This is a genomic window from Bacteroides pyogenes DSM 20611 = JCM 6294 (assembly GCF_000428105.1).
Lineage (GTDB): Bacteria > Bacteroidota > Bacteroidia > Bacteroidales > Bacteroidaceae > Bacteroides > Bacteroides pyogenes.
In genome coordinates this window covers 1-57,671 of record NZ_ATZH01000021.1, presented here as the reverse complement: position 1 = coordinate 57,671, position 57,671 = coordinate 1, and the positions used below count along the sequence as shown (strand labels likewise).

42 protein-coding genes, 4 pseudogenes and 1 riboswitch (1 of these 47 running past the window's edge) are annotated in these 57,671 nt (G+C 48.2%); of the genes and pseudogenes, 22 read left to right on the top strand and 24 right to left on the bottom strand.

Annotated features, from left to right (window positions below):
* The 4 genes from C234_RS0105970 to C234_RS0105955 form a co-directional block, all read left to right on the top strand.
* Positions 1-388: the final stretch of a glycoside hydrolase family 32 protein gene (locus tag C234_RS0105970; protein ID WP_027325023.1), read on the top strand. It extends 1,808 nt beyond the left edge of the window; only the last 388 of its 2,196 coding nucleotides appear in the window; the start codon falls outside the window, past its left edge; the stop codon is at positions 386-388.
* Between the two features lie 22 nt (positions 389-410).
* On the top strand, positions 411-1,586 hold the full coding sequence (locus tag C234_RS0105965; RefSeq protein WP_027325022.1) for an MFS transporter: 1,176 nt from the start codon (positions 411-413) through the stop codon (positions 1,584-1,586).
* Positions 1,587-1,594: 8 nt separating this feature from the next.
* Positions 1,595-2,479 carry a carbohydrate kinase family protein gene (locus tag C234_RS0105960; RefSeq protein ID WP_027325021.1) on the top strand — a complete coding sequence of 295 codons (885 nt, stop codon included), beginning with the start codon at positions 1,595-1,597 and terminating at the stop codon, positions 2,477-2,479.
* A gap of 202 nt (positions 2,480-2,681) precedes the next feature.
* Complete coding sequence (locus C234_RS0105955) at positions 2,682-5,282, top strand: hybrid sensor histidine kinase/response regulator transcription factor (protein WP_200865071.1); 2,601 nt, start codon at positions 2,682-2,684, stop codon at positions 5,280-5,282.
* A gap of 4 nt (positions 5,283-5,286) precedes the next feature.
* On the opposite strand, the pseudogene C234_RS18185 reads toward C234_RS0105955, so the two are convergent.
* Positions 5,287-5,480 (bottom strand): annotated as a pseudogene (locus C234_RS18185) (transposase); the annotation flags it as partial.
* On the opposite strand from C234_RS18185, the pseudogene C234_RS18255 reads away from it, so the two are divergent.
* Positions 5,479-5,634: pseudogene (locus C234_RS18255) on the top strand (transposase); the annotation flags it as partial. The pseudogenes C234_RS18185 and C234_RS18255 overlap by 2 nt on opposite strands.
* A 736-nt stretch (positions 5,635-6,370) precedes the next feature.
* Here C234_RS18255 and C234_RS17360 read toward each other — a convergent pair.
* Together C234_RS17360 and C234_RS0105945 are read right to left on the bottom strand one after the other, a co-directional pair.
* Positions 6,371-6,549: pseudogene (locus C234_RS17360) on the bottom strand (AlbA family DNA-binding domain-containing protein); the annotation flags it as partial.
* Between the two features lie 79 nt (positions 6,550-6,628).
* Complete coding sequence (locus tag C234_RS0105945; protein ID WP_027325019.1) at positions 6,629-11,503, bottom strand: RecQ family ATP-dependent DNA helicase; 4,875 nt, start codon at positions 11,501-11,503, stop codon at positions 6,629-6,631.
* 346 nt (positions 11,504-11,849) lie between these two features.
* Between C234_RS0105945 and C234_RS0105940 the strand changes: the two genes are divergently transcribed.
* Positions 11,850-12,974 (top strand): LOG family protein, encoded by a 1,125-nt coding sequence (locus tag C234_RS0105940; RefSeq protein WP_051290178.1) that lies wholly within the window; start codon positions 11,850-11,852, stop codon positions 12,972-12,974.
* A 248-nt stretch (positions 12,975-13,222) separates the two neighbouring features.
* Here the strand turns inward: C234_RS0105940 and C234_RS0105935 are convergent, their stop codons facing one another.
* A complete protein-coding gene (locus tag C234_RS0105935; RefSeq protein ID WP_027325017.1) occupies positions 13,223-14,680 on the bottom strand; it encodes an aminoacyl-histidine dipeptidase in 1,458 nt (485 codons plus the stop codon).
* A gap of 6 nt (positions 14,681-14,686) precedes the next feature.
* A complete protein-coding gene (locus C234_RS0105930; RefSeq protein WP_027325016.1) occupies positions 14,687-15,664 on the bottom strand; it encodes a lysylphosphatidylglycerol synthase transmembrane domain-containing protein in 978 nt (325 codons plus the stop codon).
* A 70-nt stretch (positions 15,665-15,734) separates the two neighbouring features.
* Here C234_RS0105930 and rsmA point away from each other — a divergent pair, with 70 nt between their 5' ends.
* The 7 genes from rsmA (at position 15,735) to cobC (ending at position 22,977) form a co-directional block, all read left to right on the top strand.
* Positions 15,735-16,520: a 16S rRNA (adenine(1518)-N(6)/adenine(1519)-N(6))-dimethyltransferase RsmA gene (gene rsmA, locus C234_RS0105925; protein ID WP_027325015.1), complete on the top strand. Its 786-nt coding sequence runs from the start codon at positions 15,735-15,737 to the stop codon at positions 16,518-16,520.
* Positions 16,521-16,526: 6 nt separating this feature from the next.
* Positions 16,527-17,870 (top strand): magnesium transporter, encoded by a 1,344-nt coding sequence (gene mgtE / locus C234_RS0105920; protein WP_021646196.1) that lies wholly within the window; start codon positions 16,527-16,529, stop codon positions 17,868-17,870.
* 84 nt (positions 17,871-17,954) lie between these two features.
* Positions 17,955-19,805, top strand: a complete 1,851-nt coding sequence (locus C234_RS0105915) for a DUF349 domain-containing protein (protein WP_027325014.1) — start codon at positions 17,955-17,957, stop codon at positions 19,803-19,805.
* Positions 19,806-20,079: 274 nt separating this feature from the next.
* On the top strand, positions 20,080-20,598 hold the full coding sequence (gene cobU, locus C234_RS0105910) for a bifunctional adenosylcobinamide kinase/adenosylcobinamide-phosphate guanylyltransferase (protein WP_021646198.1): 519 nt from the start codon (positions 20,080-20,082) through the stop codon (positions 20,596-20,598).
* 37 nt (positions 20,599-20,635) lie between these two features.
* Positions 20,636-21,673, top strand: coding sequence for a nicotinate-nucleotide--dimethylbenzimidazole phosphoribosyltransferase (cobT, locus tag C234_RS0105905; RefSeq protein ID WP_027325013.1), 1,038 nt, complete (start codon positions 20,636-20,638; stop codon positions 21,671-21,673).
* A 23-nt stretch (positions 21,674-21,696) separates the two neighbouring features.
* On the top strand, positions 21,697-22,446 hold the full coding sequence (locus C234_RS0105900) for an adenosylcobinamide-GDP ribazoletransferase (protein ID WP_027325012.1): 750 nt from the start codon (positions 21,697-21,699) through the stop codon (positions 22,444-22,446).
* Positions 22,447-22,449: 3 nt separating this feature from the next.
* Entirely contained in the window at positions 22,450-22,977 is a 528-nt protein-coding gene (cobC, locus tag C234_RS0105895; RefSeq protein ID WP_021646201.1) for an alpha-ribazole phosphatase, read from the top strand.
* A gap of 141 nt (positions 22,978-23,118) precedes the next feature.
* Here the strand turns inward: cobC and cbiB are convergent, their stop codons facing one another.
* The 8 genes and pseudogenes from cbiB to cobJ form a co-directional block, all read right to left on the bottom strand.
* Positions 23,119-24,072, bottom strand: coding sequence for an adenosylcobinamide-phosphate synthase CbiB (gene cbiB / locus C234_RS0105890; RefSeq protein WP_027325011.1), 954 nt, complete (start codon positions 24,070-24,072; stop codon positions 23,119-23,121).
* Positions 24,073-24,420: 348 nt separating this feature from the next.
* Complete coding sequence (locus tag C234_RS0105885; protein WP_027325010.1) at positions 24,421-25,434, bottom strand: threonine-phosphate decarboxylase; 1,014 nt, start codon at positions 25,432-25,434, stop codon at positions 24,421-24,423.
* Positions 25,431-26,918: a cobyric acid synthase gene (locus tag C234_RS0105880; protein ID WP_034537057.1), complete on the bottom strand. Its 1,488-nt coding sequence runs from the start codon at positions 26,916-26,918 to the stop codon at positions 25,431-25,433. The genes C234_RS0105885 and C234_RS0105880 overlap by 4 nt, the downstream gene beginning before the upstream one ends.
* Before the next feature lie 115 nt (positions 26,919-27,033).
* Complete coding sequence (locus tag C234_RS0105875) at positions 27,034-27,642, bottom strand: cob(I)yrinic acid a,c-diamide adenosyltransferase (RefSeq protein ID WP_027325008.1); 609 nt, start codon at positions 27,640-27,642, stop codon at positions 27,034-27,036.
* Positions 27,639-28,217 (bottom strand): type 1 glutamine amidotransferase family protein, encoded by a 579-nt coding sequence (locus tag C234_RS17985; RefSeq protein WP_034537061.1) that lies wholly within the window; start codon positions 28,215-28,217, stop codon positions 27,639-27,641. The genes C234_RS0105875 and C234_RS17985 overlap by 4 nt, the downstream gene beginning before the upstream one ends.
* Positions 28,218-28,619: 402 nt before the next feature.
* Positions 28,620-29,336, bottom strand: a pseudogene (locus C234_RS17055) (cobyrinic acid a,c-diamide synthase CobB); the annotation flags it as partial.
* Entirely contained in the window at positions 29,333-30,520 is a 1,188-nt protein-coding gene (locus C234_RS0105865) for a bifunctional cobalt-precorrin-7 (C(5))-methyltransferase/cobalt-precorrin-6B (C(15))-methyltransferase (protein WP_027325007.1), read from the bottom strand. The gene C234_RS0105865 and the pseudogene C234_RS17055, both read right to left, overlap by 4 nt.
* Positions 30,521-30,558: 38 nt before the next feature.
* The gene (cobJ, locus tag C234_RS0105860) at positions 30,559-31,965 is read right to left on the bottom strand and encodes a precorrin-3B C(17)-methyltransferase (protein WP_027325006.1); all 1,407 of its coding nucleotides are present in this window, start codon (positions 31,963-31,965) and stop codon (positions 30,559-30,561) included.
* A 156-nt stretch (positions 31,966-32,121) separates the two neighbouring features.
* Between cobJ and C234_RS15940 the strand changes: the two genes are divergently transcribed.
* Positions 32,122-32,586: a DUF6078 family protein gene (locus C234_RS15940; RefSeq protein WP_052001872.1), complete on the top strand. Its 465-nt coding sequence runs from the start codon at positions 32,122-32,124 to the stop codon at positions 32,584-32,586.
* Between the two features lie 206 nt (positions 32,587-32,792).
* Here the strand turns inward: C234_RS15940 and C234_RS0105850 are convergent, their stop codons facing one another.
* The 5 genes from C234_RS0105850 to C234_RS0105830 form a co-directional block, all read right to left on the bottom strand.
* Positions 32,793-33,737, bottom strand: a complete 945-nt coding sequence (locus tag C234_RS0105850; RefSeq protein WP_248596485.1) for a sirohydrochlorin cobaltochelatase — start codon at positions 33,735-33,737, stop codon at positions 32,793-32,795.
* An 80-nt stretch (positions 33,738-33,817) separates the two neighbouring features.
* The gene (locus C234_RS0105845) at positions 33,818-34,951 is read right to left on the bottom strand and encodes a sirohydrochlorin cobaltochelatase (RefSeq protein WP_027325004.1); all 1,134 of its coding nucleotides are present in this window, start codon (positions 34,949-34,951) and stop codon (positions 33,818-33,820) included.
* 27 nt (positions 34,952-34,978) lie between these two features.
* Complete coding sequence (locus C234_RS0105840) at positions 34,979-37,048, bottom strand: TonB-dependent receptor plug domain-containing protein (protein ID WP_152532467.1); 2,070 nt, start codon at positions 37,046-37,048, stop codon at positions 34,979-34,981.
* Positions 37,045-37,737, bottom strand: a complete 693-nt coding sequence (locus C234_RS0105835; RefSeq protein WP_027325002.1) for a precorrin-2 C(20)-methyltransferase — start codon at positions 37,735-37,737, stop codon at positions 37,045-37,047. The genes C234_RS0105840 and C234_RS0105835 overlap by 4 nt, the downstream gene beginning before the upstream one ends.
* A gap of 7 nt (positions 37,738-37,744) precedes the next feature.
* Complete coding sequence (locus C234_RS0105830) at positions 37,745-39,934, bottom strand: TonB-dependent receptor (protein WP_034537051.1); 2,190 nt, start codon at positions 39,932-39,934, stop codon at positions 37,745-37,747.
* Positions 39,935-39,996: 62 nt separating this feature from the next.
* A riboswitch (cobalamin riboswitch) is annotated at positions 39,997-40,187 on the bottom strand.
* Positions 40,188-40,329: 142 nt separating this feature from the next.
* Here C234_RS0105830 and cobM point away from each other — a divergent pair.
* Positions 40,330-42,159 carry a precorrin-4 C(11)-methyltransferase gene (gene cobM / locus C234_RS0105825; RefSeq protein ID WP_027325000.1) on the top strand — a complete coding sequence of 610 codons (1,830 nt, stop codon included), beginning with the start codon at positions 40,330-40,332 and terminating at the stop codon, positions 42,157-42,159.
* On the top strand, positions 42,156-43,964 hold the full coding sequence (gene cbiD, locus C234_RS0105820; protein ID WP_027324999.1) for a cobalt-precorrin-5B (C(1))-methyltransferase CbiD: 1,809 nt from the start codon (positions 42,156-42,158) through the stop codon (positions 43,962-43,964). The genes cobM and cbiD overlap by 4 nt, the downstream gene beginning before the upstream one ends.
* A gap of 13 nt (positions 43,965-43,977) precedes the next feature.
* Here the strand turns inward: cbiD and C234_RS16750 are convergent, their stop codons facing one another.
* Entirely contained in the window at positions 43,978-44,868 is an 891-nt protein-coding gene (locus tag C234_RS16750; protein ID WP_051290175.1) for a helix-turn-helix domain-containing protein, read from the bottom strand.
* A 307-nt stretch (positions 44,869-45,175) separates the two neighbouring features.
* Here C234_RS16750 and C234_RS0105810 point away from each other — a divergent pair, with 307 nt between their 5' ends.
* Both C234_RS0105810 and C234_RS0105805 read left to right on the top strand, forming a co-directional pair.
* Positions 45,176-45,778, top strand: coding sequence for a nitroreductase family protein (locus C234_RS0105810; protein WP_027324998.1), 603 nt, complete (start codon positions 45,176-45,178; stop codon positions 45,776-45,778).
* An 11-nt stretch (positions 45,779-45,789) separates the two neighbouring features.
* Positions 45,790-46,659: a pirin family protein gene (locus tag C234_RS0105805; protein WP_027324997.1), complete on the top strand. Its 870-nt coding sequence runs from the start codon at positions 45,790-45,792 to the stop codon at positions 46,657-46,659.
* A gap of 223 nt (positions 46,660-46,882) precedes the next feature.
* Here the strand turns inward: C234_RS0105805 and C234_RS0105800 are convergent, their stop codons facing one another.
* The 4 genes from C234_RS0105800 to C234_RS0105785 all read right to left on the bottom strand — a co-directional run bounded on the left by C234_RS0105800 (position 46,883) and on the right by C234_RS0105785 (position 50,784).
* On the bottom strand, positions 46,883-47,329 hold the full coding sequence (locus C234_RS0105800; RefSeq protein ID WP_027324996.1) for a copper resistance protein NlpE: 447 nt from the start codon (positions 47,327-47,329) through the stop codon (positions 46,883-46,885).
* 118 nt (positions 47,330-47,447) lie between these two features.
* A complete protein-coding gene (locus C234_RS15930; RefSeq protein ID WP_051290174.1) occupies positions 47,448-48,515 on the bottom strand; it encodes an ABC transporter ATP-binding protein in 1,068 nt (355 codons plus the stop codon).
* Between the two features lie 27 nt (positions 48,516-48,542).
* On the bottom strand, positions 48,543-49,583 hold the full coding sequence (locus C234_RS0105790; RefSeq protein ID WP_027324995.1) for a FecCD family ABC transporter permease: 1,041 nt from the start codon (positions 49,581-49,583) through the stop codon (positions 48,543-48,545).
* 10 nt (positions 49,584-49,593) lie between these two features.
* Positions 49,594-50,784 (bottom strand): ABC transporter substrate-binding protein, encoded by a 1,191-nt coding sequence (locus tag C234_RS0105785; protein ID WP_051290173.1) that lies wholly within the window; start codon positions 50,782-50,784, stop codon positions 49,594-49,596.
* Between the two features lie 246 nt (positions 50,785-51,030).
* Here C234_RS0105785 and lysS point away from each other — a divergent pair, with 246 nt between their 5' ends.
* The 3 genes from lysS to C234_RS0105770 are packed head-to-tail and all read left to right on the top strand — an operon-like array spanning position 51,031 to position 55,174.
* The gene (gene lysS / locus C234_RS0105780) at positions 51,031-52,758 is read left to right on the top strand and encodes a lysine--tRNA ligase (protein WP_027324993.1); all 1,728 of its coding nucleotides are present in this window, start codon (positions 51,031-51,033) and stop codon (positions 52,756-52,758) included.
* A 46-nt stretch (positions 52,759-52,804) separates the two neighbouring features.
* Complete coding sequence (locus C234_RS0105775; RefSeq protein WP_027324992.1) at positions 52,805-53,800, top strand: NAD(P)H-dependent glycerol-3-phosphate dehydrogenase; 996 nt, start codon at positions 52,805-52,807, stop codon at positions 53,798-53,800.
* A gap of 36 nt (positions 53,801-53,836) precedes the next feature.
* Entirely contained in the window at positions 53,837-55,174 is a 1,338-nt protein-coding gene (locus C234_RS0105770; protein ID WP_027324991.1) for a glucose-6-phosphate isomerase, read from the top strand.
* A gap of 632 nt (positions 55,175-55,806) precedes the next feature.
* Here the strand turns inward: C234_RS0105770 and C234_RS0105765 are convergent.
* Positions 55,807-56,292, bottom strand: a complete 486-nt coding sequence (locus tag C234_RS0105765; protein ID WP_027324990.1) for a DUF5035 family protein — start codon at positions 56,290-56,292, stop codon at positions 55,807-55,809.
* Positions 56,293-56,530: 238 nt separating this feature from the next.
* Between C234_RS0105765 and C234_RS0105755 the strand changes: the two genes are divergently transcribed.
* Entirely contained in the window at positions 56,531-57,205 is a 675-nt protein-coding gene (locus C234_RS0105755; protein WP_027324988.1) for an inorganic diphosphatase, read from the top strand.
* Positions 57,206-57,671: the final 466 nt, after the last annotated feature.

The window sequence follows — 57,671 nt, the reverse complement described above, 5'->3', positions numbered from 1 at the left end:
TCTAAACAAAAACGATGGCGCCTATGAAGTAGAAATGACCCTCGAAGCCGGAAGAGCCGAAAGCTTCAGCTTTGCCCTCGGCAACCGGATGAAAGAGGAACTGAAATATACGTTCAACCTGAAGGATGAAGAACTGCTGGCTAACAGGACCAAGAGCGGACTCACAGACTTCAACAAGAAATTTGCCATGGAAGTGATCAAAGCCCCCCTCGTTAGAAAGAACGCCTACAAAATCCGCCTCTTTATCGATAATGCGTCATCCGAACTCTTCGTGAATGACGGACAACTGGTATCGACAAACATCATATTCCCCACCGAGCCCTACAATGCTTTGACCTTCGAAGGTCCTGTCAAGGTGAAGAATATAACTATCCATAAGATCAAATAATACATAAATAAAAACCAAAATCATGACCAATAATAAAGGATTTTACACGAAGATTCTTCCCATCATGCTCGCGTTCTTTTGCATGGGATTTGTCGATATGGTAGGAACGGCAACCAACTATGCCCAAAAGGACCTAGGGATGGACGACGCTACGGCAAACATATTTCCGTCAATGGTTTTCTTCTGGTTCCTCATTTTTTCCGTCCCTACCGGGATACTCATGTCCCGCATCGGGAGGAAAAAAACGGTAATCATCAGCTTACTGATAACCACCCTCTCGATGATTATCCCATTTTTGTGGTACGATAAAATATCGCTCATCCTCACCTTTTCCCTGCTCGGAATAGGCAATACCCTGATGCAGGTTTCGCTCAATCCGCTACTATCGAGCATCGTGAAGGGTGATAAGCTGGCAAGCTCCCTCACCTTCGGGCAGTTCGTCAAAGCAATAGCCTCGTTCAGCGCACCGATGATAGCCACCAAGGCCTCATTGATGTTCAACGACTGGCGCATGATCTATCCCCTCTTTCTGGCAGTCTCGGTGATAACCGTGTTATGGCTGGGTGTCACCCACATTGACGAGCAGGAAGGAGACGGTAAAGGAGCTACCTTCGCCGAATGTTTCAAGCTGCTCGGCAATGGCGTTATATTACTCTACTTCTTAGGCATTATGTGCCATGTGGGCATCGACGTGGGTACCAACGTTACCTCTCCCCGTATACTCATGGAAAGACTGGGGCTGACCAACCTCGACGATGCCAACTACGCAACCAGTGTTTATTTTGCCTTTCGCACGGCCGGTTGCTTAATCGGAACGTTTGTTCTGGCTCGCTACTCGGCGAAGAAGTTCTTCGGGTTAAGCACACTCTGTATAGCGTCAGGCATGGTAGGGCTTTACTTCCTGCAAAGCGAAATCGTGTTGTGTGCCTGCATTGGTCTCATCGGCTTTGGTAACTCCAATGTATTCTCCGTAATACTGTCGCGCGCTATGCTATACATGCCAGGCAAGAAAAACGAAATATCGGGGCTTATGATCATGGGCTTGTTCGGCGGAACTATATTTCCGTTCCTTATGGGGCATACAACAAAGGCACTCAATAATTCGCAGATAGGAGCATTGATCGTTATGAGTATCGGAGTGGTTTACTTGTTATTCCTGGCAACCCACATCAAAGATAAAGTAGAATCTATTCAATAATAACAGCTATGAATAATACCATTGTAGGACTTGGAGAAATATTATGGGATGTATTTCCCGAAAGAAAAGTGATGGGCGGTGCTCCAGCTAATTTCGCGTACCATGTATCGCAGTTCGGATATAACGGCTATGCCGTAAGTGCCGTAGGAGAAGATCTGTTGGGCAAAGAAATCTTAGATTGTCTGGCAGAAAAGGGATTGAATTACCTGATAGAAACCACCGATTTCCCCACCGGAACAGTAAATGTGAAACTGAATGACAAAGGCGTTCCGGAATACGAGATCTGCGAAAACGTAGCGTGGGACAATATCCCCTTTACCGCCAAGACCGAGAACCTGGCAAAAAACACAGGAACCGTATCCTTTGGTTCACTGGCGCAACGGAACAGCGTATCGAGAGAAACCATTAAAAACTTCTTGAAAAGCATGCCCGAAAACAGCCTGAAGATATTCGATATAAACCTCCGGCAGCATTTCTATTCAAAGGAATTGATACACGAATCACTGCAACTGTCGAATATGCTAAAAATCAACGATGAAGAAATCGTGCTGGTTGCACAGCTATACGGCTACCGGGAAGGCGACGAACAAGCTATCTGCAAACGCTTACTCGAAGAATACGAACTCGATATTATCGTACTGACAAAAGGTACGGATGGCAGTTTCGTGTTTACGCCGAAAGAAACATCGTATCAGCCCACACCCGTAGTCCATGTGGCAGATACTGTAGGTGCCGGAGACTCTTTCACTGCTGCTTTTGTCGCATCCTATCTGCAAGGCAAGTGCCTGATCGATGCGCATCAATTTGCCGTAGAGGTTTCGGCTTATGTATGCACACAGCATGGAGCTATGCCCAAGCTGCCGAATACCTATCTGGAATTATTCAGGAAATAAAACATAAAAAAGCATCGTAATTTATTTGTAGTTACGATGCTTTTTATAGTTTTGTCTATTATTAAAATCTACCATGAACAGGACCTGTCTAATATTCATACTAACACTTATCCTTGGACTCTTATGCTCCTGCGATAGTGAGGAAAAAGGTAAATATACCATTGGAGTTTCTCAATGCAGTGACGATTTGTGGCGGCAAACGATGAACAACGAAATCCTACTGGAAACCTCCATCAATCAAAATATCGAAGTGGATATCAGGATCGTAAAAGATGATACCCGGCAGCAAATAAAAAATATAGAAGAACTGTTGGAGAAGGGGGTTGACTTGCTAGTAGTCTCTCCGAATGAATCCACAGCGATAACCCCCGTCATACAAAAAGCATTTAATAAAGGTACGCCCGTTATCCTGGTCGACCGGAAAATCGATACGGAAGACTATACCGCCTATATCGGGGCCGACAATTATCAAATAGGGAAAGAAGCCGGACTGTACATAGCCGGAATACTTAATAAGAAAGGCAATGTAGTTGAAATGCGCGGCTGGAACGGTTCAACCTCAGATGCTGAAAGGCACGCTGGCTTCATGGACGGAATTAAAAACTATCCCGACATAAAAATCATTGCCGAATGCAGGGGAAACTTCCTGAAAGAAGATTCAGAAAAGGAAATGACTAGGGTATTGAATACGTTCAAAGAAATAGACCTTGTATTTGCCATGAACGACCCAATGGCATTAGGCGTACACGAAGCAATATCCAAATACAGCGGGCGGTTTCCTTTCATTATCGGCATAGACGCCCTGCCCGGTAAAGGCGGTGGAATAGAGAACATCGAAAAAGGGATACAAAACGCTTCTTTCATCTACCCCACTGGAGGAGACAAGATAATCGATCTGGCATTGAAGATACTACAAGGCAAGCCTTATCTGAAGGAAAATATACTGCATACGGCAGTGGTTGATAAAAGCAATGTGAGGGTATTGCAACTACAAACCGAACAGATAGCTAATCATCAGCAGAAAGTAGAACGAATAAAGGGATTGCTGGACGAAAGCTTGAAACAATACTCCAACCAGCAAACTCTTTTTTACGGCACTATCTTGGTGCTACTGTTAATTTCAATTCTGCTTGTGGTATCTGCCCTCGCATACCACAGCAAGAGCAAATCGAACAGGTTACTGAAAGAACAAAAAAAACAACTACTTTCTTTGTCTAAACAGCTGGAAGAAGCAACAAATGCTAAACTTGTTTTCTTTACAAATATATCGCATGAATTCCGCACTCCACTCACCTTGATTCTGGGACCGATAGATACACTACTAAATTCCGGGAATATATCTGTGAAGCAAAGAGCATTACTCGAAATAATCCAACGAAGCAGCAACAGTCTTTTAAATCTTCTCTCACAAATTCTCGAATTTCGGAAACTCGAGAATGGGAAACTGGATGTTCAGTTTGTCAAAGACGATATTAAACGATTCTTGGAAGACTTAAACATCGCCTTCTTCGATTATGCCAAACGCAAGGAACTAAACTTCACGTTCACTGCGGATGATTATCCGTACGTCATTCCTTTTGATAAGGATAAGATAGAGAAAATCTATTTCAACCTCCTGTCAAACGCATTTAAACATACCCATAAAAACGGAGCGATTCGTATAAACATCACCAGAACCCAGTACAACGAAGCAGAGTATTTCAAGCTATCGGTGTATAATGACGGAGAAGCTATTCCGCCGGACAAGATAAATAATATTTTCAACCGGTTCTACAAAGTGAATCCCACTGATTCGGGCACCGGAATAGGGTTGGCACTGACGAACTCGCTTGTCGATTTACACAACGGCGTAATTGCCGTAGAAAGCATCGAAGGAAAAGGCACCCTGTTCAACGTACTGCTGCCCTACGAACAGAAGATAGCCGGTGATATGCCCCTGCAGGAAGACACCCATGAAATCGGGCTTGCCGAATCGCTGCTTCAAACAAATGCAGAGTCAATGCAGGAAAAAATATTTGTTGAAAATATATTGAGTGAGGACAAAAAAATCATCCTACTTATAGATGATAATGCCGATATGCGGAATTACATGCGTTTGATATTGCAGAACGACTATACAATAATCGAAGCCGATAATGGAAGTACAGGAATTGAGTTGTCCATCAAATTCTTACCCGACATCATCATTTGCGATGTAATAATGCCAGGTATAGATGGTTTTCAGGTGTGCAAAAGCCTGAAAGGAAACATGTTTACAAGCCATATACCTGTAATCTTGCTAACTGCTTGTTCTTTGGATGAGCAAAAGGCTCAGGGATTTGTAAGCGGAGCCGACGCATATATACCGAAACCTTTTAATGCACAGCTGCTAAAAATAAGAATAGATCGTTTAATAGAAAACAGGCAAAAGATAAAAGACGCATTTGCCAGTAATTTATTGAGCGATTCAAAGAAATCGACATTAGCCGAAACAGAGCAATCATTTATCAATAAATTTCAGGAATATGTAGAGAATAACATCACCGACCCCGACTTGAATATTGTTGAGGTAGCACAATATATGGGTTTGTCCCGCTCGCAACTGTACCGGAAAATGAAGTCTATCACAGAGTATTCTCCTAATGAATTTGTGAGGATCTTAAGGTTAAAATATGCTGCCCGCATGATTACTTCGGGTACGCAGATAGCTGAAATTGCTTATAAATCAGGCTTTTCCTCTGCTTCTTATTTCACAAAGTGCTTTAAAGAGTTTTATAAGGTGAGTCCTACGGAGTTTATGAAGGGAAATAATTCGGCTCAATAGAAATTCAGTGGGGATGGACATAGATATTAGCGATTCTGAAAAGGAAAAACTTTTTGTCTGCCACGCCTCACAGGCTTTCTCGAAAAAGTTTATTTTTGCGTTGAACAATTCAGCCATGGCATTTGATGCTCTGTTGTCATAGAAGTTCAATATCTCATCGTAATGCTCATGGAAAGTAGTAGCTATTACTTGAAAGGAGCATTACGACCAGGTACTTAACTTCTTCGTAAACCGCACAACAAATGCTTTTGCTGAATCATTCAATGCAAAAATTAAGGCATTTAGGGCAGCATTGAGAGGAGTAGCAGATATAAAGTTCTTCATGTTCAGGATTTCGATGATTTATGCATAGCCCGACGGATCTACCGCTGAGCTGCAATACGCCATCAAGGTATCCAAGAGAAAATGAATTTCTCACAAAAAGAATCGGGATAATGGGATATTTCATTCCCTTTTTATACTTTTGTTCGCATTCATAGCTTCGCCTGCTTATACAAGGTGTATGGCCGAGAAGCAGAATCGGCACAAAAAAAATCATTGCGTTTGAATGCAGAATACTTTAGAGGAATAATCGTAAAAAACATTTGAGATGAAACATTTTTTATTATTTTCAAGCCTGTTAATCTCGTTAACTTGCTCTTGCCAGCAAATCGATTCAATTTGCGGTATTTATGAGTACATATATCCTGATTCCACCCCTGAGCTATGTGAAAATCAATACATTGTACTTGAAAAAGCAGAAAAAGGAAACATTGTCGGTTATTATTACGGAACCACCGATGAGTTTGATGAAGCTCGGGAAGGATATCTCCCCGGATTTTTTGTTACAAGAATGGATAGTTTACAAATCAATAAAGACACCATTTCTTTTATCTTAAAAGTTCCGAATAAGGATATTTTCACACAACCGATACCCTTAAGTATCAAAACGGCACTTCAAGCTTCGGAAAAGCAACTTCAAGTTTGGGATGTCGCGCCATTATTGAATTGTTCGAAAAAATACAAGGGAGTAGTAAAGAATAACGCTATATTTTTTTATTTTGAGGATGAAAAACACGTTTTAGATAAAACTTTTAAAAAACAAAAAACGGATTCTCCAAACCTACAATCACTCCGTCATTGTTCACTCCATAGAACAAACGACACTATTCGTATTGGCAAAAGCTGATACGGATTTGAGCCATGACCTCGCTTTTCTATGCTCCAATATTTCCTTGAAATCATAGGCCGAGCATTCCACTATCAATATATTGTTATGTATCTGCATCGTTTTCTTATTATTTGAGTATAATATTTTAACTTTTTGGAGAAAGTATTGATAATGTGATAACTTCAAGTGTTTTAACTTACAAAGAAAGTATCAAATCTGCTAAAAGGACGGCCGTTTCCTGTTCTTTTTTTTGTGCATCTTTGGGTTTCCATGCCACAACGAACCGCACAGATGCGGATATCACCTTATACCCCCTTTCTTCCCATTCTGATAATGTGTCCTGCATTTTTAATGATAGCTTTGCTACAGGTTTATCGGCTAATGAACTATACAAAAAGAAATCACTGTAAATCAAAGAATCTCCCCCTCTCAATGCCAGGACCTCTTGTTTTCGTTCTTTGAAGAATCCCAAATTGACATCTTTGTGAGAGAGCTGTAATACGATTTCTTCAGGCATGTCATATTGCCGTTGGTCGATAAGATATCGGTCTGCACTTAAACGATTGAAACAATCGCCGTTCGTATGTATAAACAGGCGTTTTTTCGCACGGGTTATTCCTACGTAATATCGGCGCATCAGATGGGCATCCTTTGCATAATTGTCGGATACGAGCATATATACATCGTCAAATTCTCTGCCTTTGGCCTTATGAATGGTTGATACCACAACATCGGCGCCTGAAATATCACAGAAGTCTTCCACCGACGACTCAAATACAAACTCCCTGAAGTCACTCAGATATTTTATATTATTGGTTTGTTCAAACAGTTCTATACAACGCTTCACATACATCAAACTCAGACTCCTGCCATAAGCAGAAAAGGTCGCATGCTTGGCTTCCTCCCATAGTTCTTCTGTAATCAGAGGTGTTTTTATCCGTTTGTCTATATACCTCAGGAAATACCTCATTTCAGCCATTTTCCCAAAGCGTAGACCGTCCATTGACTGTATCAGTTTGCTGCTTACGCCTTGTTTTCGCAAAAGAGCCATCAGGATAACAGCCTCTTCGTTTGTTTGGGTAAGTACACACGAAGTGCTTTTGTCTCTATGTTGAAGTAAGTTTTCAACAAGTGGCTGATACATATATTTTGATTGATGGCGTATTACTTCCACCCAACCCTCTTCTTTACTCATGGAAATGATTGGCATACTTTTTATCCTGTTGTCAATAATTCTCAAGAATCCGTTGGCAAAATCCACCAGATGGCGTGCACTGCGGTAATTCTCGGTCATTTCGACAAATGTACTCTCGGTTTCTTGTGCGAGCCGATACATATAACTTGAGTCGGAACCACGGAATTCATAGATATTTTGGTCATCGTCTCCCACGGCTATCACACGCATTTCCTCGTTGTTAGCCATCAGAGCCTTTATAAGTGCATGCTCTTCAGTTCCCATGTCCTGGGCCTCGTCTATGACCAGCACCGTCTTGCCGATTTTGTTTGGTTCCACTTCTCCTTGGCATATCATCTCGGCTGCCTTTGCAACGACATTTTTTGAATCTTCAAGATTTCCTATCCGCCCCAGGAGGTCGAAGCAATAGGAGTGGAATGTTTTTATTTCGACAAAATGGGCAGCGTTGCCTATCAACTCCATGAGTCTTTGTTTGAATTCCGTAGTGGCTGCCCTTGAAAACGTCAACATCAGGAGCTGTTCGTGTTTCACGTCTTCAAGTAGCAGAAGTGAGGCCAGTTTGTGAACCAATACTCGTGTTTTCCCACTGCCCGGACCTGCTGCAACCACAATGCAACGTGAATCCTTATCGGAAATAATTTCCATTTGCCGTTTGGATAATTGCCCAAACAATTGCTTGTATTTCTGCGGCGTCAAGTTGCGTTGTATCTCGCTTACTCTGTCTCCTTTAAAGTATTTTGCGATAAACTTCCTATAGTCCATTTGGAAATAGTCTTGAACATATTGCAAAGCTACATGGTAATCCCTCACCATTAGATTCGCATATTCGCCTACAATATGCACTTGCTGGATTTTCAACTTATAGAATTCGTTGAGCATCCGGTAGTCATCTTGCTTGTATCTCGATTTGTTGTCCTTTATTCTTTGGATATTCATAGCGTTATAAAGCACCAGAAAACCGCCTTCAAGTTTTAGCGCACCGATTTTCGACAAGTACAGAAGCGCTTCTTCCACGTCTTCCAACTGAATGTCATCAAGTCCGCTGAAAAGGGATTGAGTACTCGACCTTATTCGATTCAGAAGTTCTATTACGGAGAACTGAATGGCTTTGTCGGGAACATTCTTCTTTTCTGCATCTGAAGCCAATCTATATAGCCATTCCACGGCAAAACGACTTATTTCCAATCGTTTCTCAAAACGCCTTATGGTCGACTCCAAGTCTGCTTGACGACTTATTTCCATATTACGAACCGCATCTTCTTTCTTACGGGTATAACCCTTGACGGTGAGGAAATAGAGTAGAGTTCGGATGTCTTTTTCTTTGGACGTACTGATTCCGTCGTTCACGGCATTTTCATTCAATTGCTTGCATGATATTCGTAAAGACTCTTCGGGAATATGGTTGAGAATGTATTGTTCAAGTTTTGCAAAGCGTTCGAGGAGCATTTGTGACTTTCGTTCCGAATCGCCTGCCTCCAATAAATAGGCTGATATATCTTTGCTGTCTGCCAATATACCTTCCTGCCGCATACGTTCCACTACGGATATAACTTCTCTTTTGCTCAGTCCCAAGATATCTGCCAGATAGTCGACCCGTGATTCTGCTTCCGAATCCTGGGCCTTAGCGATGTACTTTTGGGCTATTAATGACTTGATGATGCGGACTGCCTTTTCTATTTCATCACTGCCAAAGAGTAGTGATGTTGATATGCGTTTTCTTGCTTCGTCCATGTTTTTCACCGTGATTCCCGTGGCATATACATGAGGCACATTGTTTCCTCTTATCAAATATCCGCTTTGTTCCAAAGCCGCTAATGCTGTTCGTACGCGGGTTTCAATGTCAAATACCGAATCGTCCCATCCTGCTTGCCGGGCAATTTCCAATGCAGAACAATTGACTTTCATGCGCTGTCTGGTAAGGTCTTTGACGGCTTTCCACACCTGCTGTATTTCACTGATGCTTAGTTTTGTTTGATTTAACAATATAAAATGCTTGTCCAGGTCATTGTCACTATAAAGCACATAACAACGTGCGCTGAGACCAGGATCACGACCTGCCCTGCCTGCTTCTTGAACGTAATTTTCCAGTGAATCGGAAATGTCATAATGTACTACAAGACCTACATCTTTCTTATCAACCCCCATACCAAATGCGGATGTAGCCACAATGATATGTACTTGATCGTTCATGAAGGCGTCCTGGTTGGCTATTTTTTCATCAGCTTCCATTTTACCATTGAAAGGGAGGGCTTTATAACCGTCGCGGGTTAATTTGGCAGCCAGTTCCTTTGTTCGTTTGGTACGTGATACGTAAACAATTGTCGGACAATTGGATTCCGCTACGAGTTCTCTTAACTTATTATATTTATCATTGTCGCTCTCTACATGTATGACGGAATAGTGCAGATTTGTTCTTGAAGCCGTTGATGCGAATAACTCCAAGTTCAAATTCAAGGTTTGCTTGAAATAGTCGCAGATATCTTGTACCACTTTCTGTTTTGCCGTAGCCGTAAAACAGGATACAGGTATCGGATTCTTGCATTTTTTCTTTTGTTGGTATTCTCTGATAAATTTACCAATGTAGAGATAATCAACTCTAAAATCTTGTCCCCATGAAGAAAAACAATGCGCTTCGTCTATCACAAACCTTACAACGTGCCGAGCTATCAATATTCTCTCGATCGTTTTTGAGCGAAGCATTTCGGGAGATATATACAACAGTGAGGCTTCTCCGTCTTGCACTCTTTGTATGGACAGTGATCTCGTAATGGGGTCTAACATACCATTTATGGTTACGGCATCCGTGATACCTTTGTCAGCGAGGTTATCCACTTGGTCTTTCATCAGGGACTGTAAGGGGGAAATGACAACCGTAAGTCCGTGTACAGAGCGTCCAGCCATGAGTGCCGGTAATTGAAAGGTAAGTGATTTGCCGCCACCGGTAGGAAATATCGCCAGCAACGATTTGCCTTTCACCGCAGCTTGGGCTGCTCGTTCTTGCAGTGGCTCGCCTTCGTATGTTCGAAAGCGTTCATATCCGAAAAATTCTTTTAGGGCATGAAGCACGTCCAATTGCGTATGGCAGTAATCGCAGCCTTCCCGGCAATTAGTGTGACGTAGGAGTTTTACAATAAATTCCACTTCCGGATAATTGTAAAGTACCCATCCGGGAGTGATGGAACGATAATCGGTGGTATCAATCAGGGCCAATGCATATGCCAATCCGCATGGATATTGCTTGATGAGCGTGTCAAGGTCGGCATGTTGACAAATCTTTCCTGTATACAGTTCTTGTATAAGTTCAGATATTCCTTTATGAATATACTCTGCATTTACCATGCTGAGAAATCCCTCAAATTCCTTCTTGTCCTTCAGCAACGATGCGAATAGTATTCGCTTCTCTTTCGACAATGCATTCCAGTGTGCTATTTCGTCCAATAACAGATCTTTTGCTTTCTTGCAATCGTTCACCGGATTGTTCATCTGTTCGCTGATCAGTTTGTCATCTTTCACAAGCCTATGGTAAGGGCGTTCCGGGAACAATAAAGGTGAGACATAAAGTGTATCAACTAAAATCCAACGACATGTTTTATCTGCGAACAAGTATTTGGCATCATGATGAATGATATTGTGGCCGCAGATATAGTCTATATTGTTTAAGAAAATAAATAGTTCTTCTTTTGAAGTTTTATGGAATGTCGTGTCATCATGTTTGAGTGCTCCTATATCATGGATTTTATGATCTTTCAGGCCGACTTCAACATCTACTATGGCATAATTGGGCACACTACATGGTACAGAGGCAGTTTTATTACCGATGATATTGTTTCTATCTTCGACTTTCTTAAATCCTATGAGCTTGCTCCATATTGACATATATTCAATATAATAAATAGTTCTATAACTTGAATTTGTTATGTATCTGCATCGTTTTCTTATTGTTGTTCGGATATAACACCCCAATATCATTTACAAAGGTAAGAATAAAACCGAAGAATTTGTTAAAGCCACCGTTCCCTTGTGATTTTTATGTGTTTACGTCACGTAATGTTGATAGAAAAAGCGTACTTTTGCGAGCAAAAGTTGTTGTGCGTATGGATGCTTATTTTAAGGCTTGAAAAGAACTGCATAGCGACTCAGAGACGAACGGCACTTCGAACAAAGATTGTATCTAGTGCATGATTGTCGCATCACTCGAAATGTCGAATGAAGCATAAAAAATATGGAACTGTTAGAAACCACTGAAGACCTCTTGGCGCTTATGCAAAGAGAGCGAATAGACTCCGTTGCGGTACAAGATATCAACCTCCGCCCTTTTGAGGCAGAAATCATGGAAATAAAGTGGAAGGACTGTCTCTTCCTGGGGTGTGAGATGTCGGGCAAACTGACTTGCTACCTGCAAAACGGCAACTATGTCTTCCCTCACTTGAATGTTCCTTTCAAAACTTATCCTCGCACTCTCTATTCGGGTGCCCTGCTTTATGAAGGATACGACAAAGAAAATCCCGAATCATACGGCAACTGTTATGACAAGCGCGTCTATGACTACTATATCGAGTCCGTCAGGCAGATGTCGATCAAAGACTCTTTGGCTCAGGTCCTTCACGACCACTCGATTACCGAAAATCTCAACGCATTCCTTCTTCCTTATTCCGGACACCGTATCGTCGCCATCATGGGCGGACATGCGCTTAGCCGCACAGATAAGATATACAGACAAGTCGCTGTTCTCTCGCGCAGCCTGACCACAATGGGTTATCTAATGCTTTCGGGAGGCGGACCGGGTGCGATGGAGGCGACACACCTCGGCGCATGGATGGCAGGCCGACCGGATGAGGAAATGGACGAAGCGTTGCAAATACTTTCGGCAGCGCCTTTATTCAACGACAAAGGGTGGCTTGAAACGGCATTCGAAGTCATGGAAAGATTTCCGTCCCCGAAGTATGACAGTCTCGGCATTCCCACATGGCACTATGGGCACGAACTCGCTACACCGTTTGCCACGTACATAGCGAAATATTTCGCGAACAGTATCCGTGAGGAGGGGCTGCTGGCACTTGCCAAAGGCGGTATAATTTACTCTCCCGGAAGCGCAGGAACGATGCAGGAAATATTCCAAGATCTGGCGCAGAATCACTATGTGAGCTACGAAATGTCGAGTCCCATGATATTTCTGGACAAAAGGTACTGGACTGAGGAAAGGCCTGTCTACCCTCTCCTGAAAGACATGTCGGACTCCGGCAAGCTGAACAATATCCTCCTTACTGTGACAGACACCAACGAAGAGGCGATCGAGTATATCCGCACATTCACACGCGCAAGAGAGCAAGGGCAAGAGGGCGTCTAAAAGAGGGGTTGCCCGCAGTCCGGAGACTTGTCTGTTCCATGAAAAAACATTAGTGAGTAATTGCTTTTCCTGTTATCAGTGTCCTCCGCTAAACTTTTCTTATTAAAAAATCAGGAGCTGTGCCAGAATAATGACACAGCTCCCCCAAGATTTCATTCTTTTTCCATTTTATCGGCATCCAAGCCTTCTATATCCCCAGCGAATAATGCCGAAGACAACTCGTTTGTACCGTAAAACTGCGGCGATGGTTATTTTACCGGTGTTTGTTCCAGCGTGGCAACCAGAAAATCGTAAAACTTCTGTACGGTAGGAATCAACACCCGTTCGTCCGGAGAGTGCGGAGAACGCAAAGTCGGACCGAACGAAATCATATCGAGGCCCGGAAGGATGGCGCCAATGATGCCGCATTCGAGTCCGGCATGGATTACTTTAACTGCCGGTTCTACTCCGAATTGTTGTTTGTACGACAGTTTCATCGCATGCAGAATCGGAGAATCCACATTGGGCTGCCAGCCGGAATAGCCGCCGGTCATTTCCACTTTCATGCCCGCCATCGAGAAACAGGATTCGAGGCTCGTGGTAAGGAATTCCTTCATACTGTCGCTTGAGCTGCGTGCCAGAATCTTAATCGTGGCTTCTCCGTCACGAATTACAATAATAGCCAGATTGGAAGAGGTCTCTACCGTATCGGGCACGGTGGGAATCATGCGCATCACCCCGTTTTGACAGGCAAAGATCGCATCGATCAGATTATCCTGTATCTCTTCGGGTACAATACCTGCGGGGAGCTCCACTCGTTCCGCCTTGAACGTGATGGGAGTTTCGATGGCTCCGTACTCTTCATTAAAGAGGTTCTCGCAATACTTCACCAGCTCCAGTACTTCTTCTTCGTTTTCGGCAGGAATAGTGACAACCGCATGAGCCTCGCGCGGAATAGCGTTTCGCATATTGCCGCCTTCCCAGCTTGCCAGACGGGCTTCGTAGCTTGCCACCGCCTCACGAACGAAACGAACCAGCAGTTTATTGGCATTGGCACGTCCTTCGTTGATTTGCAGGCCGGAGTGTCCGCCACGCAATCCTTTCAACGTTACTTTCAAAGCAATATCGTCCGCCTCGGGAGCTACCTCCTTATATTTCAGTGAAGCCGTCACATCCATCCCTCCGGCACAGCCGATATAGAGTTCGCCTTCATCTTCGGAGTCCAGATTGAGCAATATTTCTCCGTTCACCACTCCCGGCTTCAGTCCGAAAGCGCCGTACATGCCGGTTTCCTCATCGGCTGTAATCAATGCTTCCAACGGACCGTGCTTCAAGTCTTTCGCTTCGAGCACCGCCAGAATTGCCGCCACTCCGAGTCCGTTGTCGGCTCCCAGAGTTGTTCCTTTTGCCTTCACCCAGTCGCCGTCGATGTATGTTTCAATCGGGTCTTTTTCGAAATCGTGCACCGTATCGTTATTTTTCTGCGGAACCATATCGCTATGTGCCTGCAAAATCACCCCTTTCCGGTTTTCCATTCCCGGAGTGGCCGGCTTGCGAATAATCACGTTGCCCACTTCGTCTACGAATGTTTCCAAGCCCAGCCCCTTGCCAAAGTTTACAAGAAATTCCGTCACTTTTTCCAAATGTCCCGACGGACGGGGAATCTGCGTCAAAGAGTAGAAATGCTTCCACACGTTCTGTGGAGCCAAAGAAAGAATTGTGCTCATAAGATGTTATTTTTTGAGTGTTTTTAAGTTTAGCATACCATATATGCCCAACAAAACTACTAAAAAGGTTTGGATTCCGTGCACAATCAGCGCGAAAATTCCGGCGTCGGTCACATTTACGCCATAAAGCATCAACATCGAGATAACGGCGAAATGCCAGGGGCCAGCACCGTTGGGAGTAGGAACGATGACCGCAAACGTTCCGCCCACGAACATGACCAGTGCGGGCATCATGCCTAAAGAACAGGTGAATTCAAAGCAATAGAAGGTAAAAAAGAAATGAAAGAAGTAGCATGCCCAAATGGCGAACGTATAAAAGACGAAAAGAGGAATGTTACGAACACTCCTGAGCGACATCACTCCCTCCCAGATGTTGAACACAAACCCTTTGACCTTCTCGTAGAAGAACATCGTTTTCCTCAACCGGTAAAGCAGAATCACCACGCCGATGAGGCAGAACAAGACGATATAAAACCAGACGGAAGTGAGCAGATGCAGCAAAGAAGGAATCTTCGTGCCGGTCTGATGCAGAAAAGTGGCGAACACGGGCATCTGAAGCAAAACGGTAATTCCCGTTATCAGCAGAATGGTCAACGTATCTACCAGACGTTCGGTAACTACCGTACCCAGAGACTTGGCGAACGACACATCGTCGTACTTCGCCAGCACTCCGCACCGGCTCACTTCACCGATTCGAGGCACGACGAGACTGGCGGCATAGGATATAAAAATGGCGTCGACACAATGAGAGCGTTTTGGAAAAGCATCCAGCGGCTCTAATGTCTGCCGCCAGCGCCAACCGCGGAACACCTGAGCAAGCACTCCGAAGATGAGAGAAAAAAGCATCCACCACCAGTTCATTTCATGCAACAGCACCTCACGGGCTTTCGCAAAATCGAAATCGCGGTAGACCCAAAACAAAATAAAGCCACCCAAAACGAGCGGCGACATCACATTCAGCGTCTTTTTTAGCAGTTTATTCATTGCAGTTTATTCATTCTTCATTTAAAAGAATTACCTTTGTCCGTTGCAAAAGTAATTATTTAGTTGGTAAATGAAATTAGTAAAACCTAAAAAGTTTCTCGGACAGCACTTTCTGAAAGACCTGAAAGTAGCGCAGGATATTGCCGACACGGTCGATGCGTTTCCCGAACTTCCCGTATTGGAGGTAGGACCGGGCATGGGAGTATTGACTCAATTCCTGATAAAAAAGGAGAGGCCGGTGAAAGTGGTGGAGGTAGACTACGAGTCGGTGGCATACCTTCGCAAAGAATATCCGTCGCTGGAAGACCATATCATCGAAGACGATTTTCTGAAGATGAACCTGCACAGGCTGTTCGACGGGAAACCTTTTGTACTGACAGGTAATTACCCGTACAACATCTCCAGCCAGATCTTTTTTAAAATGCTGGAAAACAAAGAACTGATTCCCTGCTGCACAGGGATGATACAGAAGGAAGTGGCAGAACGTATTGCCGCCGGACCGGGAAGCAAGACATACGGTATTCTGAGCATCCTGATTCAGGCATGGTACAACGTGGAGTATCTGTTTACCGTCAGCGAACAAGTGTTCAATCCGCCGCCCAAAGTAAAGAGCGCGGTAATCCGGATGACCCGAAACGGAGTGGAAGATTTGGGATGCGATGAAAAGCTGTTCAAGCAAGTGGTAAAGACTACTTTCAACCAGCGGAGAAAAACCTTGCGCAACTCCATAAAACCTATTTTAGGGAAAGACTGCCCCCTGACCGACGACGCATTGTTCAACAAACGTCCCGAACAATTATCGGTGCGGGAGTTCATCGAACTGACAAACAGAGTTTCCGAATTCGTAAAATTGTAAGAGAGTATGGTAGACGAAGAATACATTGATAATGTGAAGCGCCTGATCGAACAAAAAGAGGGCGAACAGGTAAAAGAGCTTCTTATCGACCTTCACCCGGCCGACATCGCAGAATTGTGCAACGACCTGAGTCCGGAAGAAGCGCGGTTCGTTTATCGATTGCTCGACAACGAAACCGCAGCCGACGTTCTTGTCGAAATGGACGAGGACGTCCGGAAAGAGTTTCTCGAGATACTCCCTTCGGAAACCATCGCGAAGCGTTTCGTGGATTACATGGATACGGACGATGCCGTAGACCTGATACGCGAATTGGACGAGGAGAAGCAGGAGGAGATTCTTTCGCACATCGAAGACATCGAACAAGCGGGCGATATCGTCGATTTGTTGAAGTACGACGAAAATACCGCCGGAGGTTTGATGGGCACGGAGATGGTGGTGGTGAACGAGAACTGGAGTATGCCCGAATGCCTGAAAGAGATGCGCCAGCAGGCGGAAGAGCTCGACGAGATTTACTATGTATATGTAATCGATGACGATGAACGGCTGAAAGGCATCTTCCCGTTAAAGAAAATGATTACTTCACCCTCGGTATCGAAAGTGAAGCATGTGATGCAGAAAGATCCCATCTCGGTACATGTGGACACGCCGGTGGACGAAGTGGTACAGGCCATTGAAAAGTACGACTTGGTTGCCATTCCCGTAGTCGACAGCATCGGACGGCTCGTGGGACAGATTACCGTAGACGACGTGATGGACGAAGTTCGCGAACAGTCTGAACGCGATTACCAGTTGGCTTCCGGACTTTCGCAAGGCGTGGAAACGGCCGACAACGTTTTCCGCCAGACGACAGCCCGCCTGCCTTGGTTGCTCATCGGGATGATTGGCGGAATCGGAAACTCCATGATATTGGGCAACTTCGACGCTACGTTTGCCGCCCATCCCGAAATGGCTCTGTACATTCCGCTTATCGGCGGCACGGGCGGAAACGTAGGGACGCAGTCGTCCGCCATCATTGTGCAAGGACTGGCAAACAGCTCGTTGGACGCTAAAAACACCGTCAAACAAATAGGCAAAGAATCGGTGGTAGCGCTTATCAATGCCACTATCATCTCATTGCTTGTCTATACTTATAACTTCATCCGCTTCGGCGCAACGGCTACGGTTACCTATTCCGTGTCTATCAGCCTGTTTGCCGTAGTCATGTTCGCTTCCATATTCGGCACGCTCGTACCGATGACTCTCGAGAAGTTCAAAGTAGATCCCGCCATAGCCACGGGACCGTTTATTGCGATTACCAACGATATTATCGGCATGATGATGTATATGGGAATTACCGTCCTGTTATCTTAAAAAATCAGAGAATCGAAAAAAAGAAGCAAAAAAGTATGAAGTAACCGTTTTTTTTTATTAATTTGTAACCAAAACCAATACGAGATGATGGACGCCCAAGACACTAATCTGCCCTTGCATTCAGGGGAATTAGAAGAAGAAAAGAAAAAAGTCGAGGTTTCTGAAACAAATACGGAAACTCCGGCTGAAGAAGATTTCGCCGAAACACAACCCGCAACCGCTCAGGCTACTACCGGAAAAGAAGAGATTCTCGACCGGCTGAAGGCTCTCGTGGAAGATACGGAGAATGCCGGCAGACATGCTATCGACAGTCTGAAACAAGCATTCTACAAACTACATAACGCCGAGCTGGAAACTGCCAAGAAACAGTTTACAGACAATGGCGGAGCCATTGAGGACTTTGTCCCCCAAGAGGACCCCATAGAGAAAGAGTTCAAGCACCTGATGGGGATTATCAAAGAGAAAAGAAGCTTGCAGGCTGCCGAGTTGGAACACCGGAAAGAAGAGAACCTGCAAATCAAACTCTCCATTCTCGAGGAACTGAAAGAGCTCGTAGAATCGGCAGACGACCCCAACAAATCTTATACGGAATTCAAAAAGCTTCAACAGCAATGGAACGAGACGAACCCTGTCCCGCAAGGAAAGGTAAATGAGCTGTGGAAGAGCTACCACCTGTATGTAGAAAAGTTCTACGATTTACTTAAACTGAACAACGAATTCCGCGAATATGACTTCAAAAAGAATCTCGAGATAAAGACTCATCTGTGCGAAGCGGCAGAAAAGCTGGGAGCGGAAGAAGACGTGGTGTCCGCATTCCACCAACTTCAGAAACTTCATCAGGAATTCCGTGAGACCGGTCCTGTGGCCAAAGAGCTTCGCGACGCAATATGGAGTCGGTTCAAGACGGCTTCCACCATAGTCAACCGCCGCCATCAACAGCATTTCGAAGCGTTGAAAGAAGCAGAGCAGCACAATCTCGACCAGAAAACGGTAATTTGCGAGATTGTAGAGGCCATCGAATACGACGAATTGAAAACATTCTCGGCTTGGGACAACAAGACACAGGAAGTCATCGCGTTGCAAAACAAATGGAAAACCATCGGGTTTGCGCCTCAAAAGATGAACGTGAAGATTTTCGAACGTTTCCGCCATGCCTGCGACGAATTCTTCAAGAAGAAGGGAGAGTTCTTCAAGAGCCTGAAAGAAAGCATGAGCGAAAATCTGGAAAAGAAGAAAGAACTTTGCGAAAAGGCCGAAGCGTTGAAAGACAGCACCGACTGGAAAGCCACAGCCGAGATACTTACCAAGATTCAAAAAGAGTGGAAAACGATCGGACCGGTTGCCAAAAAACATTCGGATGCCGTATGGAAGCGATTTATTACCGCATGCGATTACTTCTTCGAGCAGAAGAACAAGGCTACATCGTCGCAACGCTCCATCGAAACGGAAAATCTGGAGAAGAAAAAAGCGCTGATAGGAAAGCTGAACGCCATCGACGAGAATATGGATACGGATGAGGCAACAACGCTTGTACGGGAGCTTATGAAGGAATGGAACTCCATCGGACATGTTCCTTTCAAAGAGAAGGACAAGCTCTACAAGCAGTATCATGCCGTAATCGACGAACTTTTCAGAAGATTCAACATCAGCAGTTCCAACAAAAAACTGAGCCATTTCCGATCCAATATCAGCACTATGCAAGAAGGCGGTTCGCAATCATTGTATCGGGAACGCGAGAAGTTGGTGCGTACGTATGAAAACATGAAAAGCGAACTTCAAACGTATGAAAACAATCTGGGCTTCCTGACTTCCACTTCCAAAAAAGGAAGCAGTCTACTCACGGAGCTGAACCGGAAGGTGGACAAGCTGAAAGCCGATTTGGAACTTGTATTGCAGAAAATCAAAGTTATCGACGATTCGCTGAAAGAAGAATAGCGTTCTTCCGTCCTTTCTCTCCGGAAGAAAGGAGCGGTATCGACGAAATAGACGGATTTGTACGGATTCGCGCAGGGGTAAAAGTATCGGAGATATCCGATAATTGTCAATCGCGCAAGTCGGTACAAATCCGTTTTTACATATTCATACCAATAACCTCCCTGTTTCGCCCACCACCGGTTCCGGTATTTTTTCAAAACAGTTCTTCCCGTTATCATTTCGTTTATATACCTATTATTTTTACCTTTGTGTCTCCATCATACAAAAGGGAAACATGAAACGAATCATATTGATCACAGGCGGACAGCGTTCGGGCAAAAGCTCTTTTGCCGAGAATATGGCTCACGAGCTGACCTCATCGCCCGTGTACATGGCCACAGCCAAAGTATGGGACGATGAATTCAGGGAGAGAGTGCGGCGCCATAGGGAAAGGCGGGGCGGCGAATGGACCAACATCGAGGAAGAGAAAGAGCTGAGCCGCCACGATGTAACGGGCAGAGTGGTTGTGATAGACTGCGTCACGCTGTGGTGCACAAACTTCTTCACCGACTCCGACGCGCACGTATCGGAAGCGTTGGAAGCCGTAAAAAACGAATTCGACCGATTCACCCGGCAGGAAGCTACATTCATCTTCGTGACCAACGAAATAGGACTCGGAGGTGTTTCGACCAATCGCCTGCAACGAAAGTTCACCGACTTGCAAGGCTGGGCAAACCAGTATATAGCCGCGCAAGCGGATGAAGTGTACCTGATGGTGAGCGGCATTCCCCTGAAAATAAAACAGACGCCTTAAACCGACGGCGTAAACCGACGATAAAAAAGAAAACTTTATGAGAACTTTTCAAATCCGCAAACCGGACAATTCGATCAAAGAAGCGCTGAAGCATAAAATCGACTATCTTGCCAAACCCAAAGGAGCTCTCGGACGCCTCGAGGAGATAGCTTTCCGGATCGGATTGATTCAGCAGACTCTTTCGCCCCGGTTAAACCGGCCATACAACATTCTCTTCGCCGCCGATCACGGAATTGCGGACGAAGGAGTAAGCCTGTCGCCCAAGGAAGTGACCTGGCAACAGACCTGCAACTTCCTTCGCGGAGGGGCGGGAATCAACTTCTTATGCCGGCAGAACGGCTTTAAGCTGAAGGTCGTGGACGCCGGAGTAGACTACGACCTGCCGTACGAGAAGGGGATAGTCGACATGAAAGTCAGAAAAGGAACACGCAATTTCCTGCACGAAGCGGCAATGACTCCCGAAGAGATGGAACTTTGCATCGAACGGGGAGCGGCGTGCGTAGACTCCGTGCATAGCGAAGGATGCAACGTGGTGAGCTTCGGAGAGATGGGAATAGGCAACACTTCCGCCTCTTCGTTGTGGATGGCCTCTTTCACCGGAATACCTTTGGAGCGATGCGTGGGTGCCGGAAGCGGACTGGACGAGCGGGGCATCAGCCGCAAATACGAGATTCTGAGGAAGTCGATGGAAAACTATCCGGGCCCCCACAGCACCGAAGAAATTCTTTGCAGGTTCGGCGGATACGAAATGGTGATGGCTGTAGGCGCCATGCTCAGAGCCGCCGAACTGAAGATGGTTGTCCTTGTAGACGGGTTTATCATGACCAGTTGCATGCTTGCGGCATCCCGCCTCTACCCGGAAGTGAAGGAGTACGCCCTCTTCGGACATCAGGGAGATGAGGCCGGACATAAGCTTCTGTTGGACTATCTGGGCGCACATCCTCTGCTGAATCTCGGTTTGCGTCTGGGAGAAGGAAGCGGCGCCGTTTGCTCCTACCCCATCGTAGAATCGGCGGTAAAAATGATCAATGAGATGGACTCATTCGACGGAGCGTCCATCAGCAAATACTTCTAACCTCTTTAAGACAAGCAGAAACAATGAACAACATCCTTGCCGCACTGACGTTCTTCACCCGGTTGCCCTTCTGGAAAATCAAGCAAGTTCCGCAGGAGAGCTTCAAGCATCTGGTAAGCTACTGGAGCATCAGCGGATGGCTCACCGGAGGTATCATGGGGTTGGTATTTTGGCTTTCGGTGCATGCTTTGCCCGTAGGAGCCGCCATCATGCTCGCCTTCACTGCGCGGCTGCTGGTTACCGGGGCTTTACACGAAGACGGGCTGGCGGATTTCTTCGACGGATTCGGCGGGGGAAGAGACCGCGAGAGCATTCTCCGGATTATGAAAGACTCGCACACAGGCAGCTACGGCGTGCTGGGCCTCATCGTTTACTTCCTGCTTGCCTGCAATCTGCTGACGGCCTTACCCGCAAGCATGACGCCGTGGATATTGCTCGGCGGCGACGCCTGGAGCAAGTTCACCGCTTCGCAGCTGATCAACTTCCTGCCTTACGCTCGCAAAGAAGAAGAGAGCAAAAACAAAACCGTATATACGCGGATGAGTGTCCGGGAGATTGCTTTGTCCGCCGCCGGCGGAGTCTTGCCTTTGTTGCTTCTCCCGCCGCTTTATTGGGTGGCGTGCCTGCTTCCGGTTCTCACCTTCTCGTTTCTTGTGACGTTGTTCCGGAAAAAGCTGCAAGGGTATACCGGCGACTGCTGCGGAGCGACGTTTCTGCTCTGCGAACTCAGCTTCTGGCTGGGAATCGTTTTCATTTATTACTCACAAATATAGCTTATGAATATCTATCTCATCAGACATACTTCGGTAGATGTGCCGAAAGGAATGTGTTACGGACAGTCCGACGTACCGCTGCGCTCCACGTTTGAGGAAGAAGCGGCGGCGGTGAAAGCCGGTATCGCCTCCATCGCTTTCGACCGCGCGTACACCAGTCCGCTCTCCCGATGCACGAGACTTGCCGAATATTGCGGTTTCGCCGATGCCATCCGCGAACCACGCGCCATGGAAATCGACTTCGGAGACTGGGAGATGAAGCTTTTCGACGAAATCGACGACCCGAATCTTCAGCGGTGGTACGGCGATTATGTAAACGTGAGGGCGACCAACGGCGAATCGTTTGCCGACCAATACAGGCGCGTATCGGCTTTTTTGCAGGAAGTCCGCCATCGGGAAGAAAGGAATACCGTTGTCTTCGCCCACGGGGGAGTGCTGAAGTGCGCCCAGATTTATGCCGGAATGGTGCGTCCGGAAGAAGCCTTCAACGAGATTACCCCGTATGGAGGAATGGTCAGGTTGGAATTTTAAGAAACGACATCCTGCAAAATTAAAGGTGAAGGCAAGGTTCGCGCGCTCCTTCACGCGGCATCCGCTACCCCCTTGCCCGTGTGTACAGCAAAGCCACAGGCAGCCCTTTCCCGATGCCCGTTTCTTATGCTTGCCCCACCATCATATCGCCATTATGACTGTTCTGAGAAAAAGCGTCGACACCACCATCAACACTTCCGAACGGAAATTGACGGCAATGCCCGTGCGCATATCGGCGGTCGTAAGCAAGCGGTCGTTCGTTCCGATATAAGGTTTCTCAAACAATTCGCCGAAATAATGGTGAGGTCCGCCGAAGCGACAGTCGAGTATGCCCGCCAAAGCCGCTTCGGGATAACCCGAATTCGGACTTGCATGCTCCTTTCCGTACCTTTTTACAAACGGCAACAACGAGAGCCTTCCGACGGAAAGAATCATCAGAAAAGCGGTGAGGCGGGCGGGAATGTAATTGGCGGCATCGTCGATGCGCGCGGCAATCCGCCCGAACAGCAGATAGCGTTCGCTGTGATAGCCTATCATAGAGTCGAGCGTGTTGACCATCTTGTATGCCATCGCACCGGGAACTCCCAAAAGCAGAAACCAGAACAGCGGAGCGATGACACCGTCGCTCAGGTTCTCCGCCAACGTTTCAAGAGCGGCGGCACGCACTTCCTGCGCCGAAAGTCGGGATGTATCGCGCCCCACGATACGCGCAACCTGTACGCGTCCCTCCTCCGGCGAACGGTCGACTGCCTCGAAAACCATCCGCACTTCCTTTGCCAGCGTAGTCCCTGCCAGACAGAAGAACAAACAAAAGATATCGAACAAATACCCCAAAGGAGCAAGCGAAGAGGAGAAAAGCAGTCGCTCCGCTCCCCAAACGGCGAAGTAGACCAAAAGGATAAACGTTGCAGCCATCAGTCCGCCCTTCAGCATCCGGTGGCGCCCCTTATTCAGAAGTTTCTCTCCCGCAGCGATCATCTTGCCGAACCCAACCACCGGATGAGGCAAAGAAGACGGGTCTCCCAGCAGGCGGTCGAGCAACCACGCAGGCAAAAAAGTGCCTGCCACGCTATATAAAGCCGTTATATCTATCATTTTTTCAACCGATTTTCAATCATTCTTTTATTGTTGAGGTGGCAAAGCGGTTAAACCTTCTCTTCCAACCTTCAAAAAAACACTCAGGTTTCGATGCTGTTTTAGTAAAACGGAAATTTCGTTTCTATCCCCAAAGAGGTTCTGTTTCATTTAAACAGAGGCTCTACTTTACTCAAATAGAGCTTTTGTTCCACCCGAACAGAGCTTTTGTTCCACCCAAACAAAGCCTTTGTTTTACCCGAACAGAGCCTCTGTTCTTACACTCCTCAGCATCCGTTCGCCCCGCACCCCCGCAAGCTTGCCGGACAATATTCATACTCCTCTATTTATTCGTCCGCTCCGTCCGCCTCACATCCTTCCCCATTGCCCGACGGCCTCCACCAGACGATCGTTCTCTTCGGGCGTCTGCGCCGCTATCCGGAAGAAACGTTCGTCGAGCCCTTCGAAGTTCGACGCGTCACGGATGAGCATGCCGTGTTCTCCGGCAAGATACTCTTTCAAGGCGGACGCCTTCCCGATACGCAACCGCAACAACATGTAATGCGTGTCGGTGGGCCATACTTCCACCAGCCCGGTGGCGGCGAGCCGTTCCGCCAGACGTTTGCTTTCGTCCAGCAGAGCCGGAACGTCGGCAGCGATCCGGTCTCCTTCGTCGAGCAGGAAATGCCCCGCCTCGATTGCAAGAGCGTTGACCGACCAAGGCATGCGATGGCTGCGTATCCGAACGACAAGCGATTCGCTGGCGGTGAAGTATCCTATCCGCAGTCCCGGAACGGCAAACTTCTTCGTCATCGAATGAATCAACACCACATTCGGCATTGTCGCCGCCTCTTTCATGGTAAACAACGGTTCGAGGGTGAAGTATTCGTACGACTGGTCGATAACGAACAAGCAGTCGGGACGCGACAGGATGAGCTCTTCCAGCAGCCTTTTCCTGCGAACCTCGCCGGTGGGATTGTTGGGATTGCAAATCCATACCAGCCCCGCCTCATCGGGCAAAGCCTCCGGCGAAAAGAAAGGTTTCACCCTGTGTCCGTGCAGGCGGCAGGCATCGGCGTATTCGCTGAATGTGGGCATAAGCACCGCCGACGTCTGCGAACGGAAAGTCTGGGCAATCAGATAAATGGCTTCCGTCGCCCCGTTGGTGACGCAAACCTCCGCAGCCGAAAGCCCGTACTTCCGGGCAATCTTCTCTTCGAGCGAGTAGGGTTCCGGTTCGGGATAAGCGGTCGTCACCTCCAACCGCTCCGACAGGCGGCGGTAAAGTCCTGAATGATCGACCCGGTTGTACACATTCGAACTGAAGTTGCTTACAATCCGCCCGGCATATTTATACAAATCGTCTCCGTGTCCCTGAATCATGGTTGCTGCAATATTTCGTAAAGCCGGCGCAAATCGAGGTGACTGCGCACGTGCTCCGCCAGTTTATCATACTGTTCTTCCTTGAATGTCCGGTAGTCGAATGCCGGACGATCGAGCTTTCCGGCATAAGGTTCGAGCAGAAAGTCGATAAACTCCCTGTTGTCGAGGATGCCGTGAATATAGGTTCCCATACATTTCCGGCCGGCACGATAGCCGTCTTCCCGTCCGTCGGAAAGGATATTGAGCGGCGATGCGGGAAATCCTGCGGCAGGTTCCGTCCGTCCCATATGTATTTCGTACCCCCGGCAAACCGCTGAACGGCCGTCGAAACCGAACTCTACCTGACGAGTGACCTTTTCTCCGTGCATGACGGTGACTACGGGCAGCAACCCCAAACCCGGAAGCCGGGCGAAACTCCCCTCCACTCCGTCGGGATCGGCGACTTCCAATCCCATCATCTGATAGCCTCCGCAAATCCCCAACACCGTCACTCCTTCGCGATGAGCTTTCAAAACAGCCTGAGCCACACCGTTACGCCGCAGTTCGTACAGGTCGTCGAGCGTATTCTTGCTTCCCGGCAGAATGATGATGTCGGCTTTGGAGAGCTCGCTCACATTGTTGGTATAGTACAGATGCACCCGCTCGTCGCGCTCCAGCACGTTGAAATCGGTAAAGTTGGAAACATGCCTCAGCAGCACCACCGCCACGTTGATCTTTCCTGCCAGCGCTTCCCTGTTCTTCTGCTCCAGCACCACCGAGTCTTCGTCCTCGATGCTGATTCCTTTATAATAAGGTATCACGCCCAGCACCGGCACTCCGCAAAGCTCCTCCATCATCCGTACGCCCGACTCGAACAGACGGATATCTCCCCTGAATTTGTTGATGATTATTCCCTTGATGAGCTTCCTGTCTTCGGGCGTCTGAAGCATGACGGAGCCGTAAACGCTGGCGAAAACCCCTCCACGGTCGATGTCCGCCACCAGAATCACATCGGCGCCGGCATACCGTGCCATAGGCAGATTCACCAGATCGCTCTCACGAAGATTGATTTCGGAAACGCTTCCCGCCCCTTCCATCACAATGGGATTATAGCGTGCCGCCAACCGATCGTAAGCCTGATGCACTGTTTTTCTCAGCTCTTCGCGCCCTTCGCGGCGGAAATACTCGTAAGCGTTGCGGTCGCCGATGGGTTTTCCGCACAGCACCACCTGCGACGTATGTTCCGAACTGGGCTTCAGCAGCAACGGATTCATGTCCGTATGGCAAGGAATGCCCGCCGCTTCCGCCTGTACCGCCTGCGCCCTGCCGATCTCCAGTCCTTCGGGTGTGGCGTATGAATTGAGCGCCATGTTCTGTGCCTTGAAAGGTGCGGGATGATAGCCGTCTTGCTTGAAGATTCGGCAGAGAGCCGTCGCCAAAACGCTTTTTCCCACATCGCTTCCCGTTCCTGCCAGCATCACGGGCCTGAGTTTTTTATTCTTCATTTTATCTTTTCCTTTTATCATGCGGGGAGGCAACGAAATACATTCCCCGATTCATAAGTTGCATTCTCAATCGTCAGCCGTGCAGCAAACGATAAACTGCGAAAAGAGTTTCCCATCAACCCTCTTCTTTTCCGGCACAACGCGATTTGTCCGACAACCCTTTCCGCTTATAGCCGAAACGCCGCCATTTCTCTTCCGGCCATTGGCGGCTATACATTTCGTAACGCGCCATAACGAAAAACAGATCGGAAAGACGGTTGACAAAGCTCAGCACCAACGGCGGCAACGGATCGTTCCGATGGAGAGTGCAGAGCCGCCGTTCGGCACGCCGAGCCGTGACACGCGCCACCTGCAAGTGCGCGGAAACCTGTGTTCCTCCGGGCAGAATAAAATAACCGTTGTCTTCCATGCTCGCGTTCATCCCGTCCATCGCTCGTTCGAAGTCCGTCACCAGACCGGGACGGAGCGTGTTCGGATTCCGGTCCCTTTCGGCGGAAGGCGTAGCCACGAGGCTCATCATCGCCATGAGCTCCATCTGTATTTCATAAAGCAGCTCGTGCCATTCGTGTTCTGCGGGAAGGAGCGAGCGAACCACCCCGATCTCCGTATTCAACTCATCCAGCGTACCGTTGGCTTCAATTCGTACATCGTCTTTATCCACCCGTTCGCCACCGAAGATTCCTGTTTTCCCGGCATCTCCCGTCCGGGTATATATCTTTTTCATACTTCCCAAAGTTTCATTAAATCCGACTCTCCCCAATAAAGATGCGCATAACCGGCAATCAGGTTCTTATACCGGTAAAGCGGCGTGTCCACCGTATTTCCCCTCGCGTCGGTCGCCACGGCAATCGAAGCGGGCGGTTGTCCGGGCGATACGGAAGAGTAATGAAACTCATGCCCTTTCCATATCTGTCCGCCTGCGCGAATGGTACGGTATCCCAGTCGCAGCTTCATATCCTCCATCGTGGCCTGCTGATGCAGCAAGCCGACCATCGGGTAATCTTTTCCGTCCATGCCGCGAATGCTGTCGCAAAGATACATCATCCCGCCGCACTCCGCCAGCATGCGCCCGCCCGCTTCCACATACGCCCGCAGCCCCCTCTTCAGCGATTCGTTGTTTGCCAGACTCTCCAAAAAGAATTCGGGATAGCCGCCCGGCAAGTAGACAAAGTCGGCTTCGGGCAACGCCTCGTCTGCCATGGGACTGAAGAAAGTCACCGTTCCCCACTCTTCCAGACGCGCCAGATTCTCACGATAGATGAAGTTGAACGCCGCGTCGCGGGCTACGGCAATACGCATTCTCCCCGCTTTCGGGCAACGGGCTTCTTCGTTTGGAACTTCCTCCACAGAGGCCGAGGCGATAGTTTCCAAATTTGACTGTTCTCCCACAGAGGGCAGCACTGCCATACTTCCCGCCTTTGGCTGTTCCACCACAGACGATGCTGCGATAGTTCCCGCCTTTGGTTGTTTCACCACAGAAGCCGATGCGATACTTTCCGTCTTAGCCTGTTCCGATACAGAAGCCGCTAAGATAGTTTCCACCTTTGGCTGTTCCGACACAGACGATGCTGCGATAGTTCCCGCCTTTGGTTGTTTCGCCACAGAAGCCGATACGATACTTTCCGTCTTAGCCTGTTCCGATACAGAAGCCGCTAAGATAGTTTCCACCTTTGGCAGTTCCGTCACAGAAGCCGATGCAATAGTTTCCGCCTTTTGCCGTTCCACCACAGAAGCCATAGACGAAGAGCATGACCGCAACAGCCGGTCTACATCCACGCTCTGCCGGATGGACGCCGCCACCTTCCCGGCAAACTCGTCGAACCGATATGTCGCGTCCAGCGTCAGCCCCAAATGGCGGGAAGGTACTTCCAACTCTTTCAGGCGGGGGAGGTAACCGAAGCATTCCACTCCCACATCCTCGCACGCTTGGCAAAGGAAAGAGAAGTGACGCTCGGAAGCCACTTGGTTGAACACCGCTCCGGCAATGCGTATAGCCGGATAGAAATGCTTGAATCCGTACAGAATGGCGGCTACGGTGTAAGCTGTGGAGCGGGCGTCGACCATCAGCACCACGGGGATGCCGAGCAAAGCCGCGATGGACGCGCTGCTTCCCCGCATGCCTTCGAATCCGTCGAACAGGCCCATGACGCCCTCCGTCACACACACATCCGCATCCGACGCATACTTCGCGTAGATTTGCTTCAGATGCTCTTCGGAAGCCAGCCAGCTGTCGAGATTGACCGACACTCTGCCCGAAGCCATCTCGTGATATTTCGTATCGATGTAATCGGGGCCGCATTTATAAGGCTGCACGGTCAGCCCCCTGTCGCGCAGCAGACGCAGCAGTCCCGTCGTAAAGGTCGTCTTGCCTCCTCCCGAAGCTGAGGCGCCTATCAATATTTGAGGAATTCGTCTCATCTTTCCTTTATCGCTTTCAATGTATCGATGGGGTTATGGTAGTCCACCGCCAGCCGAACCGCTTCGGTCAACCGCATGCGGCAAGCCGTCGCTCCCCGTTCGAAAGCCGCGCGGCTCTCCTCCGAGACGGAGTTGAACACAATGGTTCCTCCCGCAGGCAATACCGTATCTATCTTTTCCATCATCTCTTCGAGCCTTCCGCCATGCCCTCCGATGAAGACGGCATCGGGAACAGGATACTCCGTCAGCGGCATTTCCATGAAGTCGCCGATTACGACACCGATACCGGGACAGCCGAACCGGCGGCTGTTTATCTCCATCAACCGCTTCCCCGCCTCGCGCTTTTCGAAAGAAACCACTTCCAGACGGGGAAATTGCAATTTCGCTTCAATCGAAACCGAACCGGTACAAAAACCCACGTCCCACATCACGCGCTTCTCCCGCAAGTCCAACAGGCTCAACGACAGCAGACGGACGGGCATCTTGGTAATCATCTTCGACCGCCCGTCGAGCAGCTCGAAGCGTTCTTCGGAAATGCCGAAAGGACGTTCACGGACCGACGTGCGGCGCAGAATCACGCAATTGGGCATCGCAAACGAACCTGCCGCAGCCTCCTCTACGGAATACTCCGCCACCCGCTCGTTCTCGTTGCCCAAGCATTCGCCCACGATGATCCGGTAATTATCGTATCCGTACTCCTTCATCCGCGAAGCGATAGCGGCAGGCGTCTTCTCCCGGTCGGTAAGCGAACCGATAAGCGCTTCGCCCGAAATCAACGCTTCGTCCAAAGCCTTCCACGGGCGTCCCGTAAGCGAGATGGCGCGCATATCGTGATAAGCCAGCAGCGAACGGTGAGCCAAGAGCTGCAATGAGTTGAAAGCGGGATACACTTTCACCGCCGCTTCGGGAAGTTTGCGCATCACCGTATTGGCAAATCCGAAAAACAACGGGTCGCCCGAAGCGAACACCACCACCTCTTCGTAGCCCGCATAGCGGCGAAACACATCGTCGAGCGGAACGGTTATGTCTATCCACACCGCCCCTTCGGGCAACAATCCGCCCACTATCTCATGATGCCGCTTGCCGCCCGAAAACACACGCGAGCGGGCAATCAGCCTCTCTATCTCTTTGCCGAAGAAAACCTCCCGGCTGTCCGTTATTCCTATGATATGAAATTTCTGCATCGATGGTTCTTCCTGTCACTTTGGGGATTTTCTATTCCTTACACGTCTCTGCCCGGACGAAGCGAACGGGCATCGTCGAAACAAAGTATCGCGTTGACCAGCGTAGCCGCCAGATTGCTTCCTCCCCTCCTGCCTTCGACAATGATTTTAGGTACATCGGCAAACGTCTTGATCATGTATTTCGACTCCTTCACATGCACGAACCCCACCGGAGCGGCAATCACTCCTGCGGGACGCGCTTTCCCTTTGCGTATCCGGTCGCAAAGCTCCATCAGGGCCGTAGGTGCGTTTCCGAAAACGTACAGCGCGTCGGGATGCTCTTCCACCGCCAGCCGAATCGCCTCTTGCGTACGGGTAGTGCCGTGCCTGCGCGAGAGTTCCGCCACCCGCTCGTCCGAAAGATAGCATTTCACCTCCACGCCGAGCCGTTGCAACGCTCCCTTGCGTATGCCTGCCGCCGCCATCGTCACATCCGTCACGATGGTGCGTATCTTTCCCGCCGCAATCTCTTCGTGCAGACGCTCCACCACTCCCTTGTCGGTGTAGAGCAAATCCTCCATCGCAAAGTCCGCCGTGGTATGAATGGCGTGAAACAATGCCCACTTACGGTCGAGGTCGATCGCTTTGTTCCGCATTTCCGACTCGATGCGGCGGAAGGAGTCCGTCATGATCTCCTGCCCTTTCCCCACTCCCGCCTGCGACTGCTCGCGATAGTAACCGCGGGGAGTAATCATCTTCGTGTCGAAGCGGTACGTCTGCGAGTTGCCGATGAGAATCACCGTGAACATATCCACCTCTTCGGGGTCGAACGCTTCCAGCGTAGTCACCGTCACCCGTTCTTCTTCCCGTCCCGCCTGACGGACGTAGCCCACCGGAGTTTCGGCAGAACGCGACCGGAGAAAGATCTCCTTCAGCCGGTGCAACTGCCAGTAGCGTCCCTCACTCTTGGGATTGTACACCGCCGTCACGAAGTCCGCCGCTGCTGCCGCTTCAATCCTTTTCTCTATAATTTCCCACGAAGTCATCAGGTCGGACAATGAAACGACGCAGAAGTCGTGACCGATGGGCGCGCCAAGCAAGGCCGCCGCCTTCTGAAACGCGCTGATGCCGGGAAGCACCGTCACCCCGACTTCACTGCCCCGCTCGCGCTTCATCTCGTAAATCAGCGGAGCCATTCCGTAAATCCCCGCGTCGCCCGAACTGATGACGCAGACGCGCCGTCCCTTCTCGGCATATTCGAATGCCAGTTGGGCACGTGCTTTCTCACGCTTCATGCCCGTGTCCACACATTCCGTTCCCTCGGCGAGCAGCGGAGTGATGAACCGGAAATAATATTTGTAGCCAATCACCACATCCGACGCCTTCAACGCCTGCACCACCGCCGGCGTAATATCTTCTTCACCGCCCGGTCCGATGCCCGCCACGATGATATGAGCCTTATCCATATTGTTTTCTGTCATATCCGTTCATTGTATAGCGTCCCAAAGATACGGATATTTCGCAGATACGGCTTATTTTTTCTGCCTAAACTTTTGGAAGGGAAACACAGTTTGGCTACTTTTGCCCGACTTAAAAAAACAACCTTAGAAATTCTTAATAGTATGGAACAAAACATGACCTCCCTGCAATTGCCCCATGATTTCGGCTTTTGCATGACCGGCGACTGCGAACGCAGCAACCGTTGCCTGCGGCATCAGGCATGGCTCCTGACCGATGGGCAAAAGCCTTTCCTCTCGGTGCTAAACCCCCGACACATCACCTCCGCATACGGAAGCGCGTGCAATTATTTCATCCCGTACGAGAAACAACGCTTTGCCAAAGGGATGCGGCACATCTACGACAACCTGCCCACCAAGCAGGCCGAGCAAATCAAAAACGGCATGCTACGCCGCTTCGGAAAGACACGTTACTACCGCTTCTACCGCGGCGACCAGTTCATTTCTCCCGAAGAGCAACGATACATCAAAGAGCTGTTCGAGGCCTGCGGCATCGCCGAAGAGCCCTGTTACGAGAGCTACCACGAAGATTATCTGTGTCCGCCCCGCATAAGGAACAAGTACGAATGACCCGGCGGCGTACACCGTAAAGCCGGTCGATGAAGAGCCGGAGAAGGGACTATATATACCTACGGTAGTTTCCCACTGGGGAAACAAAAGTTTCCCGCTTGGGAAAATAAAGTTTCCCCAGTGGGAAACTTTTGTTTCAACGGTGGGAAACTTTCCGAAACATACGTTGCTTTTACGGGACAGCATCAGCAAACATCAATCCGCCCTTATTTGCGGAGCGATGCCAGAGCTTTTCTCATCTGTCCGATCCAATGGCCGACAATCTCCCGGCGGTCTGCCAATCCCTCGATCAGGCAGTTAGCCAACGGACAAGCGTATCCGGCGCGCGTCAGTTCGTAACGCCAGCTTCCTTCTTCGGCTTCTTCACCCTCGCCGCCGCACATATCGTTGTTGGCATGGTCGCCGGCTACGGAAAGAAGCGGGTAGCAAATGACGCGTCCCGAACGATGGCCTCCATGCTGCATACGGCGGATCATGTCTTCCACCAGATTGCCTTCCATATCCACCGTGCCGACAAAGTAATTCGGGTGCATCTTCTGCAACGATTCTTCCATCATCGTATAACGGAAATTGCCGTCGCCCACCGTGTACTTCTCGGGTTTGCCGTGTCCCATCAGCACCACCACACTGCCCGCCTCCACTTCGCTGCGGAATCTTGCGTGCAAAAGTTCCGCCACACGGTTCACGTCGTCACGGGTCTTCAGCAACGGGCCCGCCAAAGCAATCTCCATTTGCCGGGACGAAGCGACCGGTTCCTTCCGGAAAGCATCGACGGTTCGCTCCACATCGTGGTATTCCTTTCCGGGTATCAGATGGAGCGACTGCACGCCCACCGTCCGGTAGCCCGCCTTCGCGAAAGCTTGCAACCAATATTCGGGGTCGTGAAAAGCTCCCTTCCCATTCGCCGCGCAACGCTTCCGGCAAATGCCGGAGGTGAAAGAGAGATACACATCCATATCGGGGAAGGCTTGCGCAAACTGCTCTTTCATCCGGCGGTACGTCCGGTGAGGGGCATCCCAACTGCTGCCGAAAGTAACCAGCAGGAGCGCTTTGTCGTGACGCTTCACCGCCTTTATTTCGGCAGCAATGACAGCCGGTTCGCTGTCACCGCCGGGATGAATCGCCTTTTCTCTTTCAACGGTCTGCGCCATACAAGAAGGGATAAAAGCAAACAAGTACAAAAACAGAATAAACTTCAATTTCCTCATATTTACTGATAATCCTCACCAGTTTATTGATAATCCTCACCCGTTTCCCAAGCTCCTTCGTCATTATATTTCTTCTTCAGATGATCCAGCCAGATGGCGCGAATAGCCGGATAGTCACCCAAACCTTTGATGGTGCACTTGCCCGTTTCGCCGTGATGGCTCTCCGTCATGTCGATTTTGAATCCCATCTTCTGCAATTTCAGCCTCCAGCTGAATTCAGAGTAAGGAGTAGCTTCGCCCACCTTATTATCGTCATCTTCAAGCCCCCACATATCGTTGTGAGCATGATCGCCGGCTATAGACATAACCGAAGCAAGGTAGATGGTTATATCCGAAGGCTGCAAGTTGTTTTTACTGCAATAGTTTTTCAGTTTCTTATAGATATAAGTATCGGGCACCTTTTCATCTTCAGGAGCATTGTCGCCTTCCTCCACTTCGGGGAAGAAGAGCATATCTCCGTAGTCTACCGTGCCGACAAAGACATTCTTGTTGGCAGCCAGCTCATGCATCTCTTTTTCCAGATCCGTATATTTGGTATTGGCGGGAGCATAGCTTTTATCCGGATTTCCGTGTCCCATGAAAAGAACAATGTTCTTCTTGTCGTCGAGTCGTTTTTTATAAGCATCATACAGAACCTTTGCAACTTTTTCCGAGTCATCGTCTTCGGAAAGCAGATTCTCGCTTTTCAGCACCTTCACCTTGGGGTAGCGGCTGATCATAAACTCCTTCTTCACGTAGGTATTCATCAAGCTCAGATACTCTTCTCCCGGAATCACATGGAGCGACTGAACGGCTACTCTCTTATAGCCCGCTTTACCTAATGCCCTCAACCATAAATCGGGCTGATAGCGGTCTATTTTCGTGGCCGCCTTCACACGGTTGACGCAAGTGTGCGAAGTGAACGAAAGATAAACATCCGTGTTTGGGAAAGTCGTCTTATAATCTTTTATAATCGCATCGTAAGTTTTGATAGACTCTTCGAACGTGCTTCCGAAAGTGCAAAGAAGAATGGCCGTATCAGACTTTTTAGATTCCATAACAACGGATTCAACCGGGTTCGAAGTGCTTCCTTTTCCGTCGTCATCACCGCAAGAAGACAAACATAGCGCTCCGCAAACGAGCATGCAGGCCGCCAACAAAAAATGTTTCCTTTTCATAATCACATAATTTTACAGGTTATACGTTTATTTATTTTTATTCGTGAATTTAAGAGAGCAAGACAGATAATAAGTTCTTCCGGGATTTGTCGTTCCCCTGTTTCTGCCAAACGGAGTATCGTCGATATAGTTGAACAGGTTGTCTATGCCCGCGTTGAAATCCGCCGTCCACTTCTTGAAACGAAGAAGAGAGTGTGAAGTATTCAGTCTCCACAGCTGATAAGGACTTCCATTACCGTTCGTAATGTAGTATTTGGTGGAACGATAGCTACCGAACAAACCGACTCCGAGCTTATACCTCTTCCAAGCGTGAGTCCACAACGCTTTCCACGTAGCATTGTGATAAGCCGTCGCGTTGACGGGCAGATACTTCATATACTCCTGACTCTTTATATCGGCTGCGTATTGAGCTTTCGCATCTACGTAGCTATAGCTGCCGCCAATGGCGAGAGCAGGCAGAAGTTGATAGTCGAACGTAATATCCGCACCGACAGACCGGGCTTTCGACAAATTGTTGTATTGCAACGTCTCCTCCACCTCAAGAAGTTTGTCTTCGGGCGATGTGGGAACCACCGTCAGCTCAATCATATTCCGAAGCCTGTTGTAATATCCCGTTACCGAAGCGCTCAGTTTCTTTCCTTTATATTCTACACCGGCGGAATAATAATGAGAAGTCTGGGGGTTCAGTGCGGTATTCCCGTAATAAGCTTTCAACTTAGTACCCATAATAGCCGTCATATAGTCGTAATAAAGCTCTTTAACGGTAGGCGCTTTGAACCCCAGAGAGTAAGTTGCACGGAAATTCAAATTACGCCACTTATACATAGCCGCAATTTTCGGAGTCAGTTCCTGCCCGAACTCCTTGTGGTGAACGAGCCTCATCCCCCCGGTGAGTACAAAGTCGGGGACAACCGTCCACTCATCCTGCACATAAGCCGAAAGAGTATATACCGACGCTTCGCCCTTTGCCATCCTTATGGGAGCCACCAGTTTATCCCACATATATTCTACACCCGCATTCAGGATGTTCTTCTCTCCCAAATAAAACACGCCCTTGGCAAGCCCCAGCACTTTACGCTGCGAGGTTTGCAAGATTCTCATTCCCGGATAATAGATGAGCCGTTGAGGCGGTGTGCTTTGATCGAAAAGACTGGTCGTTTCCGTCTGGGTATAATCGAAATAGTAGTTATAGCGGTCATAAGACAAATCAAAGGTCAGATAATCTCTGTTTCCCCATTGATACTTCGCTCCCGCAGCATAACTCTGATTGCGGTAATGATAGTCGTAACGATTGTATTGATACGGGCCGAACGAACGCTTGATCCACTTCTGGTAGAAAGAGGCGGAAGCCGATAAAGAAATCCTCTCATTAAGCTTGTAAGCCAATTCTTCCGCCAGCGTGTAATGGGTAGACCGACTCACGGTTTTCGAGACACTCCCGTCAAGCAAATCGTAATGAAACCATTCCTTGTCGGTGTTTCTCCATCCGTCGGTATGCTTCAGGTTGACAGATGTTGTGGAATTCAGCTTGCCATGCTTAAGTCCGATTGTATTACTCTGCGAGAGATCGCCGTAACAACCAACCCGTGTCCGGTTGGTAACACTGAACGGATCGCGGTTTTTCTTTGTAATGATATTAATCACCCCCGCAATGGCATCACTCCCATAAAGAGACGATGAGGCACCTTTTACGATCTCGATGCGCTCGATGTTATCGGGGTTAATCATACTCAAGTCGTTCTGTCCGCCAATGTCTCCGTTGATCCGTTTCCCGTTCAGCAGAATGAGGATATAATCGTTCGTCATCCCGTTCAGCTGGATATTACTCCCCATATCACCCGGGCTGAATCTGAGCGAGGCGCACAAGCCTCCTAACATTTCTTCGAGGCTTCGCCCCGCATATTGGTCGAGCATCTTCCGACTGATCACTTCGGTCTGCACGGGCGCGTCTTTCAGATAATGCTCCGTTCCCGTGCCTGTCACCACAACCTCGGGCAGAGAGTCCCGAAGAGTCACATGTTGTTGCGCACACGCTTCACTCCTTCCGCACAGCAGAAGGAAACATCCCGTTACAATTGTCAGAACCGGTTTCATCATACGCTTTTTATTATGAGTAAAGAGAAATAAGGAAATGTTCTCTTTGCTATTTGTTCTTTGTCGCAGGTGTAAAACTCTTCATGCGAACCGACATTCTCAAAGTAGTGCCACATTGAATTCTCGCCCGACCGGAGCAATCGTTTGAGTTCGGGCTCGCATTGCGACAACTTCATCACCACAGCCACTTCGCCGCCCGACTCCACGCGGCGAAGCATTTCCGCATCTATTCTCCCCGGATAGACCGTCAGCCGTTCTTCCTGCTCCGTCAACGGCAAGCCGACAGATGCCGCCGCTGCGATAAAAGCCGGGATGCCGGCAATCCGGACAACGGGAATCGCGGCGGTTTTCAGCTTGCGGGACAGATAACGCGTAGAAGAATAGAAACCGGCATCTCCTTCGGCCACCACAGCCACGCACTCCCCTTGAGAGTAACGCGAAACGACCTCTTCGAAAAGACGGTCGTACGCGGCGTAAGCCTGAGCGCGTTCCTTGTTCATAGGAAGCTGATAACAACGGATGCGGCTTTCGTTCACGCCCAGCTTCTTCAGGAAATCCGCAGAACGGGAGCCGGCTTTGGTTTCCGGACAGAAAACGATGTCTGCACGACGCAGTACATCCGCGCCATGCAAAGCAATCAGTCTCGGATCCCCCGGCCCCAAAGAGACAATATAAACCGATCGATGTGTCATTTCATTTTTATTTTCTGAATCGAACAGTCAGGCTGGCATAAAAAGCCCGGCCCGGTGTAACTGTAGCATAAGGCTTACTTGAATTCCAAGGACGGTCGTCGCGCCAATCGAACAAGTTTTCCACCCCCAACCCTGCGTTGAGTATGAGATACTTCAGGTTGAACGTATGACCGGTGTTCAGGTCCCACAGCATAAAACCGGAAGAATGATAATCGTACGTCTCGGAATATCTCTGTCCCTGTCCGCGCCCCACCATATTGATGTTCAGTCCGTACAATCCCCAGTTCTTAGCCCATTGGGCATTCACATTGCCCGCATATTTGATGCTCTTGTCGAGCCTTTTCCCCGTAATCAGGTTCTTTCCGTCTATGAGCGAATATCCGGCGCCGACATTGAATCCCAAACCGAGATAAGCGTTAACATTCACATTCGCCCCTTTGACGCGCACTTTATGAAGGTTGGCGCGTTGCTGCACAGGCGCGTCGAATGTCCCGTACTTCGCAGCCTCTTCATCGCTTATCGGAAGATACCAGAGCATATTCTTTACATTATTGAGATAACCTGTCAGAGATGCCGAAAACCATGCCTTTGTATATTCCATGTTTAAAGTGAAGTTTTTACTCTCTTCGGGATCGAGTTCCAGGTTGCCGATGGTGTAGCGATTCTCTTTCTTCGAATAATTCGTTCCGTATATCTGCGAAAGTGCCGGAGTGCGGAAGCCTGTCGCAAAAGAGAACCGGGTACGGAACGCTCCTTCCTTATACATCAAAGAAGCGGTGGGCGTAAAATGGTCGCCGAACGTTTCGTTGTAGATGTATCGCATGCCGATAACCGCTTCGAGGCCTTTGGTAATCTTCCATTCGTCTTGTGCGTACAATGCCAACGTATAAAGGGTTTTATCAGACACCTTATCCGACTCGCTCGTCAACTTCTCGTCCAGATATTCCAACCCGGCGGACAGCTTGTTCCATTCGTTCAGCTTCACGATGCTTTTGATATTTCCCCGATAAAGCGTCACTTCTTTCCGCGTTTCCTTATCGCCTACCTTAAACTCTTTGTCTTCCTTTATATAGTCATAAGAAGATTTATAGTTGTCCGAATAAAAGTCAGCGTCGATATATGCCCGTTTATTCACCATATACTTCATTCCGAATCCGTACGTATAGTTGGTATGATAAAGGTTGTACTTATATTCGCTTACCGGACGCTTCGTCAGGAAGTTATAATACGAGCCTTGAGCGTACAAAGTCGTGCGGTTGTTCGGCGCAAAAGAGAAGTGCTGGCTCACAGTATTGGCATAGAATCCCGTAAAAGCCTGTTTGTCGGTAGGCTTCAGTTCCGTCTCCTTAGTTTTCTTGTTTACCGTTTCCGCCATCGGATTCAGTTGCCAGCCCTCAGACTGCTGCCGCCGATAGGAGGTATATGAAGAAAACTTTCCGGCATTCACATCAAGATTCACCGATTCCGTGAAGCGTCCGTGATTGCTTACCCGTGTCGTACTCGAAGCATCGACAGAGTTTCTGCTGTCGTCAGTAATAATGTTGACAACACCCCCGATGGCATCGCTGCCGTACAAGGCGGATGCCGAACCGTTCAGTATCTCTATCCGCTTTACATTGGCCATATCCACCCGCATCAGCGCGTCGTCGCCAATCATCTTCCGGCCGTTCATCAAAATCAATATATAGTTGCTGTTCAAGCCGTTGATGAGCATCTCCGTCCCCATGCCGCTGGTGGAAAAAGAAAACGAAGAAGTCAGTTTGGTCAAAGCCTCCTCCAATGTCCCGATATTGGCGTCGCGAATATCTTTTGCAGTGATTACATTCACCGGAATGGGACTATCGGCCATTCTCCGGTGCGTTCCGGTTCCGGTAACGACTACCTGACCGAGGTTGTTATGGCTCTCCGTCATTCGGAGCACGACATTCGCCGCGCTCCTGGAAGTGGAATAGCGAAGCGGTTCGTAGCCCACATGGGTAATTCGCAACGTTTGCTTGCCGGCGGGCAAGTCTTTCACCGTAAACTCTCCTTTCGCATTTGTCGTTCCGCCTTTCAAACTATGATCCGCGCGAACATTAACACCCGCCAAAGGCTCTCCTGTCTCGGCATCCAGCACACGTCCTTTCACAGTGACCTGAGCCGACGCCACACAACATACAAAGGCCAACGAAAAGACCCAAACTGTCTTTTGCAACATTTTAATAATAAATAGAAATCTGAATTAAATTAATAGTCATGTTCTTATCCCCGAGAACAAAATACCACATTTTTATTTTGGCAGGTTTCCTGACTTCATCCCGAAAGTCCGCCTTCCCGTACGAGTGACAGTGGCAGTAGTGAACTTTCGACAAACGGATGTTACAGTAGCGGGCACTGTTCCGGAATTTCACCGGATTCCCTTTATGCTCAGCCGGACGACTGAGAACATCACCAAAAGCGGAACAAAAATAAGGGTTTTAATTCGTATCTCATAACATATCTAAAAATATTTTCAGCAAAGCGAAAAATAGACAGAACGACCTGTGTCAAAACTAATTATTATTGTATTTTTGCAGGACTACATATTCTCATTGATAACGAATCAGCATTAGAATGAAAAAGAGTATCCGAACAGCCATTGTCGTTATTTCCGAAGCGGGACTTCCCGTAGCCGAAACAATCCGGAGAGAACTGGGCGATTCCGTCATATATATTAAAGGAGAAGTGGAAGGGTGCGAGCCGGTGAGTTCGTACAGCGGCTTCATGAAGGCGCATTTCGCCGACTTCAAATCGATCGTGTTCGTCGGAGCATTGGGCATCTGCGTAAGAAGCATCGCCGACTGCATACGGAATAAGTATGCCGACCCGGCAGTTATCAATGTAGACAGCACGGGGCGCTTCGTTATTCCCGTTCTTTCGGGACATATCGGTGGCGGCAACGAACTGGCGCGTATCATTGCCGGTATAACGGGCGGTGAGGCTGTGGTAACCACCCAAAGCGACAATCAGGACTTGTGGGCATTGGATATGTTGGCTTCGCGCTACGGATGGAAAACCTCTGCCACTCCTGCCGAGATGAACCGGGCGATCTTCCGTTTCGTGGGCAAGCAAAAGACTGCCCTGCTGTTGGAATGTAAGGACAAGGGAACCGATGAACTCGAACGTACCTGTCCGGCACACGTAGATATCTATTATCAGTATGAAAAGATACCGCCTACCGGATACGAACTGCTGATTTCGGTAGGTCCCCGGGAGCGAACATCAACCGTTCCTGTCCTTTGTTTCTATCCGCAGGTGCTGCATATCGGGGCAGGATGCAGGAAAGACTGTTCGCCCGCAGGCGTCGGTTCGTTCGTGAAAGAGACATTGCGGAAAAACGGGCTTTCGCCATTGGCGATAAAAAGCGTATCGACTATCGAATTGAAAAAGGACGAGGCACTGATAGCCGAACTTCATAAAGAGTTTGCCGGCAGCGAGCTGGCCATCTACCGGGCAGAAGAACTGGCGGGAATCGAAGTGCCTCATCCGTCGGATAAGGTCTATGAGGTGACCGGAGTGTACGGAGTGGCGGAAAGTTGCACCATCCACGCTTCGGAGGGCGGCAGGCTACTGATTGGGAAACAGAAAGGTGTGCTTTCTGAAGGCAACCATTTTACGTTTGCCGTGGCTCTCTCGGCAGCAAACGACCGCAATAACGGGCACATCGAAATAGTAGGAGCCGGACCGGGAGACCCGGAACTCATATCGGTTCGGGGAAAGAAAATGCTCGAAAAGGCAGACCTTATTTTATATGCCGGCAGTCTGGTGCCCCGCGAACTGACACAATATGCCAAGCCCGGAGCTACGGTGCGCAGCTCCGCCGACATGACACTGGAAGAACAATTCGACCTGATGAAGAAATTCTACGATCAAGGGAAATTCGTTGTCCGCCTGCATACGGGAGACCCGTGCATATACGGTGCTATCGCCGAACAAATGGCTTTCTTCGACCAATACGGAATGAATTACCACATCACTCCCGGCATCTCTTCTTTCCAAGCTGCGGCTGCTGCACTGCGTTCGCAATTCACCATTCCCGAGAAGGTGCAAAGCATCATCCTCACCCGGGGAGAAGGCAGAACACCGATGCCTGAAAAAGAAAAACTGCATCTGCTGGCACGCTCGCAAAGCACGATGTGCATCTACCTCAGCGCCGCCATTGCAGAACAGGTTCAAGAAGAATTGTTACAGGCTTATCCGCCCGAAACACCGGTAGCTGCCTGCTACAAGTTGACGTGGAAAGAGGAAAAGATATACCGGGGACAGTTGAAAGACCTCGCCCGGATTGTGAAAGAGAATCATCTGACGCTCACGACCCTGCTGGTTGTGGGAAATGCCATCGACCACAGGGAAGGGCTTTCACGGCTTTATTCGCATGAATTTAAACACTTGTTCCGCCCATGATACTGATATTCGGAGGAACAACGGAAGGACGAATCGCCGCCGAAACAGTCGACGAAGCGGGACAACCATTCTTTTATTCCACACGTGGAACGCTTCAGGAAGTCGAAGGACGGAACATGGTACGGCTCACCGGGGAAATGAATCGGAAGGAAATCACATCGTTTTGCAGGGAACACCGCATTCGCCTGATTGTAGACGCCGCCCATCCGTTTGCCGCGCAACTGCATGCCAATATTGACGGTGCGGCGAAAGACACAGACATCCAAGTCGTACGTCTCGAACGTCTTTATCCTCAATTGCCGGGAGACATCATCCGGTGTGAAAGCTTCGATGAGGCAATTCTGCGGATGAAGCGTGACGGAATAAAGAAACTGCTGGCGCTCACAGGCACGCAGACCATCGGCAAGCTGAAACCTTTCTGGCTGGAAAACGATTGCATCTTCCGCATTCTTCGCAGAGACGAATCGGTAGAAACGGCTCTCCGGGAGGGATTCCCCAAAGAAAAGCTGGTTTTCTACCAACCCGAAGAAAGCGAAGAGAAGATACTCGAAGAGACAAATCCGCAAGCCATCATCACCAAAGAGAGCGGTCGGTCGGGAAGATTCGTCGAGAAGATAGAAGCTGCCGCTAAAGCCGGCGTAAAAATATATGTGGTGAAACGTCCGCCAATGCCGGAGAGTTTCATCACCGTCACCGGCAAACACGGATTGCGGCGGGCCATCGAGCAGCGTGTACCCGGTTTCTATCCGTTACGCAGCGGACTCACGACGGGAACATGCGCGACAGCGGCATCGAAGGCGGCAGCGCTCGCCCTGATAGACGAAGTTTTCCCAAAGGAAGCGGAAGTGACCTTGCCGGATGGAGAGCGGATTTCAGTTGCCATCGATTGCGTAGAAAAGACAGATGCACAGACGGCCCGGGCAGAAGTCGTAAAGGATGCGGGCGATGATCCCGACGTCACGCACGGGCACCGGATTATATCCACCGTGAGCTTCTCCGACGAACCGGGTATTCATTTCCTTCAAGGAAAAGGAGTCGGCAGGGTGACGCTTCCCGGATTGGGACTGCCTGTCGGTGAGCCTGCCATCAACGTGACTCCCCGCAACATGATTGCCGGCGAACTGACGGCCATCTACGGAGGAGGACTCGATGTGACAATCAGCGTCCCCGATGGCGAAGAGCTTGCCAAAAGGACCTTCAATCCCAAATTGGGCATTGTGGGAGGCATTTCCATTATCGGAACATCGGGAATTGTCCGCCCGTTCTCATCGGAAGCATTCGTGGATGCCATCCGCCGCGAAGTGGAAGTAGCCAAAGCCGTCGGTGCGGAACGATTGGTAATCAATTCGGGAGCCAAAAGCGAGAAGCACGTAAAAGCGATTTACCCCGATCTTCCCCCGCAAGCGTTCGTGCATTACGGAAACTTTATCGGCGAAACGCTGAAAATAGCCGAAGATACGGGCTTTCAAAAGGTAAGCATGGGCATTATGATCGGGAAAGCCGTGAAGCTGGCGGAAGGACATTTGGATACGCACAGCAAGAAAGTGGTGATGAACAAGGAGTTTCTGAGAAAGACAGCCTTGGAAGCGAGGTGTTCGTCCGCCACTATGGACTTGATCCGGGATATGACTTTAGCACGCGAACTTTGGAACATCCCTGTGCCCGAAGAGAAGGATTCATTCTTCAATAAGATTGTGGCGTTATGCGCTCGCCACTGCCAATCTATTCTCCCCCATGCCGAACTTACATTGCTTTTGATTGACGAAGAGGGAAAAGTTTTTAATAAAAAAGTCTCTTCCCAATAAGGGAGCAGACTGCTTATGCGATTGACTTCTTCACATCCCTGTTTCTATACTCTTTCGGAGAAAGCCCTGACAAGCGCTTGAAAAATTTACTAAAGGAAGCCTGATCGTTAAAGCCCAATGTATATGTAATATTTTGTATGTCGGCACTGGAACAAGAAAGCATCTTCTTTGCATCTGAATAAAGGAGTTCGGATATGTGATCATAAACAGTCTGCCCGGTTTCCTCTCTAATCACTCTGGACAAATAAGCTCCTGATATAGCAAGGCGTTCGGCATAAAAAGATATTCTGTGTTCTTGCCGGTAATACTCAAACAGCAGTTTTTTAAACTCATTACAAATAATATTTCGCTGAGAAACGGAAGGATAAGCATCTTCAATGCTCAATAAGAGCATGTCTCTTACATACAACATAAAGGAATCACACAAATGACGGTAAATTCCTTCTTTATGAGAAACATCCTCATCGGGAGAATCATGAAAAAGCCCTATTATCTTTCGCAAATAATCGGCTATATTATCTTTCAGATGTAATGGGAAAGAAGATTTGGAAGTAAATTCACACAATTTACCGTACAAATATTGGCTTGAAGACAAGCTATAGAAAAAAGAAGAATCGAGCATGAGGCAAAACATCGAATAATCGCCGCTAAAGTTCTTAATACTCATTTCCTGTACAGGAGATACGGATATTAAATCATTCTTACCTATTACTGCGGTATTATTCTGCAGATCGCAAAGAGTAGCATTTCCTTCCGATACCAATAAAAAGAAAAATCCTCCCTTACATGTCATTTCCTGCGGAAGTTCTCTATCCTGACCGTGGATACAACCAACATACAATAACTTATCGAGTATACAACTGTCTTCTTTTTGTTTCAGATATTGGTCTAAATGAACATTCATAACATCTTAATATCACAATCATTACACAAAAGTAACATTCTGTTTCGTATTAAACAAATCTCTGCACGTATTTTACAATAGAGCATAAAAATAAATACGTACCTTTGCGTCACGAAAGTTTAGCATCTCATATGATCAAATATTTTCATTAGAAGTATCGATAAAAAGACATTCTATAGTCTGCGTGATGAAAAATATTTCAGCCTATATCGTAGAGAAGCAGGCTTTTGAATAACAAGTATTATAAACATTTGCTGAATGAGAGATATTGAAATCTCAGGTTGAGCTAAAATTAATCATTATAACTATGGAAAGAAATTTTAAAGAAGCGCTAAAGCACCGGAGAAGTTATTATCACATTACAAACACTTCTCCCATCTCTGACGCAGAGATCAAAGAAATAATCGATTGCGCGGTAACCAACGTACCCTCCGCTTTTAATTCGCAATCTACACGCATCGTGCTGTTGCTTGGGGAAAATCATAAGAAATTATGGAATATTACCAAAGAGATATTGAAAAAGATTGTGCCTGAAACCTCTTTTCCGGCTACAGAAGCTAAAATAGACGGAAGCTTTAGAAACGGATACGGAACAATTCTCTTTTTTGAAGATAAGAGCGTCATAGAACATTTGCAAAACTCTTTCCCTTCATACAAAGATAGATTCCCGATCTGGTCGCAACATACATCCGGAATGCATCAGTTAGCTATTTGGAGCATGTTGGAAGACAAAGGTTTAGGGGCCTCTCTACAACATTACAATCCATTGATCGACGAGGCCGTACAGAAAGAATGGGGAATTTCTTCCACATGGGAATTGATTGCCCAAATGCCTTTCGGCACTCCGACGGAACAACCCGGTGAAAAAGAAATTAAACCGCTTGAGCATCGCATCCTTGTTTTTAAATAAATAAGTATACAATGAAGAAAAGAAAAGTAAACCAAATAGTAAGAGGACAACAATCCATTGATGGCGCAGGCGTACGCTTGCGCCGAGTTTTGGGCCAACAGACCATACAGGCATTCGACCCGTTTCTAATGCTTGACGGCTTCGACTCTACAAATCCGGAAGATTATATAAAAGGTTTCCCGTGGCATCCTCACAGAGGAATGGAAACCGTAACCTACCTCATCAACGGCTCGATGGAGCATAGCGACAGTTTAGGGAATAAGGGAATCATCCACGATATGGGATGTCAGTGGATGACGGCCGGTTCGGGAATCATTCACCAAGAAATGCCTTTTTCATCTCCAAGAATGCTTGGATGTCAACTTTGGATAAATTTGCCGGCTAAAGATAAAATGGCTCCCCCCGCATACAGAGAAATCAAAAAAGAAGATATCAACGTAGTAAAGGAAGAAAACGCGACCGTCAGAATAGTTTCGGGAAACTATCGAGGGAATCACAGTTCGTTTGAAGGAGAATACATCAAAGTAACTTATCTGGATGTAGAGCTTTCGGCCGGAAGCGTATGGACGTATGGGGAAATTCCGAACGATCATACACTGTTTATATATTTATTGGATGGAACACTTGCCGCCGACGAGAAGTTGAAAGATTTCGAAAAGAAAGGTTGCGCCGTACTATTCAGAGCTTCAGAATCAGAAGAGAGCGAAAACGAACCGATACAGGTCAAAGCCGGAGATGAAGGAGCACGTTTTGTATTATTGGCAGCCAAACCTCTGCGCGAGACTGTCAGCTGGGGGGGACCTATTGTGATGAATACGAAAGAAGAAGTGCTTGACGCTTTTCAGGAACTAAAAAATAACAGCTTCATTAAACACAAGTAGATCCTCAGCATCAGTATTAATTCATAGTGTCACTCAAATTACGTAAACGCCATCAGCCGTAATCTCAAATCCATTCCCGGAGTATATCGGATAAGGCTATATACTACAAGAGAACGGTATCCATAATAATTGGGGAGTTTTCGCTTTTCACATTAGCGAAAACTCCCCAATTTATGTTTGATAAGGCAATACAGCAAAACGAATCACCTCGTCAATCTTTCAGTTATTGTTTCTTCAGGATATAGTGCTCGGCCAATTCACCGTCGTTAAGCGTACCTTCTTTATCAGACAAGGCAACCGCATTTTCAAGCACTTTGTAATAAGTTTTATCGCCTGAAGAAGGAGTAACCAATTCAATCACATTTCCTTCAAGCAGATTGAAAGTTCCGCTTTCTTCAAACACGCCGTTTTTCTTTTCCAGATACTCGCTACGCAAATCATAAGTAGTATCGTCATTGATCTTCAGCGTAGTCTTGATTCCCGGACAATCCGCACAAGGTAATGTTCCTTCATACGTACCTGCGATATCAGCTACTTTCACTACGGTTTGCGCATCGGTAACTACAACAACACTGTCTTGCTGTGAAGCGTCGGTTTTCTTTTGTGAACCGGTACAACTTGCCATTGCGAACACAACGGCTCCTGCCAAAATTAATTTCATTGCTTTCATAATAATCTTTCTTTTAAAAAACGTAATGTGGCAAAGATAACAAATAATAGGCAACCCTTGTTAATAAAAACGTCAAATTATCTAAAATCTGTATAACAAATAAGCTGCAAACCCTTGACTACAAAGCCTCATACGATTCTTTCCGGGAAAAAGAATCACTATTTTCCTCTAAATCGAAATATGCCGTAACCAACGACAGCAGCCCTTCAATATCGGAAGCCTTGCGCGCTTCTCCACGGGGATAATGCAACACATATCCGTCGGTCTGAAGGTTTCCCGTTTCGATATAAGCGGAAGATTCCACTTCACGTCCGGCAAGAATTCCGTTGCGCTGCAAGGCTTTCCGCACCATCGCATATTTTTGTCCGTATCCCACAAGATGCATTTTCCCGGAATATTCGTTATCGATACGGAAAAGGCCTGTATTCCGGTCGAACAAAATACCTTTGCGGGAAAAGAAATTACTCAATGTCCCGTTCAGCGAAAGGTCTTCGGGAGTTCCCACCTTTACACCGCTTTCTTTGTCCATCATCCAAACTTTATCCGCTATCTGCAAAGCAAGTTCCAGATCGTGCGTACTCATAAAAATCGTCTTGCCCGTTTCGCGCGACAGCCGATGAAGCAACTGCATCATCTCCACCTTGCTTGGAAAATCGAGAAAAGCCGTCGGCTCATCGAGAAAGATGACCGGAGTTTCCTGAGCCAGCGCTTTGGCAATCATCACCTTCTGTTTCTCACCGTCGCTCAGCGTATGCATCATCCGATAGGTCAAAGCCTCGATTCCCACACCGGCAATGGCAGTGGCCACAATCTCCTTATCGCCTTTTTTCAGCGTTCCCCAAAAGCCAGTGTACGGACTCCGTCCCAAAGCCACCATCTCTTCAACCGTCATATTGCGCAAATCGCACTTTTCGGTAAGCACCACACTGATCACTTTTGCCATCTCTTCGTCCGAATACTCCCCGATTTTCTTTCCCATAATCTCAATGTCTCCCGACAGTTTAGGGAGAAAACCCGATAACGTATGCAGCAGCGTAGACTTTCCCGCCCCGTTGGCCCCCAACAGGCAAGTCAGTTCTCCACGCTCTATAACGGCGTCGATGTTTCGGGCAACCACGTGAGTCCGGTGTTTTCCCACATAGCCGGTGCTCAACTTCCTGATGACAATTGTTTCATTTCTCTGCATATCTTGATTTGTCTATTTAAACACTCTTTATTCATTTATTTCCCCCTTATGACGACGGAATAGTACCGACACCACCACCGGAGCGCCGACAAGGGCCGTCACGGAATTTACGGGCAACGCCCCCTCGAAGCCCGGCATACGCGCAATCAGGTTGCACAAAAGCGCCATTGCCGCACCTACCAGCAACGAAGCGGGCATCAGGATACGGTGGTCGGAAGTGCGGAACAACGTGCGGCAAAGGTGAGGAACAGCCAGACCGAGAAAGATAATCGGGCCGCAATAAGCGGTAACGATAGCCACCAACGCTCCCGAACATGAGATAACCAACAGACGGGCACGCTTGATGTTCAGTCCGAGGCTTCGGGCATAGCTGTCGCCCAACAGCAATAAGTTCAGTGTCTTTATCAAAAGAAAAGAGAGCGGCAGCAACACCGCCATCGTGATTACGAACGGGAAAAGCTGTCCTCCGGAAATACGGGCAAAACTCCCCAGCCCCCAGATCACATAAGCCCGTATATCCTCCTCGACACTGAAATACTTCAGTACCCCGATCACCGCATTCGCCACATAGCCTATCATCACTCCGATGATAAGCAGCGTGACATTTCCTTTCACCTTCTGCGAAGCAAAAGCGATAAGCGCCATGATAGCCAATGCTCCGGCGATGGCGGCAATGGTCAGCGCCAATTCGCCTATCAGTCCCAGCCGGCTCAAAGCAACCCCGCCCAAGCTGCCGGAAAGCAGCACCACAAACGCCACACCCATGCTGGCGCCGGAGCTGATGCCCAGAACGGAAGGACCTGCCAACGGATTCTTAAAAACCGTTTGCATCTGCAATCCGCTCACGGAAAGCCCGGCTCCCGCCACCAATGCCGTAATGGCCTGCGGCATCCTCGACTTCCGGATAATATTCGACCAGATCAGATTCGATTCGTCTCCCAACAAGCAAATATCCCATACCGAGCGGAACGGAATAGAGACCGAGCCTAATACCAGATTCAAGAAGAAGAGGAACAAAATCACCGCCGCCAACAACAGCATCAACAGCCATACGGGAGTCTTTCTCATGCTTTCTTTATTATTTTAACAATTCGTAATACACAGGAGAATAGTCCGGCAAAAGCTCCGGATGAAACACTTTGATAAAATCCTTCAGCAGCACTTCGGGATGTGTGGGAGCTTCTTCGTAATAAGGTCTTTCTTTCAGGTTGCAATAGATTACCCCCTTTTTCTTAAAAGCTTGGAAGTCGGCATAGCGAGCGTCTTCTCCCTTCAGGGCATCGTACGTAAATGTTCCGTTATAGCTGTTCAGGATACGCCAGTAGTCGGCATTTGCCGCACTGCTGTATACGGTTTCGAAATCGAATGTCACCCCTCCTGTATTCGGGTCGTCTTTCAGGAAATAATCGGCTCCCGCATCACGGAAAAGCTGAGCCAGAAAATTCCGTCCGCCTACGGCATACCAGTTGCCTCCACGCAGTTCGCCGCTAAAGACGACCGGTTTCCGCTCTACCCTTTCGGCAAGCGATTTCAAGCGATTGTATTCCGCCTGGATAGAGTCGAAAAGAAGATTTGCCTTCTGCTCTTCGCCGATGAGCAGTCCTATGAATTTAATCCACTCCGCCTGCCCCAAAGGAGAATTTTCCTTATATCCGAGATGGGGAATAAGCGGAATGCCTACCTCTTTCAACGCATCGTATCCTCCCCGCTTGAAAGGAGAAATCAGAATCAGGTCCGGATCCACTTCCATGATGACCTCGCTGTCAAAATTCCCCTCGATCCCTATCTGTCGGATTTTCTTTTCTTTCAGCCGAGTTCTGACTTCCTCGTTAAATAAATGGCGGGTGCTTGTTATTCCCACCACATGCTCCAGCGCATCGAGTTTAATGAAATTGGAAAGCTGAAGCGAAGTCATGCAGATTACATTCCCGACAGGCGTGGGTTGCATGACATAATCGGCAGGCAAATCGGCATTTTTTTTAAAAGCCTCTCTGTCTCTGACGAAGGCATACCTGTAAACCTCGCCCTTTCCTTTTTCTTTCTGCGGATCCTGAATCGTGACCAAACATCCTCCCTCTACATACGCTACACTAAAGCCTTCGGCATATTGGGGAACGATCATTGCAGTCGAATCGAACGCAACAGACGTTCCACCGTTGGCAACCGCCTGTCTTTTCCCTTTCGAGACACATGAAAAAAGAAGTAATGACAGGCAAACCAGCAGTAACCAAGCTTTGTTTCCCGTACGAATAAGATGATATACATTCATAGCTCTATACCCAAAAAAGTTACGGATTGCCGGAGTCCGGCATCATCCGGTAGACGATGCGGACAAAGATACATTTTTTTCGTGTTTTTTCATCAATCTGTTCCGCTTATCGAATAAAATCGCAAAAACAAGGTTGCCTGAAGAGTAAAACAAACGACATCCGCCATACAAAAATGGAAGAGTAATAGAATATATATAAGAAAAGTTTCGTATTTTTGCCGGATAATAGAGTTAATACATAACAAGATGAATATATTAGAACTAAGTGAACAGGAAATCATCCGGCGTAACAGCCTGAATGAGCTCCGCTCCATGGGCATCGACCCCTATCCCGCCGCAGAGTATGTAACCAACGCTTTCTCCATAGATATAAAAGCCGAATTTAAAGACGACGACGAGCCTCGCCAGGTATCCATAGCCGGACGTATCATGAGCCGCCGCATCATGGGAAAGGCCTCGTTCATCGAGCTTCAAGATTCCAAAGGCCGCATTCAGGTGTATATCACCCGCGACGATATTTGTCCGGAAGAAAACAAAGAGCTGTACAATACCGTGTTCAAACGCCTGCTCGACTTGGGCGATTTCATCGGTATCGAAGGTTTCGTATTCCGCACGCAGATGGGTGAAATCAGTGTTCATGCGCAAAAACTTACCGTATTGGCCAAATCGATCAAACCGCTGCCGAGCGTAAAATACAAAGACGGTGTGGCATACGACTCTTTCGAAGATCCTGAACTCCGTTACCGCCAGCGTTATGTCGACCTGGCCGTGAACGAAGGTATCAAAGATATATTTGTCAAACGTACCAAAGTGTACAACTCCATGCGCGAGTATTTCAACTCGAAAGGTTATCTCGAAGTGGAAACACCGGTTTTGCAACCGATTCCCGGCGGAGCGGCGGCACGCCCGTTCACTACGCACCACAATGCATTGGATATCCCGCTCTATCTGCGTATCGCCAACGAGTTGTACCTCAAGCGTCTCATCGTAGGCGGATTCGAAGGTGTATACGAATTCTCCAAGAACTTCCGCAACGAAGGAATGGACCGTACGCACAACCCTGAGTTTACGGCGATGGAGGTGTATGTGGCCTACAAAGACTACAACTGGATGATGGAGTTTACCGAAAACATGGTGGACAAGATTTGCATGGACGTAAACGGAACGCACGAAGTAAAGGTGGGCGACAACATCATCAACTTCAAAGCTCCTTACAAGCGTGTAACGATGCTCGACTCCATCAAGGAGTTTACCGGCTACGACCTGGCGGGGAAAAGCGAAGAAGAGATTCGCGAGATCTGCAAGAAGCTTAACCTCGAAACAGACGAAACGATGGGTAAAGGCAAACTGATCGACGAGATATTCGGCGAGTTTTGTGAAGGCAACTACATACAGCCGACATTCATCACCGACTATCCGGTAGAGATGTCGCCGCTGACCAAGCGCCACCGCAGCAATCCCGAGCTGACGGAGCGTTTCGAACTGATGGTAAACGGTAAGGAACTGGCAAACGCATACTCGGAGTTGAACGACCCGATCGACCAGTTGGAACGTTTCCAAGACCAGCTTCGCCTGAGCGAAAAGGGAGACGACGAAGCCATGTTCATCGATATGGACTTTGTACGCGCGCTGGAATACGGAATGCCGCCCACTTCGGGCATGGGCATCGGCATGGACCGTCTGGTGATGCTGATGACGGGACAAACAGCCATTCAGGAAGTATTGTTCTTCCCGCAGATGCGTCCGGAGAGGGTGGTGAAAAAAGATGCCGCCGCCAAGTATATGGAACTGGGCATTCCGGAAGCGTGGGTTCCTGTGATTCAGAAAGCAGGATACAACCTCGTGGAAGACATGAAAGATGTGAACCCGCAGAAATTGCATCAGGATATTTGCGGAATCAATAAAAAGTACAAATTGGAATTAGCTAACCCAAGCGTGAATGACGTAACCGAATGGGTAGGAAAAATCAATTAATATTATAGGAGAGTTAGAAGATAACTCTTTACTTATTTAGTTATTTATGAAATTACCCGGTAAGATAGCGATAATGGGCGGCGGAAGTTGGGCTACGGCCATCGCGAAGATGTGTCTGGCACAATCCGATTCGATAAACTGGTACATGCGACGTGACGACCGCATCGCCGAGTTCAAGCGGCTGGGACACAACCCTGCCTACCTGACAGGCGTGAAATTCGACACGAAGCGCATCGCGTTCAGCTCCAACATCAACGAGATTGTGAAAGAATCGGATACGTTGATTTTCGTTACCCCCTCTCCTTATCTGAAAGCTCACTTGAAGAAACTGAGAACAAAGATCAGGGACAAGTTTATCATCACCGCTATCAAAGGAATCGTACCCGACGACAATATCATCGTATCGGAATACTTCACGAAAGAGTATGGCGTGCCGCCGGAAAACATCGCCGTACTGGCAGGCCCTTGCCATGCCGAAGAAGTAGCGTTGGAACGCTTGTCGTATCTCACCGTCGCCTGTCCGGATAAGAACAAAGCGCGCGTTTTTGCCCAGCGACTGGGAAGCAGCTTCATCAAAACGTCTGTAAGCGACGACGTATGCGGCATCGAATACAGTTCGGTGCTGAAAAACGTATATGCCATCGCGGCGGGCATTTGCAGCGGGCTGAAGTACGGCGACAACTTTCAGGCGGTGCTTATCTCGAACGCCATACAAGAGATGAACCGGTTCCTCAATACGGTACATCCGCTGAACAGAAACGTGAATGAGTCCGTTTACTTAGGAGACCTGCTGGTGACGGGGTATTCCAACTTCAGCCGCAACCGCACGTTCGGAACGATGATCGGAAAGGGGTATTCGGTGAAAAGCGCCCAAATCGAGATGGAGATGATAGCCGAAGGATATTACGGAACGAAATGTATCAAAGAGATCAACAAACACTATCATGTGAACATGCCGATACTCGATGCGGTATACAACATCTTGTACGAACGCATCTCACCCATGATCGAGATCAAATTGCTGACCGACTCGTTCAGATAAAACTTATACATTTGTCAACTTAAACATTATATAGATATGATTAGCTTGAACATTGAAAAGACTTTTGGATTTATCTCCAAAGAGAAAGTTTCTGCCTACGAGAGCGAGGTAAAAGCTGCACAAAGAATGTTGGAAGACGGAACCGGAAAAGGAAACGACTTCTTGGGATGGCTGCATCTGCCTTCTTCTATCGGCAAAGAACATTTGGCCGACTTGAAAGCTACAGCGAAAGTGCTGAGAGAAAATTGCGAAGTAGTTGTAGTAGCGGGTATCGGCGGAAGCTATCTGGGCGCTCGCGCCGTAATCGAAGCGCTGTCGAACAGCTTCGTCTGGTTGCAGGAAAAGAAAGAAAATCCGGTCATCATCTACGCCGGACATAACATCAGCGAAGACTATCTGTACGAACTTACCGAATATCTGAAAGACAAGAAGTTCGGTGTAATCAATATCTCCAAATCGGGAACAACTACCGAAACCGCCCTTGCTTTCCGCCTGCTGAAAAAGCAATGCGAAGACCAGCGGGGCAAAGAAACGGCGAAGAAGGTCATCGTTGCCGTTACGGATGCCAAGAAAGGCGCGGCACGCGTCACGGCAGATAAAGAAGGATACAAGACGTTCGTTATCCCCGACAATGTTGGCGGGCGTTTTTCTGTGCTTACTCCGGTAGGTTTGCTGCCCATCGCCGTAGCCGGATTCGACATCGAGCAACTGGTTGCCGGCGCTGCCGATATGGAAAAAGCATGCGGAGCGGACGTTCCGTTCGCAGAAAACCCCGCAGCGGTTTACGCCGCTACACGCAACGAGCTGTATAAAAACGGAAAGAAGATCGAGATTCTCGTCAACTTCTGTCCCAAACTGCATTACGTGAGCGAATGGTGGAAGCAGCTTTACGGAGAATCGGAAGGGAAAGAGAACAAAGGAATTTTCCCCGCATCGGTTGACTTCTCTACCGACCTGCACTCTATGGGGCAATGGATTCAGGAAGGCGAACGTTCGATCTTCGAAACTGTGATTTCGGTAGATAAAGTAAACCATAAACTGGCAGTGCCTTCGGACGAAGCCAATCTCGACGGGCTGAACTTCCTTGCCGGAAAACGGGTGGACGAAGTGAACAAGATGGCGGAGCTGGGCACTCAGTTGGCTCATGTAGACGGCGGTGTACCCAATATGCGCATCGTTATTCCCGAACTGAGCGAATATAACATCGGCGGGCTGCTTTATTTCTTCGAAAAAGCATGCGGCATCAGCGGTTACCTGCTGGGTGTGAACCCGTTCAACCAGCCGGGTGTGGAGGCGTACAAGAAGAATATGTTCGCCTTGCTGAACAAACCGGGATACGAAGAGGAATCGAAGGCGATTCAGGCGCGACTGTAATCAGCTCCCGGACGCTCTTCTGCAAGAAGACTGCCGCAGCAAACGCAAAGCCGTTCATCGCTGTACGGCAGACTTGCCGAGTATGCGCCGCAACCGTTCGGCAGGCTGACTATCAGGCGGCTTATGTAGCATAAGGTTTGTCCTTGCTTCCCGAATTACAGCGGAATATTCGAAGGTGATTAGCAGGTGTTTCTCCGGGAATCACGTTTGCGGTTCAGAAAGCGGAGGTTGGCTCCAATCTGAAAGCAAATACCATTCCCACCGACCTTCTCAATGAGCAGAAACACCGACAGTAACTCAACTCAAAAGGACGTACCGTTTCCATCTGTAGAAACAGAAGTGGAAACGGTACGTCCTTTTATCATTACCCTATCCCGTACACTTTCAAAGAGCTTCGCACCGGTGCGGTACGCCGACACTGCGGCGGTTTTACAGCATTCCGGCAGAACGTATGCCCCGACAGTCTCATGCGAGCCGGACTGTTACCAAATGCTTTGCTGCATTAAAGCAGAGCATATGCCACGACAATTCCATGCGAGCCAAACTATTGCCAAATGCTTTGCAGCATTCCGGCAGAACGTCCGGCAGACGATCCCCAATCTTTTGTGAAGTCTTACGGAAAGAAAATACCCTTATTCTTTCGCTTTTGTTTTCAAGCCGAGCACTTCCTTCGTCCCTTCGCAGTCGGCTTTCGAAGAAAGATAGAAAAACAATTTCACATCGCCTTCCTCATCCACTTCCTTGATGGTAGCCTGAACCGAAACGGTGGTATGCATCACTCCGTCTATAAAACGCAATTGTCCTTTTTCCTCATCGGTCAGCTCGCCTGTGACAGAGACCTCCCTTTCCTTATAATGCAACACGGTATTCACTTTATCGTCGCTCTGCAACATAAAAGTCTTGAGCTCGGCCCCATTCCCGTCGAGCAAAAGAAGAGCATCGATTTTATCGCCCGCTTTCAATGCCGGGAGTTCATCCATACAGCCGGAATAGTTCCTCTCTTCAACACCTTTTCCTCTGTCCACGCATACCTTTTCCACCTTAATAATAGGGCTTTCATCGTTCTGAGAACAAGCTACCTGAAGCAACGGAAGCAGGAATAATAATAGTTTCTTCATAAAAGTGCCAAGTTTATAATGTCGCAAAAATACATATTATATGCAAACCTGCAAACAATAGGGCGACTTAACTGTTTCGCGGAAGCTTGCGAAAGTATCTGCGCCTATTATCTTCTTCTCCCGTTTTTTATCCCTATCTTTGCGCCCGTAAATCTTTTCCGGCAGGCGTACAGCCCAATTGCCAAAGATTGCAGGACGAATAATAAACCCATAAACAACGTAATACATTTTCCAAAAGATGAAGGAAAAACTGAAGGCCGTCTTGTTCGACATGGACGGCGTACTTTTCAACTCCATGCCTTATCATGCCGAGGCATGGCACAAAACAATGAAGGCGCGCGGGCTCGACCTCAGCCGCGAAGAAGCGTACATGCACGAAGGAAGAACCGGAGCGGCAACCATCAACATCGTATTCCAACGCGAATTGGGCAGAGAGGCCACACCCGAAGAAATAGAGAGTATCTACAAAGAAAAAAGTGTCTCGTTCAACTCATACGCAGAAGCGGAACGAATGCCCGGCGCTTGGGAACTTCTTCAGAAGATAAAAAAAGAAGAACTTACGCCGATGGTAGTCACCGGCTCCGGGCAACTCTCGTTGTTGCAACGTCTGGAGCAGAATTTCCCCGGCATGTTTCGCAAAGAATTGATGGTAACGGCATTCGATGTCAAGTACGGGAAGCCCGACCCCGAGCCTTATCTGATGGCTTTGAAGAAAGGCGGAATAGAAGCCGGCGAAGCCGTCGTGATAGAAAACGCGCCTCTGGGAGTAGAAGCCGGACATCGGGCGGGAATCTTCACAATCGCCGTAAATACGGGCCCGCTGGACGACCGGATATTGCTCGATGCGGGAGCCGACTTGCTGTTTCCTTCGATGGAAGCCCTTTGCGAAAAATGGGAGCAATTGTTTCGCTAACTCCCTTGCTCCCGCCTCACCTCGCCCGACATACTTTCTTCGTTTTCAAACAATGAATAGTTTCGTTAGTTTCCCACCGTTGAAACAAAAGTTTCCCACTGGGGAAACTTTATTTTCCCCGTATGGAAACTTTTGTTTCCCCAGTGGGAAACTTTTCTCTTTCGCCATGCTTGCCATACGGCTGTGGTTTAATGTTTTTAGTTGACCACTTTACGGCTTATTTTCAAAGTGGGTTGACTCAGTTAATACTTATTTTTATTACAAGTTGACGCTCGTTTTTGGCTATTTGCTATTTAGGTTGACTTTAAAAAATATCAAACAATAACCAGTAAGAGTATCTCAGGGTATGATTCCTTTCTTGCCCCTCGACCTGTGGTTGTGTAGGATATTCTTTGTCGGTCAATGCAAAGTTAGTGATATTTTCCTAAGCAACAACCTCTTTGATGGCTTTCTCGCGGTAGCTGAT

Bases quoted from the DNA above. Each gene is read 5' to 3' on its own strand.
- C234_RS15930 (WP_051290174.1), bottom strand. From the start codon at position 48,515: ATGCAGAGAAATGAAACAATTGTCATCAGGAAGTTGAGCACCGGCTAT.
- cobT (WP_027325013.1), top strand. From the start codon at position 20,636: ATGAGAACTTTTCAAATCCGCAAACCGGACAATTCGATCAAAGAAGCG.
- C234_RS16750 (WP_051290175.1), bottom strand. From the start codon at position 44,868: ATGAATGTTCATTTAGACCAATATCTGAAACAAAAAGAAGACAGTTGT.
- C234_RS0105955 (WP_200865071.1), top strand. From the start codon at position 2,682: ATGAACAACGAAATCCTACTGGAAACCTCCATCAATCAAAATATCGAA.
- C234_RS0105785 (WP_051290173.1), bottom strand. From the start codon at position 50,784: ATGAATGTATATCATCTTATTCGTACGGGAAACAAAGCTTGGTTACTG.
- C234_RS0105775 (WP_027324992.1), top strand. From the start codon at position 52,805: ATGAAATTACCCGGTAAGATAGCGATAATGGGCGGCGGAAGTTGGGCT.
- lysS (WP_027324993.1), top strand. From the start codon at position 51,031: ATGAATATATTAGAACTAAGTGAACAGGAAATCATCCGGCGTAACAGC.
- C234_RS0105805 (WP_027324997.1), top strand. From the start codon at position 45,790: ATGAAGAAAAGAAAAGTAAACCAAATAGTAAGAGGACAACAATCCATT.
- mgtE (WP_021646196.1), top strand. From the start codon at position 16,527: ATGGTAGACGAAGAATACATTGATAATGTGAAGCGCCTGATCGAACAA.
- C234_RS0105765 (WP_027324990.1), bottom strand. From the start codon at position 56,292: ATGAAGAAACTATTATTATTCCTGCTTCCGTTGCTTCAGGTAGCTTGT.
- C234_RS0105800 (WP_027324996.1), bottom strand. From the start codon at position 47,329: ATGAAAGCAATGAAATTAATTTTGGCAGGAGCCGTTGTGTTCGCAATG.
- C234_RS0105940 (WP_051290178.1), top strand. From the start codon at position 11,850: ATGGAACTGTTAGAAACCACTGAAGACCTCTTGGCGCTTATGCAAAGA.
- cobC (WP_021646201.1), top strand. From the start codon at position 22,450: ATGAATATCTATCTCATCAGACATACTTCGGTAGATGTGCCGAAAGGA.
- C234_RS0105915 (WP_027325014.1), top strand. From the start codon at position 17,955: ATGATGGACGCCCAAGACACTAATCTGCCCTTGCATTCAGGGGAATTA.
- C234_RS0105755 (WP_027324988.1), top strand. From the start codon at position 56,531: ATGAAGGAAAAACTGAAGGCCGTCTTGTTCGACATGGACGGCGTACTT.
- C234_RS0105885 (WP_027325010.1), bottom strand. From the start codon at position 25,434: ATGATTCAGGGACACGGAGACGATTTGTATAAATATGCCGGGCGGATT.
- C234_RS0105790 (WP_027324995.1), bottom strand. From the start codon at position 49,583: ATGAGAAAGACTCCCGTATGGCTGTTGATGCTGTTGTTGGCGGCGGTG.
- C234_RS0105875 (WP_027325008.1), bottom strand. From the start codon at position 27,642: ATGAAAAAGATATATACCCGGACGGGAGATGCCGGGAAAACAGGAATC.
- C234_RS0105945 (WP_027325019.1), bottom strand. From the start codon at position 11,503: ATGTCAATATGGAGCAAGCTCATAGGATTTAAGAAAGTCGAAGATAGA.
- C234_RS0105960 (WP_027325021.1), top strand. From the start codon at position 1,595: ATGAATAATACCATTGTAGGACTTGGAGAAATATTATGGGATGTATTT.
- C234_RS0105850 (WP_248596485.1), bottom strand. From the start codon at position 33,737: ATGGCGCAGACCGTTGAAAGAGAAAAGGCGATTCATCCCGGCGGTGAC.
- C234_RS17985 (WP_034537061.1), bottom strand. From the start codon at position 28,217: ATGCGTATTGCCGTAGCCCGCGACGCGGCGTTCAACTTCATCTATCGT.
- cobU (WP_021646198.1), top strand. From the start codon at position 20,080: ATGAAACGAATCATATTGATCACAGGCGGACAGCGTTCGGGCAAAAGC.
- C234_RS0105840 (WP_152532467.1), bottom strand. From the start codon at position 37,048: ATGATGAAACCGGTTCTGACAATTGTAACGGGATGTTTCCTTCTGCTG.
- C234_RS0105965 (WP_027325022.1), top strand. From the start codon at position 411: ATGACCAATAATAAAGGATTTTACACGAAGATTCTTCCCATCATGCTC.
- cbiD (WP_027324999.1), top strand. From the start codon at position 42,156: ATGATACTGATATTCGGAGGAACAACGGAAGGACGAATCGCCGCCGAA.
- C234_RS0105930 (WP_027325016.1), bottom strand. From the start codon at position 15,664: ATGAATAAACTGCTAAAAAAGACGCTGAATGTGATGTCGCCGCTCGTT.
- C234_RS0105770 (WP_027324991.1), top strand. From the start codon at position 53,837: ATGATTAGCTTGAACATTGAAAAGACTTTTGGATTTATCTCCAAAGAG.
- C234_RS0105835 (WP_027325002.1), bottom strand. From the start codon at position 37,737: ATGACACATCGATCGGTTTATATTGTCTCTTTGGGGCCGGGGGATCCG.
- C234_RS0105830 (WP_034537051.1), bottom strand. From the start codon at position 39,934: ATGTTGCAAAAGACAGTTTGGGTCTTTTCGTTGGCCTTTGTATGTTGT.
- cbiB (WP_027325011.1), bottom strand. From the start codon at position 24,072: ATGATAGATATAACGGCTTTATATAGCGTGGCAGGCACTTTTTTGCCT.
- cobJ (WP_027325006.1), bottom strand. From the start codon at position 31,965: ATGGATAAGGCTCATATCATCGTGGCGGGCATCGGACCGGGCGGTGAA.
- C234_RS0105900 (WP_027325012.1), top strand. From the start codon at position 21,697: ATGAACAACATCCTTGCCGCACTGACGTTCTTCACCCGGTTGCCCTTC.
- C234_RS0105810 (WP_027324998.1), top strand. From the start codon at position 45,176: ATGGAAAGAAATTTTAAAGAAGCGCTAAAGCACCGGAGAAGTTATTAT.
- C234_RS0105865 (WP_027325007.1), bottom strand. From the start codon at position 30,520: ATGCAGAAATTTCATATCATAGGAATAACGGACAGCCGGGAGGTTTTC.
- C234_RS0105845 (WP_027325004.1), bottom strand. From the start codon at position 34,951: ATGAAAAGGAAACATTTTTTGTTGGCGGCCTGCATGCTCGTTTGCGGA.
- C234_RS15940 (WP_052001872.1), top strand. From the start codon at position 32,122: ATGGAACAAAACATGACCTCCCTGCAATTGCCCCATGATTTCGGCTTT.
- rsmA (WP_027325015.1), top strand. From the start codon at position 15,735: ATGAAATTAGTAAAACCTAAAAAGTTTCTCGGACAGCACTTTCTGAAA.
- C234_RS0105880 (WP_034537057.1), bottom strand. From the start codon at position 26,918: ATGAAGAATAAAAAACTCAGGCCCGTGATGCTGGCAGGAACGGGAAGC.
- C234_RS0105935 (WP_027325017.1), bottom strand. From the start codon at position 14,680: ATGAGCACAATTCTTTCTTTGGCTCCACAGAACGTGTGGAAGCATTTC.
- cobM (WP_027325000.1), top strand. From the start codon at position 40,330: ATGAAAAAGAGTATCCGAACAGCCATTGTCGTTATTTCCGAAGCGGGA.